The organism is Methanothermococcus thermolithotrophicus DSM 2095 (assembly GCF_000376965.1).
Lineage (GTDB): Archaea > AGJL01 > Methanococci > Methanococcales > Methanococcaceae > Methanothermococcus > Methanothermococcus thermolithotrophicus.
On record NZ_AQXV01000047.1, the window covers coordinates 1 to 51,735 of the forward strand.

Below are 51,735 nucleotides of genomic sequence, written 5' to 3' on the forward strand. Positions count from 1 at the left end.
ATTTACATTTATCTACCAATAGTTAGTTTTTTAGATTATTTATATTTTTTCATATAATATTATTAATAATTCACGAGTATGATCATATAATAAATTAAGTATATTAAGAATATTGATTATTTTAAATTTAAAGGATTGTATTTTTTCAACAATAGAGACAATCCTACAATACTTATCGAGCTCAGAGTCATAGCAAATGCTGCAAGTTCTGGTTTAAATGTAATTCCGTATGGATAAAGAGCTCCTGCTGCAACAGGTATTAAAACTGAGTTATATGCAAAAGCCCAGAACAGGTTCAATTTTATCTGTTTTAGAATTCTTCTACTCAATTTAACAAACCCGACAGTATATCTCAAGTCATCCTTCATTAAAACTACTTCTCCACTTTCAATTGCTATATCTGTACCGCTTCCAACGGCAATTCCAATATCTGCAGTTGAAAGTGCAGGAGCATCGTTTATTCCATCCCCTACAAAACTTACAAAACCATCAATACTACCTTTAATTTTTTCTACAATTTTTGCCTTTTCATTGGGAAGCACATTAGCAAATATGTTACTTTCATCAATACCTATCCTTTTACCAACTACTTTGGCGGTTTTTTCGTTATCTCCAGTTACCATCAGAATTTCAATTCCAAGATTTTTCAGAGCTCCAATAACTTCTTTTGCATTATCCTTTAGTTTATCAGATATTGCAATTAAACCTTCAATTTTGCCATCAACTGCCACAATTACAACTGTTTTTGCCTCTCCTTCTAATCTATCTATTTCATCCTCGTATTTTTCAATCTCTGAAGGAGGCTGAACATCTTTCAATAAACTTTTAATTAAGGCTTTGTTTCCAATTATTACTTCTTTACCATCTAAAATTCCTCTTATTCCCCTGCCGGTTATTACTTCAAATTTTTCAGGTTTCTTTAAGGTTATTCCCATTTCTTCACTTTTTTTAACTATGGCCTTACCTAATGGATGTTCTGAATTATTTTCCATAGAAGCTACAATGGTTAAAAAGTCTTTAATGTCCATTTTTGTTATTATTTCATCTACTTCAGGTTCTCCTTTAGTTAAAGTACCTGTTTTGTCAAATATCATGTACTTCAATTTTTCGGACATGTCAAAAACTTTGCCCTCTTTAATCAGTATTCCGAGCTCAGCTCCTCTCCCAACTCCAACTGTGACTGCAGTAGGTGTAGCTAATCCCAGTGCACATGGACATGCAATTACTAAAACTGAAATAAAGGTTGTAACTGCAAATATAAATCCAGCTGAAAAATACCAATATAGGGCTGATATTATGGCTATTGTTAAAACTATAGGTATGAAGTATGTAACTGCCCTATCAGCCAAGTTTTGTATGTCTGGCTTTGAAGATTGGGCTTTTCTGACAAGTTCTATTATTTGTGACAGTAAAGTCTCTTTTCCGACTTTCTCAGCTTTTATTTTTAAAACTCCATTTTTGTTTATTGTTCCCCCTACAACACTGCTACCTGGTTTTTTTAAATTGGGCATCGGCTCTCCTGTAATCATGGATTCATCTACATAGCTCTCCCCTTCTAAAACCGTACCATCTACAGGAATTTTTTCTCCAGGCCTTATAATTATTAAATCACCGATTTTTACGTTTTCAACAGGAACTTCAACTTCTTCCCCATTGACAACTACTCGTGCGGTTTTTACCCTTAAATCCATCAGTTTTTTAATGGCTTCTGAAGTTTTTCCTTTGGCTCTTTCCTCCAAATATCTTCCCAAAGTTAAAAGGGTAGCCAACATTATTGTTGTATCGTAAAACATGAACTCCTTTGGAAGAAATCCTGCAGTGGTCATTAAAGCTGAAATATAGGCTATACCCATACCTAAAGAATACATTACATCCATATTCAAGGATTTATTTTTTAAGGAGTTGAATCCTTTCTCAAAAATAGGCATTGCAACGTAAATCAACGGCGGTATGGATAATAAAAAAGCCAGATATTGTTTATAGGGAATAGTTAGGTACATCATTAAAAATAGAACTATCGAAAAAACTGCACCAACTACTATTTTATTGAATTTATCTCTTAATTCTTCTTTTTTATCTTCTTCTTTAAACTCAGCTTCTTCACCTACTCCAACAACATCAAAGCCTAGTTTTTCGATTTTTCTCCCTATTTCTTCAATAGAAACTATTTCTGGATCATAATCTACATCAGCACTTTGGTCAACTAAATTAACAGCAGCTCCCTTAACTCCATCCATGTTGTTCAAGGCTTTTTCTATGGTTTTGGCACATACTGCACATGTCATACCGGAAATTTTGATTTTAATCTTCTTAATCCCGTTCATAATCCCCACTAAAAAGTAGTTATAAAAAAATTAGTTAATCTTCTCTGCAGGATATAGCTCAAAGGCTTCATTTTTTAATATTTCATCTTCGGTTATTTTGTTCTCGTCGTATTTAATAACTCCAATTCCTTTTTCCAGGTTTATGTCCACATCAATAATTCCATCTACCTCGGACAATAATCCCTTTATTGTATTTACACACATATGACAGCTCATGCCACTTATTTTTAGTTCCAATTCTTTCATAATATCACCTGAACGAGTGAAGGTGAGCTACAAAAATCACTCGTGATTTTGTTCAATCACCTGAACGAAGTGAGGGTGAGTTGTAAAAATCCGAAGGATTTTTACTCAATCACCGAGTATAACGAGGTGAGCTCACCCAAAAATAATTTGAATTTAAATAAGTATGAAAATAAGGGAGAGATGTAAAAATAATGTTATTTAACTACATCAAAAATCCAGTCTAAAAATCCCTTATTTGCATCGCTAACATCGATTTTGAGTATTGCAGGGGTTTCGTAAGGATGCACCTTATTAATAAACTCTTTCACCATTTCCCACCTGTCGTCTGTTGTTTTTAAAATAGCTCCAACTTCATCTTCCTCTTCTATCTGACCCTTCCAAACATACATAGCCTTATGTTCTCTTAAATTTGCACATCCAATTAGGTTTTTTTCCAAGAGTGACTTAACAATATCCTTAGCAGATTCCATGTTTGGAAAGGTAGCATATATTATAATCGCTTTTCTCATAAGCACCACGCACTAAGTTAAATATCCTTGGTAGAAAGATTCTTCCCAAATTCATAGCATTTTTTCAAATGCTCTTCTTTTGGTACAAACTTACAAGTCAGGCATTCATCTTCAATAATCTCGAAATTGAGTTTCTTAAATACTTCTTTTATAACTTCTGTGGCACCTTCTGCCCATCCATAAGATCCAAATGCAACTCCAATCTTTTTACCAGGTTTCAATCCTTCCATATATTTCAAGAATTTTGCCACAGGCGGATATACGTTAGTATTCAGAGTTGGTGACCCAATTAAAACATACTTTGCATCTAAAATCCCAGCCATTATTGTGTTCAATGGAGTTTCTGAAGTATTGTACATTTTAACTTTAACTCCACTGTCTATTAACCCCTCAGCAATCGCATAAGCCAATTTATGTGTGGATTTGTACATTGTATCATAAACTATTACTGCCTTATTTTCCACATTATCTGAGGACCATTCCACGTATTTTTCTATAATTTCCCCTATCTTCTCTTTCCAAACTCCACCATGGGATGGACATATAAGTTCTATTTCTAAATCCTTTAAAACATTTGCAACATTTGGAACAAGCATCCTGTAGGGCAGAAGTATGTTTGCAAAATACTCCTTTGCATGTTTAAATATATCTTCAATTTCATAGTCGTATCTTTCAGAAGAAGCCACGTGTTGTCCAAATGCATCGTTTGAGAATAAAATCTTATCTTCCTTACAGTATGTTACCATGTTGTCTGGCCAGTGCAGCATTGGGGTTCTTATAAACTTTAAAGTTCTCTTTCCAATTGAAATCTCTTCCCCAGAATCAACGATAATAAATTCCCAATTTTTTGTGTTGTAGTGAAGTTCCAGATGTTCCTTTGCCTTTTCGTTGGTTATTATTTTAGCTCCACTAATTTCAACTATCTTTTCAAGGGAACCGCTGTGGTCCATTTCCACGTGATTCACGACAATATAATCTATGTCTTCAGGATTTACGACTTTTCCAATTCCTATTATTAGTTCATCAACTAGATAATGCTTTGCAGTATCTATTAAAACCACTTTTTCATCCTTTATTAGGTAGGAATTATATGTGGAACCACTTGGTGTTTCATATCCATGAAATTCCCGAATATCCCAATCTATAACGCCTATCCAATATATGTCATCTTTTATTTTCAACACCATGTTAATCACACCTAAAATAGTAAAAAAATAAAAAAGTAAATAATGTATTGTGTATAGGTTATATACACTTATTTAGAATTCAACTACTTTATAATCTTCGTCCATGTATCCTTTTAAGCTTACATGTCCGTGAAGATCGCTTTCTATCTTTATTTCATCCTTGATATCGTCTAAAACTCCAAACATACTTGAACATGCCTCACAGGCAACAAAATCATCTTTCAATTTTTCAAAATGATTTTTAAGAGGGTGATCTTCACTTAAAAGATCTTTAGCCCACTTTACTGCCTCTCCTTCAAGGATTATTTTTACGTCATCTCCTTTCGCCTTCATTTCACTGGCAAATAATAATGCATGAAACATTACTGGCATGTTTGGTTTTCCATTTTTTTCATAGTTAAACATTAAAAAGGCTGTTTTCATAATTTCCCTCCCCTTATTCTAATTTTTTATAGCAAAGCCACCAGTCAAGACATTCAATTTCTCCTTTTTCACATGCCTCTTTTCTTTTCTTTATATCCTCTACGGTAGATGCTGGTGGAATTATAACCTTGTCTTCAAGCACATCATTATTTGGCCAGTTGGCAGGCATTGCTACCCCTTTTTCATCTGATGTTTGAAGTGCCTTAACCAATCTCACGATTTCATCAAGGTTTCTTCCAACTTCTTGAGGGTAGTATATTATCGCCCTCATGATTCCATTACCATCGACAACAAACACAGCTCTCACAGTGTTGTTTCCTTTGTACGGGCTTATCATACCTAACTGCTCTGCCAATTCACCCCTATCATCAGCTATAACTGGAAATTCAATCTCTACATCTAACTTTTCTCTTATCCATTCGATCCATTTTAAGTGGCTAAAAACTTGATCAATACTTAATCCAATTAGTTCAGTGTTTAGCTCTTTAAACTTCTTGTATCTATTTTGAAATCCTATAAACTCTGTTGTACAAACTGGTGTAAAATCTGCCGGATGGCTAAATAAAACAAACCATTTACCCTTATAATGGTCAGGTAGTTTAATTATTCCATGTGTAGTTTTTACCTCAACTTCTGGGAATTCTTCCCCTATTAAAGGCATTCCTCCCCCAATACAACAGCATGTGTCTTCTTCACTCATAAATATCATCCAAGTTTATTTTTTAATTAAATATTAAAAGAATTAAAAGTTTAGTTAAATTATTTAGCTTTATTATAAGATACGTGGCTCTTTCCTTGCAACCAATTTTGGGTCATAACCTTGACATCCACATTCTGGAGTATAACAGCTCACATCATAGAATGTACATTTTTCACCACAGTTTGGGCATTTTTCAGGAACAGAGTCTGCCTCAAATAAGTATCCACAGTTGGAACATTTCCACCATACCATTATATCAATCTCCATTTCTTAAATCCAATAATTACTCCGCTGGCGGCGTATATACTCTTTGTCCAAGATCTTTGTCAAGTAAGAGTAATGCCTTTTTATCTCCGTCAATTAACTTCAATTTGTCAAGAACTTCACTAAAAGATGCTTCTTCTTCTACCTGTTCATTTACAAACCATTGAAGCATGTTTACGGTTGCATAGTCCTTTTTAGACATTGCAAGGTCCATTAGTTCATTTATTGACTTCGTAACACATTGTTCATGTTCTAATCCGTCCTTAAATACATCTAAGATAGAGTCCCACTCTATTTTTGGTTTCTTTATAGATTCGAGTGTTACTTTTCCTCCCCTATCTTGTAAGTATTTAAAAAATCTCATAGCATGATCCATTTCTTCTTGATATTGAACCATTAACCACTGAGCAAACCCTTTTAACCCAATTGAATCAGCATATGCAGACATGGATAAATAAAGGTATGCTGAATAGAACTCTTTATTTATTTGCTGATTTATGGCATCTTGAATTTTTTCTTTAATCATGGATTTACTCCCCTACTTCGTATTATATACTATATTTATCATATTTTATCTATTCAACTTCTTTCTAAGGTATTCTTCAAATTGCTGGGTAGTAGGAGCTCCTACAAATGCTACCTCCCCATCCACTACAATTGTTGGAACCGCCATTATGCTGTACTTTTCAGCACTTCCTGGATCTTCTGTTACATCTATATGTCTAACTTCAATATCATCGCAGCTTAGCTTATCTACAACTTCCTCAACAACTCTCTCTGCCCCAGGACAGTGTGGACATATTGGAGATGAAAATACTTCAATTAACACTTTACCACCATTTGTAATTCATTATTTATTTTTTCTTTCGATTAAACATTTGTTTGATAACTTTATAGCCAAATCTTCAGCATCCTTTATTGGAAAATCTACATCATTTAACAATTTTACCAATTCTCCCGCTTCTATCTCCCCGCATGGTAATGATAATCCGCATGGTAATGCATTAGCAAGCTCTACTTTACTTTTTATGGGAAATACATTTTTATCCTTAAAGAACTCTACCAACTTTAATTTAAAATCTTGAATATCTTCCAGAGCTTCATATAACGGGTGGTTTGTTGTTATCATGATATCTATCCCTTAAATTTTTTTAAAAGCGCTTTTTCCAAGTCCGCACTGTGGACATTTGAATGTGTCCGGTAAATCTTCAAATTTTGTTCCTGGGGCAATATTTTGTGACGGTTCTCCTTCCGCTTCATCGTATATCCAACCACACATACATTGATATTTTGCCAAGCTATCACCGTTGCAAATTAATTTGTAGATATTTGATTTTTTAAAGTTGCCCCACTCCCAAAGTAGAAATAGGGCTGTATCCTTATTAAAATAAAAAATTGTTATTCTATTTTAACTTCTTTTTCATATTTCCAGAGTCCATGAAGGTTACAGAACATATATGCCACTAATTTCATGGTACTACCTTCATGACCTTCTGACGGTGCTTTAACTTTAAGCACTACATCGGGTTTAACCCATTGGGTTAATTGAACCCTTGCCAGTGGTAAATCTTCCACATTAAGTTCTATGAATTGAATGAAATGCCCATCTTCCATTGGGTGTTCAACACCAGCGGTATGGATCTTTACTTCAAATATTTCATTTGCTTTTACAGTATCTTTACATTCAATCATAGGAACGTGTTTTTTTTCAAAATCTGTACCATCTTTAATGGTTTTAGCTAAGGCACAGGTCAATCAAATCCCCTCTTATTCTATTTTGTTAAGTACTTTCATAGCTTTTATAAATGTAGGCATTCCGGAGGTTAATAATACAACCCTTAAAGTATCTACGATTTCCTCTTTAGTTATTCCTAACTCCTTCATACCGCTTCTCATCTGTTTTTCTGTAGCCACTTCATCCCCTGTAGCAGCTACGATTCCAATTGCTATGAGTTTTTGGCATTTATAATCTAAAACCTTCCCAGTATATACGGCTTCATTTAACTTAACTATGGCATCATACAAGTCTGGATAATCATCCTTAACAATTCTCATGCCTTCTCCAAAAAATACTTCTTTCTTCATAAGTTCCCTCTTAGATTTTATTAACTATTACAAACCATTAATTTCCTTATTATCCAGTTTGTAATGGTGTTATTCTAAACTTAATCCTAATTTCTCAAGTACAGGTTCTGGTGAAATGAAGTGTAAGTCGAGAGCGACATCTTTTGGGGACATACCCATTGCCAAACCCAGTAATTGCGAATAATGAATTACCGGGAGGCTATATTCTCTGCCAAACCTTTCTTTTATTTCAATCTGTCCTCTGTCAAATTGTAAATGGCAAAATGGGCATACTTCAGTCACACAGTCTGCACCTGCCTCTATCATACTTTTTAATTTAGATTCCGTCATCTCTAATGCAACATCCAGATTTCTTGCTCTAACACCTCCCCCTGCTCCACAACACATATTTTTGTCATTGTAGTATATAGATTTTGCGCCTAATGCTTCAACCAATCCATCAAAAGACTTAGGTCTTTCTGAACTTTCAATGTGTTTTACATCCGTTGGTTTAAGGTAATGACAACCATAATGAACTGCAACATCTATATCCAATGGTTTTTCCACCTTCTCTTTTATTGCATCTACCCCCAATTCATAATAAAGAACTTCTGGAAGATGTCTTACTCTAGCAGTACCTTTAAATTCTAATCCATATTTTGAAAGAACTTTATTTACTTTATTTCTCGCATTTTCATTTTCATGAAGTATGTGGTTTGCCTCATATAATGAACCATAACACCCGTTACATATTGTTATAATATCTAACCCCATCTCTTCCGCTACAGTTATATTTCTTGCAGCTAATGTAAGCCAGGTTTCTAAATCAAAAGAACCAAAGACTCCAGGTGCCGGACAGCATGAAGCTTTTTCAAAAGGATGCAACTTAATCCCTAACTTTTCAAGTGCCTTATATGTGGCACTTTCAATTCCCGGGTATCTGTTTGGTGCTATACACCCTAAGAAAAATACAAATTCCATATCATTCATTTTTTCACCATATAATTACTCACTCATATCTTCCCATCTGACAGGCTCTAATTCCATAGTTTCCGTACAAATACCTACTTTTTTACAGAACGCTAATTGATCCATAATATCTCTTACAATCTCCAAAGTTTCTGGATACTTGTGTGTTGTCGGCGGTATTTCAGTTAACCCAATTTTTTTCCTAGCTTCCTTTATTTGATCATTTATAGGTACTGCGTGACCTGTTTTAAACACATAAAGGGAAGTTTTTCTGTGTGGTTCTGCCATATACCCCCTTTCGGCAGCAATATTTCTAATAACCTTAATTATATCTGTGATTTTAACTTCTCTCGGACATTTTTCATAACATTCATAGCATGTAGTACACATCCAAAGGTCTTCACCTTCTAAAACATCTTCTACACCCATTAATGCACTTCTTACTAATTTTCTTGTTCTAAAAGGGGTTATTCTCCCACTTGGACAGGCCCCGGTACATGTTCCGCATTGATAGCACTTTTGAAAAGAAGAAACATGTTCCTCCCCCATTATTTCCTTCCCAGCATTGATAATTTCTACTGAGAAATTAGGATTAAAATCGCTGGATTTTAACACCATTTTATTCACCTCCAATATTACTCTTTTAAAAAAGCATTATATGCATTTGCTAAAAAGAGCGTCTATTATATAGTTGTATAATATCTATAACACAAAAAATCATTAATTTTATAAATATAAAACGTAGTTAATAAATATCATAATCGATAATGATAAATTTTAATTGTTCATGTATAGTGTTATTTATAATATCATAATCACAAGATTGTAAAAAAGTGAAATCATGTACGAAGGAGAAATAACTATAGGACCTGTTCATTCTACAATGTTGGAACCTCATAGATTGAGGCTTTTTATTGAAGATGAAATTGTAAAAGATGCTGAATTAACAATAGGCGTTAATCACAGAGGTGTAGAAAGACTAATGGAGGGCCTTCCCCCTGAAAAAGCCTGTATTCTATGTGAGAGAATCTGCGGAATATGCTCCCACATTCACCTTTGGAGTGCCGTAAGGGTAACCGAAATAGGCTGTGGAATAGAGGTTCCAGAGAGGGCAAATCATATAAGAATTATCGTAGAAGAACTTGAGAGATTACACTCTCATACACTCTTATTTGGGCATGCATTTGAAATCCTTGGACATGAAACAATGTCTATGAGAAGTTTCATGCTTAGGGAACCAATAATGCAAACATTTTTTGATATAACCGGCAGTAGGGTGCATTATTCATGCCCGATTATTGGAGGTATAAGACCGAGATGTAATATAAAAGATAGCCAAATAAGTCCTATTTTGGAGAGACTAGAAAAATTCGAAGAAAAACTTGAAAAATTAATGGACAGAACTTTAAGTGACCCCATGTTAACCTCAAGGATGAAAGAAATTGGAGTATTGGACAGAAAAACTGCAGCAAAGTATCATGCATTAGGTCCTACAGCAAGGGGGAGCGGAATAAAATCAGATGTGAGAAAAATGGGATATGTTCCTGAATACGATCCCTATGAATTTGATGAAATACTCTTTGATGACGGAGATGTTTTATCAAGAATAGCCGTAAGATTTTACGAATGCTTTGAAAGTCTTAAAATTATAAGACAGGCTTTAAAAGAGCTCCCAAATTTACCTGATAAAATTTACAATCCAAACTACGAGCTCCATGAGTTCAAACCAATAGACTGTTATACCGAGGCTCAGAGGGGGCAACAGTACTACTCCTATGGATTGGATAGTGAAGGAAGAGTAAGGCAGGCTAAAGTTAGAACCCCGACTGCAACGAATTTAGGAACAATGGAAGCGATTTTAAAGGACTACCATGTAAGTGATGCAGAACTAATTATAGCGAGCTGCGACCCATGCTTCACCTGTACCGATAGGCTGATAATTCTAAAAGAACCAATGAAATAGTGATGAAATAATAAATAACTAAAATAAATACAAAATTTATTTTTTTAGACAACAACAACCGACTTTTATTATTCAGTGGTTGATAAGATGGAAGAAATTTTAAAATTATATATTAAGTCAGAATGCCCGTTGTGTGTAATATTGAAGGAAGTGCTCGAACATAACGGCGTTAAATTCCAACTAATAAACGTTGATGAATTAACTGAAAAAGAAAGAGAAGGGTTGACTAGAGAGTTGGGATCTGATCAAATAGCTTTCCCACTAATAATTTACAAGGGTAAAAAGATTTTCGGCTACGACAAAAATAAACTTGAAAAATTGCTCGGTAAAACGTTGGATGAATCCATAGAAGCTAAATTAAATGATAAAATTTTAGAAATGAAAAATAATAAAAAATTACAGGAATACTACAAAATAGTAAAGAATTTCAGCGAATATCAAGGCTATTATCTAAATCCAGATAAGGACTATTGTTTAAGAGTACTTGATGCCCAGCTTAAAAACGAAAAAAATGGATTTAAATACTGTCCTTGTAAGTTAGGGGATATTTTATGTCCCTGTAATGAAAGGGATAAGGAAATCGAATTATATGGCCATTGTTTTTGTGGGCTCTACGTCTCTAAGGATTATGTCAAAAAATGGAAACCTGGAGAAACACTTTCAATGCTCTCAAATAGGAGTATTCAAGACTATATGGAAGTTCCTATCGACATTAAAGACAATTTTGTAAAAGTTCATTTATTTTTTGATAACGTTATGAAAAAAACTTTTTTAGATGAGGGAACACCACAAAGCGGAGAAAAAATCACAAAATTTGATATAAAAGAATTACTTGATGAATACTACATACTAAAAAACAGTGGTTATGGTTTTAAGGACAATATTTTAATCAAATTTAAAGAAGATGTTGTCCATAAAAACCTTCAAATGTGGTTTAAAAACCTTGAAGAATATCTTAATAATAATATAGACATTCCAAGCGATCATGATTTTGATATATGCATCAATACCTCAATAGAAATTCCTGCAAAAAGAGAGATTGAATTTAAAGGATTAAAAATATCGACTAATTACAATAATCCTCTGTATAGAAGACGGTATTTAATCAGCGGGGAGAATAAAATCATTAATAATGAAATCATTAAGATAGTCGAGTATATAATAATGCTTGAAGTACTAAGTAATTTAGTAGAAATTATGAAAAAATGCCATTTGAAATATTCTGAAGAAATGTATAAAATACAGGATGAAATAAAAGTCGTGCTAAACAAGATAAACATTTCAGGAAATGAATCATTTGAAAAATGGCTTTACCTGCTTGTTAACAATCTTTCGAAAATCTCAAATTTACAGGGAGAACTATCTAAAAAATATAACACTTTTGAGTACTATGTGGCTCAAAATATTGAGAAATCTGAGGATTTCAAGATGTTTTTAGGTGAGGTAGATCCAAATCTTGACGTTAATAAAATACTGGAAGAATTCTACCACCTACTAACCGAACTATCCACACTTAAAAACACTGTAAACGATCTTGTGGAAGTTCTGGAAACTAAAGTAAATATATCTCAAAACAATAAAACCATTAAATTACAGGGAGAGATACACAAAACTACAAAAACGCAGCTCGGTATGCAGAAGGCAATAGAAGGCCTTTATATGATTTTTGCAGCATTTTATTTTACAGAGCTCGCATTAATTATATTTGAAGGTCTTCACAATAGGCATATAATAAATGAAGATCCCTACTTTTTGGCAGCTGCATTTATACCTTTCGCAATGATTTTAGGTGTTGTAATAAGTAAAAGATTAAAAAAAGGAGAGGAAGAATATGACGATGAAGATTAAAGAAGTTGTAAATAGTGAGTTTATAAGCCTATCGTTAAACGATATCGGGGGCGAAATAGTGCAGGTACTCTATAAAAAGAGAAAAAACTACGCCCCAGTTTTGGAGGATGGAAAACTTGTAGGTTGGATAACAGCTCTCGATTTACTTGCAGGATGTAAACACTCAAAAATTGAAGAGCTGATGTTATATTTAGATGAAATAAAAGTTTTAAATGAAAATGATGAACTAACAGATGAATTAATACATGAAATGATCCAAAACGAGGATTTAGCCTATCCAGTAGTAAATGACGACTACGAAGTTGTTGGAACATTGAGTGTTTTTGACATTTTAAAAATTTATAAAAAATAATCTTCATTTTATTAATTTTTTAATTTTCCGAAATTCGTCTATTTTTTCAATATTTATACGAGAAAAACACCGTTAATATTATTAAATCCAAAAAATAAACTAATTTTATAATTTATTTGGTGATAAATTTGCAAATTCAGCTAAAATTAAATAGGGACATGGAGGGGCTGTTCAGAGAGATGTTGAATAATGGAAGCGAACAGGAGGAGTTCCCTAATGATGAAGAATTGGTTGAAGAGGTTGTATCACATTTAAAAAAGGGATTTGATAGGGAGAAGTTAGTGTTTAAAGAGGAAGAATACACTGAAAGGAAAAAGGACTCGATACCATTAGAATTTTTTAGGGTAATGGTCTATATAGTGATGGATAAAATAAAAAAATGTGGTTCTGAGATAACATTGTATGAAATGGGTTATGAATTTGGGAAGTTTCTTAATCCAAAAAATTTGGGAGAATTGAAGAAGTTTTTTAGAAGAAATAATCTGGGTATTTTAAAGTTTGAGGGTAGAAAGCCGTTAATTTTGAAGGTTAATGAATGTGCCATGTGCGATGGTTTAGACACCAATGAACCAATATGCTATTTCGATGCCGGGTTGATTGCCGGAGCTCTAGAGTGCATATATAAAAAAACTGTTGTTGTAGATGAGATAAAGTGCATGTCTCAAGGAGCTGATGCCTGCTACTTTAAAGTGGATATTTACAGGCAGTAAAATCGTTTAACAATTTATCCATCACGATCATAACCCTAATTTTTTATTCTTCATATTTTCATTTAATTTAATTTTTATTCAATATTAAACGACGGATTTCGTATTTATGTACAGTCTTAACGATGAATTACGCACCGTTAGTATAATATACTACTTTAATACTATATTTACTTGTAAACTTTAAGGAGGGTTTAAAATGAAAGCAGATGCAGTAAAAATTGCAGATGGAGTATATTGGGTAGGGGTCTTAGACTGGGATATCAGAATGTACCATGGATATACCCTGAATGGGACAACGTACAACGCATACCTAGTATTTGGAGATGACAAAGTTGCATTAATCGATAACACATACCCAGGAACTTCCGCTCAGATGTGGGGAAGAATAAAAGACGCATGTGAAAAGGAAGGAAGAGAATTTAAAATTGATGTAATAGTTCAAAACCACGTAGAAAAGGACCACAGTGGAGCACTTCCAGAAATACACAAGAAGTTCCCTGAAGCACCAATATATTGTACCGAAGTAGCAGTAGAAGGTTTAGTAAAACACTTCCCATCATTAAAAGGTGCACCATTTAAAGTTGTTAAATCATTGGAAAGTATAGATTTAGGTGGAAAAACATTAACATTCTTAGAAGCTCCATTACTACACTGGCCAGACAGTATGTTCACATTATATGCTGAAGAAGGAATTTTATTCTCAAATGACGCATTTGGACAACACTTATGCTTCACTCAAAGATTTGACCACGAAATTCCAGAAAATATTTTAATGGATGCAAACCAGAAATTCTATGCAAACTTAATTACGCCACTTTCAAAGTTGGTATTGAAAAAATTCAAGGAAGTTATTGAATTAGGATTACTTGAAAAAATAAAGATGATTGCACCATCACACGGACAGATTTGGACTGACCCAATGAAAGTTATAGGTGCATACCAAGACTTTGCAACAGGAAAATGTAAAGATAAAGTAACAATCGTTTACGACACAATGCACGGTTCAACCCAAAAAATGGCCCATGCATTTGCAGAAGGTATTATGAGTGAAGGTGTAGATGTTAAAATGTACTTCCTTCACAACGATGAAAGAAGTGAAATTGTAAAAGACATTTTAGATAGTAAGGCATTCCTCTTAGGAGCTCCAACAATATATGACGAACCATTCCCAAGTGTTGGGGATTTAATATACTACTTAAAAGGCTTAAAATTCAACAGAACAGGTTTAAAGAGACTTGCCCTCGCGTTTGGTTCAATGGGTGGAAACGGTGGCGGAACCAAAGTACTTGCTGAAAAATTAAAAGAATGCGGATTTGAAGTATTGGATGAATACGAATTATACTACGTACCAACAGAAGATGAGCTCGAAAAATGCTACAACATGGGTAAGAGACTTGCAGTTAAAGTAAAAGAAATGAAGACCGAATAATTATAAAAACATAAAAGAAACATAACATAAAATGATATAAAATAACTAACATAGGTGAGACTATGGAATTAGAACTTGTAAATGAACACAAAGTTGGAACAACAAAAAAAACAGATCTTGAAAAAGAAGTTGAAGCAAACTTCAAAGGCGAATGTGCAGAAGTAGGAATGTACCTGGCAATGGCAAGACAGGCTCAAAGAGAAGGACTTCCAGAAGTTGCAGAAGTTTTAAAAAGAATAGCATTTGAAGAAGCAGAACACGCTGCACACTTTGCAGAAATGAATGGTGTAATCTCAGACAACTTAAAAGAAAACATTGAAATGATGTTAAAAGGCGAATGTATGGCAAACAAAGAGAAAAAGGCAGCAGCAACAAAGGCAAAAGAATTAGGCATTGATCCTGCACACGATTTCTTTGATGAAAGTTCAAGAGACGAAGCAAGACATGCTAAAATGTTAAAAGGAATACTTGATAGATACTTCAAATAATCAAGTACAAAAATAAAAATAAATATTATTTAAGCTGTTCAAGGATGATAGCAGGGCAGACCTTCTTAATGCCCTTTATCTTTCCAATCTTATTAAATATAATATCTGTAAGTTCATTACCGTCTTTAGCCCATATTTCAGTCATTATCATATGATCTCCTGTAGATGTAAATACCTTTTTTACTTCTTCAAATCTACAGAGCTCCTTAGCTACATTTAAAAAGTCTTGGGGGTCAGTATCAAATCCAGTTAATGCGATTACGTTATAGCCTATCTTTGCAGGATTCACTAGAACTGAATAACCTTTAATCACTCCTTCTTCTTCCATCTTCCTTATCCTCTTCCTTACAGAACTTTCGCTAGTATTTAATTCCTTTGCAATCTCTGTGAATGGTTTTCTACCATCGTCCATGAGTATCTCTAAGATCTTTCTATCTTTCTTGTCCATCGTATACCCCAACAATAGCTTTGCAATTCACGAACTAGCTATTTGTAGTACAGATATTTAAATATTACACAAAAGATGATATTATGACTGTTGAAATCATTGTAGATAAAGACAAATGTATTGGCTGCGGCAGATGTTATGATGTATGTCCAAAGGGACCATTAATCTGGAAAAAAGATGAGGATGGAAAATATTACGCATATTCTGTTGAACACTGCCATAATTGTAAATTTTGTGCTGGAAGATGCCCAACTAACGCTATTTTGGTAAGAGTAATAAAACATGAAGAAAAATAAAAGTATGAACTATTTTTAAACTATTTTTTTCTACAGCATTATTAAAACACAGGTATAATATAGGTATAATATTATAAAAATAGTTGGAGCTCTATCTAACACTATTTTTCTAATAACGTAAATTCATATCAATCCTGCAGAAATGTAATACATGACTATTTTAGAATATTTTACAGAATAATTTATCTTAATCTATTTTTAAGATTTCATGGGAGTGTATAATAACATAAATTTAATAAATAGAGGCAATAGACAAATAATAATCATTTAATATTATTTATTCCAAAGTAATTAAAATAGATTGATGATTTTCTTGTTATTCTATTCATTAGGAAATACATAAAAAAGATTTACTTATTTACTTCATTTCAGTTCGGAAATGGTGATATAATGATTATTACGGTGGCATCTGGAAAAGGAGGGGTAGGTAAAACAACAACTTCTGCAAATTTAGCAGTTGCATTATCAAAAATTGGAAAGAAAACACTAGTTATTGATGGAGATATTTCAATGGCCAATTTGGGGCTGATATTCAACCTTGAAAAAAATAAACCTTCTTTACACGAGGTTCTTTCAGGAGAATGTTCGGTGCAGGATGCTATTTATAAACACAAAACAGGAACTTATGTGTTGCCTACCAGCTTATCTATTGAAGGATACAAAAAATCTGATTTAGATTTATTTACCGATGTGATTAATGAAGTTGCAGATGATTACGAGTATGTTATTATTGATGCCCCTGCAGGGCTAAATAGAGACATGGCAATCTACTTAGCTATTGCCGATAAAGTCATGCTTGTAGTTACTCCAGAGCTCTTTTCAATTGCAGATGGGTGTAAAATAAAAAAAAGTAGTGAAATGGCAGGAACTCCCCTTATAGGTGTTGTTCTAAATAGGACTGGAAGAGATTTCGGAGAGATGGGTGAGGATGAAATTGAAATGATAATTGAAGAAAAGATAATTGGTAAGATCCCTGAAGATGAAAATATAAGGAATTCGACTTTGAAAAAAATGAGTGTTCTGGAATATTCTCCAAAATCTCCATCTTCAATAGCCTATATGGACCTCGCCCTTAAGACAGTAGGTTCCTATGTTGACCTAAATCGTATAGAAGGAATGTATAATGAAAGTCTTTTTGATAGGATAAAAAAAGTAATTATCTCCAAATTAAGAAGAACCTGGTAGACCAATAAGAAAGAAAAAAAGTAAGCATTAAAAGATTTCATCAAAATCTTGCTGATTTCTTCTTATCTTATACTTCAACCCAATAAATCCACCGATATCCAACAAAACGATATTTGCTATCAACAAAATTATAGTTGTGTATATTAAACCACCATTTCCTGTGGCTAATGCCATTCCTACCAGTAATGCAGGAATTAATATGGATACGTCTATTGTAACTCCTATCATTTCATAATCCTTTCCACTGGCAATACTCATTCCTCCCGAAGTTCCTGCAACAACGGCTACTATTGAACTTAATAATAGGGACGTTTCTGTTAAATATATTGAAATTAGTTCTTCAGATATGTTAAATATAAAACCTAATACAAATGCACATGATATAACGATAACAGTGCATATTAATTCTTTTTTCATTCCCTCGAATACCAATTCTTTTCTGTTCAATACGTTTCCTATGGCACTTGCCATTACAGTATCCACCAAGGGAGCTATGATCATAGCACCAATCAATGTAGGTATGTTGTGTTCTATTATACCAATGGCCCCCATAATACTTGCTAAAACTATCTTTACAATAACATCATTTGATAGCTTTGCCATAGTCTTTGCTTTGTAATAGAGCTCCAATGGAGATAGTTTTGAAGACGCCAGACCTTCGTCCTTACATGAAAATGCTATATTTCCAGGTATTATTGTAACGTTTCCATATCCCTTTTCACCAATGCCCATTTTCCTTAATTCTAAAACTATTTTCTCAGCATCGCTAGCTGTTGCATAGCAGGTGATTATTATCCCATCTTTAATGGATGTTTTTAATGGTTCAATTACTGAAATAGAGTATGCATGGGTGTTTTTTAGAATTTTTTCGACACTATCTAGTAGTTTCCTGGGTACAACTATCTTAATGTATCTTATACCAATCACCTTATTAAATGCAAAAGTAAGTGTTTGTCCAATCTCCACCAAGGACTATATATTTTAAAAAGTTAATACAAGGGCCTATTAATTTTTTAGCTTACAAGACACATCAGTTGGGTATTCTCCCGATAAACAAGCTAAACATAAATTCTTCCTACCTATTGCTTTTATAAGACCTTCAATACTTAAATACCCTACAGAATCTGCATTTATATGGCGGGCTATTTCTTCCGTGTCCTTTGAATTTGCTATTAATTCCTCCCTCGTAGGCATGTCAATTCCATAGAAGCAAGGGGACATTATCTTTGGAGAACCTATTCTTAAATGAACTTCTTTTGCTCCCGCCTTTCTCACCATGTTTACTATTCTTCTTGATGTAGTACCTCTTACAATACTATCATCAATTAAAACTACTTTTTTACCATCCAATACTGACTTAACAGGATTCATCTTTAATCTAACTGCTAAATCCCTTTCCTCCTGTGTAGGAAGTATGAACGTTCTTCCAACGTACCGGTTTTTAATTAATCCTTCATAATATGGAATATTCAATTCTTCAGAATATCCGAGAGCAAAGGTAATTCCAGAATCAGGAACAGGCGAAATAATATCTGCATCACACGGGTGTTCTTTTGCAAGTATTTTTCCAATATTTCTCCTGACCTTATAAACACTAATTCCATCAATTACAGAATCAGGTCTTGCAAAATAGACGTATTCAAACATGCATGAGGATACTTTTGAACTAGAGTTTGGTAGTTGATAAGAGTTTATTCCATTTTTATCCACAATCACTATTTCCCCAGGTTTAATATCTCTTACAAATTTGGCATCAACTACATCCAATGCGCAGCTCTCAGAGGAAAAGTATATTTTTTCCTCGTCTTTTCCCATGCAGAGAGGCTTGAATCCATGAGGATCTCTAACTGCAATTAATGTTTTGTTGTAAATTATCAGTAAAGAATATGCACCAATTAATTCCTTTGAAATATTGGCGATTGCTTCAACAATGTCTTCAGTTTTCAAAAGTTCTCTAACGAGTAACTGTGCTATAACTTCGGAATCGGTTGAAGAAACAAATATATGACCTTTGTTTTCCAACTCTCTTTTTAAAATAGATGAATTTACAATGTCACCATTATGGGCTATTGCAATTCTTCCCAAAGAGCTATTAACAACGAATGGCTGACAGTTTTCAATTATGCTATCTCCGGTAGTGGAGTATCTAACGTGACCAATACCAACATGGCCGTAGAGATTCTGGAGCTCCTTGTTTGTAAAAACATCAGGGACAAGACCTATACCTTTGTGGTAGCAAAGTCCCCTTCCATCGCTTGTAGCTATTCCTGCTCCTTCTTGCCCTCTGTGTTGCAAAGCATAGAGGCCGTAGTATATCTTTTTAGACACATTATTCTTTTCGTAAGAGTAAATCCCGAATATTCCACACATGGTATCACAGTTTAAATTGAATGGTATAAAATAAATTAGTCTAGTATTTAAAACTTACAAAAGAGTAGTTATTCTATAAAATTTATAGTGGTGTGCATTACTTAATTAATTAATACAGGTAATTTTATTTAAACATATATAAACTGTTAAATTGAAATATAATTTTATCTTTGCAGTTTTCATTTTTATAAAGTATGTAATAGTTCGTTTAAAATTGCACATCACTATATTTATGAAATAAAAAGGAAAGAATAATATATATTATTTTAATCTTTGTCCATTCACTTTTTTCCATTGCCAAGCGAATCTTTTCATTCTTTTACTTGCACCAAATCCACATGCTGCGCATACTTTTTTTCTTACGTGGTATGATCTTCTTCCGCATCTTCTACATATTATGTGGTTTGAACCTTTGTTGTGTTTACCTTGTGAAGGTGTACCTTTACTCATTCTTTCACCGTGTTTATTTTTTCTATTTTATTTCGCCTAAGTGAATTTAAACGAAGGCGGGCTATGAAAACCCTAGGGGATATATATGTGGGTTTTTAATTATAATGAAATGTAGAGTACGTTATCTCCCCTAATGAGTAACATTTGGTATTCTTTTTCTTCTTCAGCTTCAACTTTTGCATTTTCTAATGCTAAATTTATGTGTAAATCATAAGCTTTTAATCTTCCTTTAACAACTTTACCGTCTTTTAAATAGACGGTTACGTTTGTGTTTATTGATTTACCTAACGCATCTAAAGGTCTTTGAGTATCCATCATTTATTTACACCTCGCATATTATAAAAAAAGCTGCTAATGTGTTTGTAGAAATACTTAAATAGTTCTAATATATAATACTTTCCAAACATTTAGGTATGTCGTTTGGCAGTTAAGCAGTATAAATACATAACACTCTTATTTGAACAGTAAAAGTTGTTCAGCTCTATCCTACTGTGAATAATAAAACTACCTATCTGTTACTACCATTAATAGTAAGTATATAATAAGAATATATTAAATTTTTAGTGAAATATTTAATATGGTTACTTGTCAAACGACTATAATTGCCACTAGTTTATCATTGTATCCCTCCAAATAGCTGAGGAGATATGGTGATAAAGATTTCTAATTTTTTTCATTTTCGTTCGAAAAACTACATACTCATCAAGTTTGTTTAATTACCGGAGGTATAAACATGGGAATGACTCTAGCTGAAAAAATACTTGCAAGAGCATCAGGTAAAAAGGAAGCATCCCCTGGAGATATAGTAATGGCAAAAATTGAAACTGCCATGGTTCATGACATAACTGGTCCTTTAACTGTAAACACTTTGAAAAAAGAAGGTATTGAAACAGTTTGGGATAGGGAAAAGATAGTAATACCATTTGACCACCAGATTCCTGCTGATAGTATAAATGCGGCTGAAAACCATATATTAATGAGAAAATTTGTAAAAGAACAAAAGATAAAGAACTTCTACGACATAAGAGAAGGTGTTTGCCACCAAGTTTTACCTGAAAAAGGACATATATTACCAGGAACCGTGGTAGTTGGTGCAGATAGTCATACCTGTACATACGGAGCATTTGGGGCATTTGCCACTGGAATAGGAAGTACAGACATGGCTGCAGTATTTGCAACCGGAGAATTATGGTTTAAAGTCCCTGAAACACTTTACTTCAACATTACCGGAGAATTAAAACCTTATGTAATGTCAAAAGATATTATCTTAAGAATAATCGGGGAAGTTGGGGCTGATGGTGCAACATATAAAGCTGCTCAGTTTGGTGGAGAAACAGTTAAAAATCTTTCAATAGCTTCAAGAATGACAATGTCAAACATGGCAATTGAAATGGGCGGTAAGGCTGGTTTAATCGAACCTGATGCAAAAACAGTTCAATTCATAAAAGACGCAATGGCAAAACACGGAACAGAAAGACCATTTGAAGTAATTAAAGGCGATGAAGACGCCGAATATGAAGAAGTATTTGAAATTGAAGTAAACGACTTAGAACCTGTGATGGCTTGTCCTCACAACGTAGATAATGTAAAGGCAGTTAGAGAAGTTGCAGGCACACCTATTGACCAGGTGTTCATTGGTTCATGTACAAACGGAAGATTGGAAGACTTGAGAATAGCAATTGAGATAATAGAAAAACACGGTGGAATATCAGACGATATAAGGGTAGTTGTAACACCTGCATCAAGAGAAGTTATGTTACAAGCTATAGAAGAAGGAATTATCCAAAAATTCTACAAATACGGCTGTGTTGTAACCAACCCATCATGTTCAGCTTGTATGGGAGCTCTGTATGGTATTTTAGGTCCTGGTGAAGTTGGTGTAGCAACATCCAACAGGAACTTCAGAGGAAGAGAAGGTTCCTTAGAATCTGAGGTTTATTTGGCATCCCCAGCTACTGCAGCAGCATGTGCAGTTAAAGGGGAAATTGTAGATCCAAGAGATTTATAAATTTATTTTTTTATTTTATTTTATTTTTTATCGCTAAAAAAAGAATATTAAGTTGAGTAAATCTTCAAAAAATCCTTCAAATTTTGATGATCATTTTAAGTATCATCCAAAAATTAATTTTTATAAAAATAAAAAAGTATGATTAATTATTCCACATACTCACTAATATCTAATCCATTTTTCTCACAGATTTCCTTTAATTTAGTGTAGAGCTCAGTATCTATCTCAAAACCTTCTTTTCTTTTTTCCATATTCATCCTCTCAATATCCCCTGGAATCAAAACATTGGCAAATCCTTTGGCAGGTTCGGAGCTCTTTATTTCATCTATTAATTTGTCCACTTTTTCCATGAACTCTTCCTTATCTCCAAAGAACTCTGGATCTATTGCAATAAACAAGTCGCCTTTTGTGCATCTTTCGTTAGGGTTTGCCGTTCCTTTAACGTTTGTTCCCATTTCAGCTCCTCCAAGTGCTGAAAGGATCTCAATTGCAAGGGCAAGACCATATCCTTTAGGCCCACCAAAAGGCAATATGCAGCCTTCTAATGCCTTTACTGGATCAGTTGTTATGTTTCCTTCTTTATCAACTGCACAGTTTGGAGGAATTTCTTTTCCAACCCTCTTAGCTTCAAGCAATTTTCCCCTTGCCACTGAGGCAGTAGCCATATCCAATGAATAAGTGTGTTTTTTTCCTTTAACTGCAATTGCTATCGGATTTGTACCCAATATTTTGGCCTTCCCTCCAAAAGGAGCCATTGCAGGTTCGGTGTTGGTAATAACAATCCCAATTAAATCATGTTTTAACGCCATTTCTGAATAATGTCCTGTGATTCCAAAGTGATTTGCGTTAACTGTAGCAACTGCACCAATACCTACATTTTTTGCCTTTTCAATAGCGAGCTCCATTGATTTTGTTCCTATAACATAACCTAATCCCATATCGCCATCTATTGTGGCAACAGCAGGACTTTCTTTTAATATTTTTATATCGGGATTTGGATTTATATTGCCTATTTCAAGACCTATGACAGTTTGAGGGAACCTCCCAATTCCATGTGATGTAAACCCTTTTAAATCTGCTTCAACATATATGTTCGCAGTTATTTCTGCATCTTTCTCGTTGATACCATGTTTTTTTAATATATCCATGATTAATTTCTTTTCTTTTTCAGGTGTAATTCTCAAGCTATCACCCCTTTTATTTCCAATAAAATTATAATCTTTTAACAGTTAATTAGATACTACAAAGAATACTACAAAGTTAAGATTTTAGTTCATGGTTTTAAATAACTCATGTTGTAATAGACAACATCTCCATCAGCATCAACGATTGCCACTATTAATTTTTTCCTTACTGAATGGGCAACTCTTACAAATCCCGTAATTTCTGAAATGTCACAGGGTTTTTCCTCTGAAAAAACCTTAACCAAATATGTAGAGTGAACTTCATCAATATTGCTCCTTTCATATAGTCTGAAATCTGAACCATATTTTAATCCAGTTTTTACAGTATAGCCTCTATTTCTAAGGTCTTTATATACTAAATACCTAATGCACAACTTCTCTTCTATTTGATGTGCATAATCATATAGTTCCTCAAAGGATAAGAACTTATTTCTTTTATCCTTCACTCTAAGCCAATTTTTTGACACAACATACAATGCTTCTACAAGAGATAATGATAGAAAATTATCATTTAACTCCCCATATCGCTTTGAATGCAATTTTGAGATTCCATCTCTATCAAAAACCAAAACTCTTTCATCTGAAAGTTTACCGATGATCTGTTTTTTAGCCATTATTTCCCTCACAAAAATAAAAAAGTATATATACTTTTTAAAAATATTGGTTACTAAATCGTCATTAAGGTTTTCGTCCGATATTTTTAATAGTGTTGTTAATATAAGTTCATCTCATACCGGATGTATATTTTATTACAATCCATATATTCTATAACAAATTAAGTTAAATTGAAGTAACATTTCAAATATGATTGGTTGATTAAAACATTTATTAGTACTTGGAATTATATGAGGTGACTATAATTTAACTAGTTTTAATATATATAATCTATTTTTAAGGTAAGGTGATTTAATGGGTGAAAATTCATCAACGGATGTATATCTGTTTAAAAAGGCACTTAAGGAACTCAGAGATAAAAAAGGAAAAGGTACAGAGCTCATTAGTTTATACATTCCAGCAGGAAGGAGACTCTCAGACGTTTCCCAGTATTTAAAGGAAGAGCTGTCACAATCCTCAAACATTAAAAGTAAAACTACAAAGAAAAACGTTCAATCAGCAATTGAGGTTATACTACAAAGATTAAAGCTTTTAAAAGAACCTCTTGAAAAAGGAGTCATCATATTTGCAGGAATGATTCCTAGGGGAGGTCCAGGAACAGAAAAAATGGAAGTTTATGTATTGGAGCCTCCTGAACCTGTAAAAACTTTCATATACAAATGTGATTCTCAGTTCTATACAGAACCTTTAGAAGGCTTTATTCAAGATAAAGACGTTTACGGGGTTATTCTAATAGATAGGAATGAAGCTACGTTGGGTATAGTTAGAGGAAAGGATATTCAAATTACTAAAAAATTGACCAGTGGAGTTCCTGGAAAGTTCAAAGCTGGTGGTCAGTCTGCAAGAAGGTTAGAGAGATTAATTGACGATGCTGCACACCAATTTATGGTCAGAGTAGGAGAATATGCAAACGAAGGACTTTTACCTATTTTAGAAGAGAAAAAACTAAGAGGTATATTGGTTGGAGGTCCTGGAAACACCAAAAACGAATTCGTTGAAAAAGACTATCTACATCATGAATTGAAAAAGAAGGTTATAGATACTTTTGACCTATGCTATACCGAAGAATTTGGTATCAGAGAATTGCTTGATAAAGCATCCGACCTTCTAAGAGATATGGAATTAATGAAAGAAAAAGAAGTCGTCCAAAGATTCTTCAAGGAACTAATAAAGGAAGATGGGGGACTTGCAGCCTATGGTGAAAAAGAGGTTATGAAATATCTCTTGATAGGAGCTGTCGATGTTCTCATAGTTACCGAAGATATAAACATGACAAGGGTAACTGTAAAATGTAATAACTGTGACTATACTGAAGAAATCAACGTAAAGACTGATGAGTTGTCAAAGTTTGAAGAGGAGCTGAAGACAAAAACCTGTCCAACATGTGAAGGTATGCTCTATATTGAAGATACCAAAGATATTATAGAATATTTATCAGAACTATGTAAAGAAAGTAACACTGAATTAAGAGTTATTTCCACAGATACAGAAGAAGGTAGCCAGATTTCAAAGGCTTTTAGAGGTATGGCTGCAATATTAAGATATAGATTGGATTAATCAATTAAATTTTTATTTTTTATCTTCATTATAATATTTCTAATCGTATAACTCATTTTTAGGTGGGACTTTATGCTTTTTGAATATTCAATTAAAACAAATTCAAGGGAAGAATTGATTGATATTACCAATTTTGTTGTTGAATCCATTGGAAAGTCCAAGATTCAGAACGGAATTGCAGTAGTATTTACACCCCACACCACATCGGCTATAACTATAAATGAAAATGCGGACCCCTCAGTAAAAAAAGATATAATTAAATTTTTAAATGAAAAAATACCAAAAAATTATAATTTTTCACATATGGAAGGAAATTCCGATGCACATATAAAAAGCAGTCTTTTTGGTTCCTCTTTAACCGTTATAATCAAAAATGGTTCAATTTTGTTAGGTACCTGGCAGGGAATCTATTTTTGCGAATTTGATGGTCCAAGAAATAGACGCTTTTATGTAAAAGTTTTAGAAGGATAGTATCATTTTTTTAATTTTTTTCTATCAAATAATTACCCAATAAAAGGGCGTCCCCTACTTTTTTAAACGACCTAATGGCATCTTTTTCATTACAAACTATTGGCTCACCGTGTAAGTTAAAGCTGGTGTTTAAAACCATAGGAATATCCTTGGACTCATAGACATGGCTTATTACTCCGTAGTAAGTACTATTGAAATCTTTCTTTAAGGTTTGAGGTCTTGTAGTGTTGTCTTTGTGAACTACCCCGGATATATCGTTTATATTACTCATCTTTTCTTTATTTTCTTTAACATCGAACAACATAGTCATAAATGGACTGTAAGAAGGATTTTCTAAGTAGTCATTCACATAATCGTAGAGAATCGTAGGGGCAAATGGCATAAATAAATCCCTTTTTAACATTTTTCCAATTTTTATAGCATTTTCTTTTGTAGGTAATGCCAATATACTCCTATTTCCTAGAGCTCTAGGTCCAAACTCCATCCTACCTCTGCAAACACATACTATTTTATTTGAAGTTATTAAATCTCCAACAACTTCAGGGATTTCTTCTTCCTCAAGATATGTTATTTTGTAATTCAAGTTATTGTTCAGGCCAGTACTGTTGATGGTAATATCTTCGTTTTTTATTTCATACCCTAAGTAGGTGTCTTTTAAAATTATATTTGACTTATTAAATTTTGCATTATCTAGTAAGAGCGAAGAACCTATTGATAAACCTTCATCCCCCATAAACGGAGGTATAAAAATCTCCCCAACGTTTTCCCTTATTACTTTGTTGAGTTTGACATTCTGTGCAACTCCCCCACTAAAAACAATATTTTCAATACCTGTCTCATGAACAAGGCTTTTTATTAATTTTAAAACAGTATCTTCCAAGGTTTTTTGGGCAAACTTAGATATTGAAACTTTTTCATCCCAAGAACCAGAATAATTGAAAATTCTCTTTAAAGCCTTTGTAGCTTCATAACCTACGGTACCTAAATAATTCTTAAAGGATTTTGTTTTTTCATTGTAATCTAAAATTTTTAAATCGTAGTCGTAGGTTACACCCTCACAATCATATCCTGAAAGGCTCATAACTTTTCCTTCATCTTCCATTGGCTTAAAACCCAAAAGTTCTGTTATTGAGGCATAGAAGTCCCCCACTGAATCAATTAAATCACTTTGAGCAATAATTTCAAGACCTTTTTTAGTTCCAATTGAAACTGTTGAAGAAAATCCATCTCCCCCTCCGTCTATTGTTATTGACAAACACTCTTTAAACTCAGAAAGTTGATAAAGAGATGCATGGCAAAGATGGTGATTAAAGTAGAGCATTGGAACTTGGATTTTTTCCTGAAATCTTTTTAAATCCTTTAACCTACCCCCTTTCCTAAATACTCCCCCTACGGTTATTAAATCAATGTTACTGTTCTCATTACTTCCAGTATTTTCCAAACTGTTCAAAATATACTCTATACTGTTTTTTGGAAAACCCCGTTGATTTTTTTTTCTTGTAAATCTCTCTTCGCTTATGGCGTACTTTATCCCATTACTGTCAATTAATGAAGCACTTGCATTGTGTCCGTCGTGAATCCCTAAAATCATATTTTCACCGAACGAGTTGGACAACGAGGTTGCCAACTTCCCTGTAACATCTTAGATTTTTGTTCATTGAACTATTTATGTATTAATTTATTCGATAGCTTTTAACTTTCTTTCTATAGTATTTTCCTTGTCTGTTCTTTCATCTATCTTCAAAGTACTTAAAACTCTATCTGAATCTTTTAGAACTTCTCTGTGAGCTTCCTTAAAGGCACTAAGTACAATATCTAAATCCCCTTCTAAAACCGTGCTCATAGCATTGGATTCTACCTTTAAATTATCATATTTTTTAAATACTTCAATAGCTTTTTTAACATACTTAGAGACACTTGCTCCTTTCCCAAGTGGGACTATTGTAACTTCTGCAACTACCATAAAACCACCCCAATTAAAAACATACTAAAATATATAACCCTCATATGTTATATCCCTTATTCAATTTTTCCACTTTTTATATCCAAAATAAATTAATCTTTGATATTGCATACTTCACATAATATTTATATAATATTTAGATAAACTAACCTTACAAATAACCTTACAAATAATGTTAGTAATTACCAGTATCTGTTTATTTTGGTGATGTCATGAAAGGATCAGAAGTTATGATGAAGGCACTTGAAGCAGAAAATGTTAAAGTTCTTTTTGGTTATCCGGGTGGAGCTCTCTTACCTTTTTATGATGCACTCTATGACTCCGACTTCATACATGTGCTAACAAGGCACGAACAGGCTGCAGCACATGCAGCAGACGGTTATGCAAGAGCTAGTGGTGATGTTGGGGTATGTATCGGTACATCAGGTCCAGGAGCTACTAATCTTGTAACAGGGATTGCAACAGCTCATGCAGATTCTTCCCCTGTTGTGGCACTAACCGGGCAAGTTCCAACAAAACTAATAGGAAATGATGCGTTCCAAGAGATAGATGCCCTCGGTCTTTTTATGCCGATAACTAAACACAATTTTCAGATTCAAAAACCTGAAGAAATACCTGAAACATTTAGATCAGCATTTGAAATAGCTAAAACCGGGAGGCCGGGGCCTGTCCATATAGACTTACCTAAGGATACTCAAGAACTAGATGTAGATTTAAAAAAGCATCCTATTCCAGCCAAGGTTAACTTAATAGGATTCAAACCAACAAAGGTAGGACACCCCCTCCAAATTAAAAAAGCTGCAGAGCTCATATCAATTGCAGAAAGACCTGTTATTATAGCCGGTGGTGGGGTAAATATTGCAGGTGCTACAGAGGAGCTCATAAAAGTTGCTGAACTTGCAAAAATTCCTGTGTGTACAACGTTAATGGGAAAAGGAAGTTTCCCAGAAGAACATCCTTTAGCTCTCGGTATGGTGGGAATGCACGGTACAAAGCCTGCAAACTACTGTGTAGCTGAAAGTGATGTTTTAATTGCCATAGGGTGTAGATTTTCAGATAGAATAACTGGAGATCTAAAATCATTCGCCCCATATGCAAAAGTAATTCATATAGATGTAGATCCTGCAGAAATCGGGAAAAACATAAAAGTTGATATTCCAATCGTAGGGGATGCAAAAATAATTTTAAAGGATTTGTTAATCCATTTAATGAAGAAGGATATAAAAGCAAAAGTAGAATGGATGGAATACATAAATGACCTGAAAAAAACTTCCATGCCAATGATGGATTATGACGACATTCCTATGAAACCACAGAGAATAGTAAAAGAATTGATGGGAGCTCTAAAGGAAATAGATCCAGAATTAAAGAACAGTATTATAACAACTGATGTTGGACAAAATCAAATGTGGATGGCCCATTATTTTAAGGCAAATGCTCCAAGGTCATTCATTTCATCCGGTGGATTAGGTACAATGGGCTTTGGGTTCCCGTCTGCGATTGGAGCTAAAATCGCAAGACCTGATGCAAATGTCATCTCCGTTAGTGGAGACGGTGGATTTTTAATGAATTCCCAAGAATTGGCTACAATTAAAGATTATGAAATCCCAGTTGTAGTATGTATATTTGATAATAGAACCCTTGGAATGGTTTACCAATGGCAAAACCTATACTATGGAAAGAGACAATGCCAAGTTCATCTTGGGGAAAGTCCTGACTTTGTTAAACTTGCAGAAAGCTACGGCATTAAAGGAAGAAGAATAACCAATCCAAATGAAATAAAAGAAGCATTTAAAGAGGCAATATCAAGTGATGAACCATATTTACTTGATTTTGTAATTGATCCAGCAGAAGCATTATCTATGGTTCCACCTGGAGGAAAGCTAACAAATATTATCGAACCAGTTAAGGAAAGTCCAAACATAAAGTCGTTATGTTTCAGTGAGATGAAAAAAATATTAATGTCTTCAGATGAAAAAAAATAAAAGAATTATCAAATCTGTAAAGAAAAACAATGGTAGAACATGCTGCCGAATTACTAATAACTACCAATTAAATAATTTTTAATAAAATGGGTGGTTTTATGGAACACAAACATGTTATTTCAGTTTTGGTTTTACACAGGCCGGGAGTTCTTCAGAGGATTTCTGGCCTTTTTACTAGAAGATGGTTTAATATTTCAAGTATTACTGTGGGGATCACTGAGAATCCAGACATTGCTAGAATGACCATTGTAGTTAAAGGAGATGATGAAACTCTAGAGCAGGTTATAAAACAGCTAAATAAGCTTGTAGAGGTTATCAAAGTCAGTGATTTAGATGATAAAAATACGGTAAAAAGAGAATTATGCCTTATCAAAGTATATGCCCCAACTGAAAACAGTAAATCCCAGGTTATTCAATACACCAATATATTTAGGGGTAAAATTGTAGATTTAAGTACTGAAGCTCTAACTGTGGAAATAACCGGGGACGAAGATAAAATTAACGCATTTATCGATTTGGTTAAACCGATGGGCATTAAAGAAATGGCACGAACAGGGCTAACTGCACTTGTAAGAGGTTCAAAGATATTAAAATCAAATAAAAAATAAAGTATAACCTTTGATTAAACAGAGAGATTGAGCAAATTCCTTCGGAATTTGCAGCTCTCCGTTCGCTTCGCTCACTACGATAACCCTTATATATATCTATAATATAACTTGTTATGATTCTAAGAGGTGAAATAATGAAGGTATTCTATGATTCAGATACAACATTTGATGCTGTAAAAGATAAAACAATAGCTGTAATCGGATATGGTAGCCAAGGAAGAGCTCAGTCATTAAACATGAAAGATAGTGGATTAAAAGTTGTTGTAGGTTTAAGACCAAACGGAGCTTCATGGAACAAAGCAAAAGAAGATGGCCATGAAGTATTATCAATAGAAGAGGCTGCAGAAAAAGCAGATATAATCCACATATTAATACCAGACGAAATCCAAGGTGACGTTTACAACAAACAAATAAAACCATACTTAAAAGAAGGAAAAACATTAAGCTTCTCACACGGTTACAACATTCACTATGGATACATTGTTCCTCCTGAGGGGGTAAACGTTGTTATGGTTGCTCCAAAATCACCTGGAGCTATGGTTAGGAGAACATACGAAGAAGGATTTGGAGTTCCAGGGTTAGTTTGTGTTGAAAAGGATGCTACAGGAGATGCTTTAGATATTGCATTAGGTATGGCAAAAGGTGTTGGATTAACAAGAGCAGGTGTAATTCAAACAACATTTAGAGAAGAAACCGAAACAGATTTATTTGGAGAACAGGCAGTATTGTGCGGCGGTGTAACTGAATTAATTAAGGCAGGATTTGAAACACTTGTTGAAGCAGGATATTCACCAGAAATGGCATATTTTGAAACATGCCACGAGTTAAAATTAATTATCGACTTAATATACCAAAAAGGATTTGCAGGAATGTGGAATGACGTAAGTAACACCGCAGAATACGGTGGATTGACAAGAAGAAGCAGAGTAATAAATGAACAATCAAGACAGGAAATGAGAAAAATTTTAAAAGAAATCCAAGATGGAAGATTTACCAAAGAATGGGCACTTGAAAACATCTCAGGAAAAGCTCACTTAAATTCAATGAGAAGAATAGAATCAGAATTATTGATCGAAGAAGTTGGGGCCAAATTAAGAAAAATGTGCGGTTTACAAAAAGATTAATTGGTGTGAAATTTACATTATACTTTTCTCATTGGCAGTCAAAACTGAAACATATTTAAATGCGTTTTGAACTGTCCCTTATTTTCTTTTAATTTTTTGAATTGAAAGGTACTATATCCTTTTTAATGTCTTATAACTATAATTATGTAATAAGTGAACTAAATTATCGGTGACATCTTGAAGGTTTTTGTTGACAAAATGGGGGAAAAGTTCGAAGTTGAGTTACCTGAAAACTCGACTGTAAAGGATTTACTTGAAAAGCTAGACTTAGAAGACTATTTAGTTGTTAAGGGTGGAGAAATACTATCCGAACATGAAAAAATAAGCGATAGTGATAAATTAAGATTGGTTCCTGTTGTATCTGGCGGTTAATATTTATATCATAAACACTATTTTCAAATTTTATATGGTAAATTTATAATAGTCGAATTTACAAACAATAGAATATCATATTAAATAATTATTTTGTTGATCAAGATTATTAAAAACAGATTTTAATATTATTGATATATTATGAGGGATATTGTGGCTTATATCGATGTGGACTGCAAAGATGAAACTGGAAAAAGAATATATAGCAAGATTATTCAAACCTCACTTGAAGATTTAGTTTTAGGAAAGTCTATTGTAAAGGTAAAGATGATATGTAGGGAAGAAGAACCTTTTTTTATAATTGGAGTACTACCTAAATCAACATCAAAGTTAATAAAACTCACCGATGTGGCAAATATTGAAGAGGTACAGGAAAAAAATGGTAAAAAAATCTACAAGTTAAGGATAGAAGACGAAACATATGCACCGCAGCTCTTTGAAAAGATAAATATAATAGACCAGCCTTCGAGATTTGAAGTTTATACAGATACTCCTGTGGACCAAGACATGATAATTCATGATGCAAAAGATGACTTTATAGCCAAAGTTCTTGACTTCATGAATAGAGTATTTCCAGAAGGCATGAGAATTAGAAAAACACTCCATGGAAAGGCCATAATTATGATTGCATCAGAACGGCCTATTGAAGAGGAGTGGACTAAAAAAGGTCTTGAGTTGAAAGAAGAATTAGAATCAAGTAAATAAGTAAATAAAAAAGATTTTTATTTTTTACAGTTTAAATTCTGTGCATATATCTGAAAATATCTTCATGTTGGGCTATAATTTTAACGCCTATTTTTTCCCCTAATTTGTCCAATTCTTCTTTTAATTTTATAAAGTCGATTTTTGAAATATCAACAAGCATGATCATGGTAAAAAGATCATCCATTATCGTTTGCCTTATGTCCAATATATTAACATCGTTCTCTGCAAGAGTATTTGAAATACTTGCAACAATTCCGGTCCTATCCATTCCTGTAACTGTGATAACAGCTCTTTCCATCTATAACACCTACAAAATCGCTATTAGATTATTTGTGTTTTTACTATCCTGTCTTTCTTTATATCATCTTTTATATTTTTCTATAAATCAGGATTTTACAAAAATGAAAATAAACTATAACTAATATATAAAAATAATATAAAAAAGTTTTAGTGTGAGAAATGCTTTAAATCATACACATCTAGTTTCTTTCCTTTTTTATTTAAATGTTCCGTTTCATGTAACAAACCAGCAGCATCTGCCCTACACTGCTGACATGATCTGAATTGGTGCAAGTATTCTTCAGCAGCATCCCTTACGTTGCTTATTTCATCGCAGGTTGGCCTACTTAAATTCTCCATCTTGTACATTGGTATAAGTGGGATTATATTTTGCATATATGCAACATCTTTAAATGTTTTTGAAACCTCTACCACGTGATTTAGATTTATTTCAGGAATCAAAACTGTATTTATCTTTACAACAATGTCTAAATCATAGGCCTTTTGAACCCCTTCAATCTGGTTTTTAATTAATATCTCTGCTCCTTCTTCCCCTTTGTGCACCTTACCGTCGTAGTAAACCCAATCTACAATTTCTTTTAATATCTTTGGATCTACTGCATTAACTGTAACTGTCACAGTTTTTATACCCAAATCTGCCAGTTTTTTAGCATGCTTTGAAAGCAGAAGACCATTTGTGGACAGACACTTTACCAAATCCGGGAACTTTTCATCTATAATTTCAAAGGTTTCAAAAGTTTCTTTGTTAAATAAACTGTCCCCAGGTCCTGCTATCCCTACAACTTTTAAGTTGGGCATTTTTTTAAGTAACTCTTGCAGATAAGGTTCAACTTCCTCTGGTTTCATTATATGCTGTGCTACCCCTGGTCTATCTTCACAGCATGACTCTTCACCCACGCACCTCTTACAGAATCTGCACGCTATATTACATTTAGGTGCCACTGGAAGATGTACCCTTCCTATTTTATCGTGAATTTTTTCATTGTAACAAGGATGAACTTTAGTTATATGTGCAAATTTCGACATCTTATTTTTATCCATAATTATCCCCAATAATAAAATTTTAATATAATTTTCGTCATGTCTTCTCTTAGCATGACCGGAAAATTTAGTCCGGTGATTTTTTATATCGTTTTAAAATATAAAAAAGTTTTTATAGTAATTCATTATTTAATCAAACTTCTTTGAACGAAAATCACTTCATGATTTTCGTAACTCTTCGTTCGCTTCGCTCACTCCGATTAAAATATATACCTTATCGTTTTCCCTAACAACGTTTTTTAATTTAACTCCCACACTTTCTCCTTTTTTAGCAACTTCTACGGATTTATGATTTATTTCCATCGAAACTATTTCCTCTTCCACACATCCGGTTTTATTCCCTACGATTAAGACTGTATCCCCTACTTTCAAGTCATTTATTAATTTTATTTCCGCTACACCTACTTTTTTGTAGTAGTTAACAACAGAGCCAATTTCGATTTTTTTATAATTTGAAACGTTTCCTTCTTTTTCATACTGGAAGTCGTGAGATTTTTTAACATCCCTGAAGTAAAAACCGGTATCATACTCCCTGTTATAGACTTTTTCAAGTTCTTTTTTAAAGTACGGCAGTTTTTCTTCATAAGTACCATCTATTACGGAATCTATGGCAGTTCTATATACTTTGGTTACCCTCATGACATAATCAACGTTCTTTGCCCTTCCCTCTATTTTAAAACTGTCTAAAGCTTCCATGAGCTCAGGGATATGTTCGATAGTACATAAATCTTTAGGGGATAACAAATATTTACCCTCACATACAACCTCATGGGTTCCATCAACATGTTCATTTACAAGTTTCCAGTTTCTTCTGCACGGTTGAAGACAGTCTCCACAATTTGCATGCCTGTTAAATAAGTAGGAGCTCAGGAAGCACCTTCCACTTACTGCAACACATAGAGCTCCGTGAACAAAACCTTCAAGTTCTAAATCGATATTTTGTTTTTTTAAATTGTTCCTTATTTCATTTATTTGATTTAAGGTGAGCTCTCTAGATAGGATTATTCTTTTTGCAAATTTTGAATAAAACCTTGCAGTTAAAGAGTTGGTAATGTTTGTTTGAACACTCATGTGAACTTCCAATCCATAGTCTTTTGCAAGTTCCATTGTTCCCAAATCACTTACAATTAAAGCATCAACTTCGGCACTATTTGCAAAATCCAGGATGTCATTTAATTTTTCTAAATCGTTTTCATAAACTACCGTATTTGTGCATAGGTAAACTTTTTTATCCATATCGTGGGCAAATGCTATTCCCTCTTTTAAATCTTCTTTTTCAAAGTTTTTAGCCGTTGCTCGCATGTTTAATTCCTTTAATCCGCAGTAAACTGCATCTGCACCATATTTAAATGCCGTTTTTAAGCAGGTTAAATCCCTTGCTGGAGATAATAATTCTACCATAATTCTCACCATTAACATAATGTATATAATGTAAAGTAAAATATTTAAAGTACATTACAAATTAATAATATAGTATAATCAACTACCGACAATTAATGATAAAAAAGTAAGACATATGTCATAAACACATCATTATGTATAGAATATTATGTATGGAATATCGTATAACTTTTTTATTTATAAATTAGTTACACGTATTCTTCACTTATTTATGGCGTAAATTAAAATGTTTATAGTTGTGTGCATTATCCTTAAACTAACGATTTAGATAAATTCCTCGTATTCAAATCCAAAAATTGTATTATTTAATTTTATAAAATAATCATAAGTTTAGTTAAAATTGTATACCATCATATAATTGTCAACGACATATATTTGACTATTATTATATATTAATTAACTATTATATAACGTGATATCATGAAAACAGATAGTTCTAAAATTATTAACTGCGATATGTGTCTCCATACAAGTGAGAACAGAAAGATAATAGATTACAATGGGAAAAAACTATGTACCGAATGTATTAACTCATTAAAGTTTCCCAGAGATTTTGAAAAGATGAAAAAGGAAGTCAAAGAAATCCTAAAATCATCTTCTCAAAAGTCCAATAAAAAATACGATTGTATAATGGCATTATCAGGCGGTAAAGATAGTGTGGTGGCCCTATATTTAATAAAAGAAGAGTTAAAGTTAAAACCTCTCTGTGTAACTGTGGATAACAATTATTTAGCAAGGGAAGCCCTAGAAAACTGCTACAATATTACGAGATACTTAAATGTTGATTGGGTTGTTTTAAATAGAGATTATACTAAATTATTTAAAATGACAATTGGAAAGGGAGAATCCCCATGTAGAAGTTGTTCTGAATTTAATATGAGGGAGATATGGAAGTTTGCAAAGGATATGAACATTGATAAAATAGTAACAGGACATGAGCTCCCATTTGGAACTACTGCAATTAGAAATATGAAAAGCGGAATAATGATGATTAGACTTTTAGCTGCCTACCGATTAACTGAAGAAGACAGATACAAGATCTTAAAAAAACTACCATGGACAAAACCAAATCTCGGAGGATATACTACAAACTGTTTAGTACTCGGTCCTGCACTAAAAAAATTCCACGAAAAACATGGTTTTAGTTTTGAATTTGATAGAATCTCTGCCATGGTTAGATATGGACTAATGGATAGGGAAAAAGCCATAGATGCACTAAAATGTCCAGAAGTTCCAGAAGAAGTATATGATGAGCTAAAAAAGAGAGGGCTAGATTTAAAATCCAATGAATAATGTGATAATGTTCAAATTCTAAAATTTTATACTCCAAGTAATATTGATTTAAGGAAGAATAATTTATGGGAGATTATGATAGAATTTAAAATGGAAATTCCGGCAAGTGAGGAAATATTTAAAAGTTTAGAAGTTGATGATGTATCCGATGGGTTGATTATAAAAACTACCTATGATAAAAACTTAAGAAACTTAAAATTATTGATAAAAACAAATTCAGTAGGTTCATTAAAAAACATACTTGACGATTATTTTATCAATTATGATATGGCAATTGATATTATTGGAATAAATGAAAAATAAATAAAACTAAATAATTACATATGCCGACAAAACTCAAAATCGAAAATTTCGTGAATCGACATTTTCCTTTTTAAATAAAGAGATTGTTTCGAATACTGTTTTTTAAGGATGTTTTTTATTTATTCTTATTTTTATGAAAACCTACGATTTTACAGATATTACAATAGATCAAATACAACAAAATATATTAATAAAACAATGAAATAATAGAGGGAAACATGATTAAAAAAATTCAAACAAATACTGCTGAACAGGCGAAAAATAAAATAGTGGATTTAGTAATACCGAAGTCGAGTAACCTTAAAAATGATGTATTATCGGGGCTAACCGTTGCCTTGGCGCTGGTTCCAGAAGCAATTGCATTTTCATTTGTGGTTGGAGTAGATCCAAAAATAGGACTTTATGCAGCATTTATGATGGGCTTAATTGCGGCAGTATTGGGCGGTCGTCCCGGGATGATTTCAGGAGCAACTGGGGCTGTGGCAGTTATTTTTGCCCCATTGGTAATAACCCAGGTAAAAATCGGTGGGATGGATCAAGCCCTTGGATACCTTTTTGCAGCAGTTGCACTTATGGGTGTAATTCAAATATTATTTGGACTGTTTCGTGTTGGAAAGTTTGTAAGGCTCATTCCACACCCTGTCATGCTCGGTTTTGTTAACGGTCTTGCCATTATCATATTTATGTCCCAACTTGGACAGTTCTATACTGGTACAGGACCTGATGCAACACTGCTTCCCACCCCAACACTGTTAATTATGTTTGCACTCATTGCACTAACAATGATTATTAGCAGATTCCTTCCAAGGATTACAAAAGCAGTGCCTGCCACACTAGCAGCAATAGTTGTAGTTACAGTTATTTCATACTTTTTAAACCATTCTGGTTATGAAGTTCTTACAGTACTTGACTTTGTAAAGATGATCGACCCAACAAAAACAACTGTTGCAGCATCATTACCGTCATTCAGCATTCCGAATATTCCTTTCACAATGGAAGCTCTTAAAACAATACTGCCCTATTCAATACTTGCTGCAGCTGTAGGTTTGATTGAATCCCTTATGACTATGAGGCTTATTGATGAGCTCACTGAAACACGGGGAAGAGGAAACAAAGAGTGTGTTGGTCAGGGTATAGCAAACTTAGTTAATGGTTTCTTTGGAGGTATGGGAGGCTGTGCCATGATTGGCCAGAGCATGATTAACGTACGGGCAGGAGGTAGAGGACGAGCTTCGGGAATTGCCGCTGCAATATTTCTACTGATATTCGTAGTATGGGGGTCATCCCTTATAGAGCTCATACCACTTGCTGCACTCGTTGGTGTGATGTTTATGGTAGTTATAGGCACTTTTGAATGGTCGAGCTTCCGTATTATTAGACAAATTCCAAAATCAGATGCCATTATTCTCATATTGGTATCTGCCATAACTGTAATTTACGATTTAGCAATTGCTGTTTTTGCGGGAATCATTGTATCAGCTCTTGCATTTGCATGGGAGCATGGGAAACACATACGTGCCGAGAAAGAGACGAGAGGGAACAAAAAAGTATATAGACTTGATGGACCCCTTTTCTTTGCATCTGCAACATCATTCAAGGATTTATTTGATTTTCGGAATGACCCAGATGATGTTGTAATAGATTTTAAAAAATCACGGGTCTGTGACCATTCGGCAATTGAAGCAATTAACAATATTACTGAAAGATATGCCCAATATGGAAAAAGACTACATCTTCTTAATCTAAGCGATGACTGTTATAAATTAATTAAAAAAGCAGATAACATTGTTGAAGTGAGTGTTATAGATAATATAATATGGCCGGTGGCCGATGATAGGCTGGGATAAGCCAATATAATCAACAATATATGTCCCATCATAAAGTTTAAAAAGTGAAACAAAAGTAAATAAAATAAAATTAAAAATAGGGGATATATGGTGAGCTTAAAAGATACTATATCGAGTTTTAAAATGGGAACATTTGACATGAGGTATGTAATAAGAGGGCTTATTGATGGTTCATTATCCACATTAGGTGTGGTAATAGGGGCCAGTAGTGGTGACCCTTCGATAATAATCGCCGCGGGGATTGGTGGAGGATTGGCAAACGGAATATCAAATATTTTAGGGGCATTAACTGCAGAAAGAGCCATGTTAGAAGGGCAAAGGGGGCTCCAGGAAAAAACACTCTTAAAAGAAGATGGTTACTTAAAGAAGACTCTATTCTATAAAAAGGCATTAAATGAAACCCTATTTAGTGGTGTAATTGATGGAATTTCAACAATGGTTGGTTCTATCGTTCCAGTGATTCCATTTTTCTTATTCAAACCAACTACTGCCATTTTGGTAGCTATACTGGTAACCCTGGCCATACTTTTTGGATTGGGAATATTTATTGGAAGACTATCAAAGGAAAACTTGGTATTAGCTGGTTTGAAAATGGTATTGGGCGGCGTACTGGTAGCTATTGTATGTTTTGCAGTTGAAAATATGTTTAACTAATATAAAAAAGTGAAAAAGTGAAAAAATGAACAGCAAGAGACTATTTGCTGAGCTGAAAACAAAGGCCCATGAATTCAGTATATATGATTTAATGAATGTTAGAATATATCTAGAAAAGGAGATGAAGTATCTGCCTAAGGATTACCAGGAAGGATATATGAAAGACACCATTGAATATTTTTTAGATACCTTAAAGGAGATAAAAGGAAAAAAAGAAGAAGAAATAGAAAATTTTGAAATTGAAGAAGAAAAATTAAAAAATTTATTGGAACGAATAGACAGATTTAGTAAAGGAATACCTGAAGAAAAATCTTTCATGAAGCTATCAAAAATTGTAGTTCCATATTTGGTTTTTATTGCTAAAAAACCATTGCACGCCTTAACTACACGGTTTCCAGGTGGTTTAACAATCACCAAAAAAAATGGAGAATATTACTGCCCCGTAAAAAATAGACAAACTAACGAATACTCATTATGCGAATTTTGTATTTGTAAGGACCTTAAAGAAATTTAACATAATTAATCTTTTTTTAGATCGTTCACAAGTCTTTAATTGATTTTAGTAACAAAATGGAGATATGGTTAAAATCATAATCATTAGTGGTTCATAATTGGTAAAAAATTAGAAAACAGAATATCGCTTAATATTATAATAAAAAATAGACGTTGTTTTATACGTGCTACTACACTAAAAAACGATTTACTAAAAATTGGCAAATGTTAGTCATAGTCATTTGCAGAACAACTACAAAGACGTCCCTTAATTATGTGCCTTATTCTTTTCCCAGTTTTTATTTCATCCTTTTCTAATTTTAAACCCACTTCTTTTATTTTATCTTCTACTAAAATTCTTCGTTCTAATGGTTTGTGTGGGAACATAATTGCTATTAATCCATTTTTATTTAGATAGTTAATCCCTTCCTCTATGATTTTTAAAGAAAATTCTTCACCATACTTTCCACCACCTATTAACTCCACGTCCGTAGCAAGAGCTCCTCCAAAACTCCTCTTTGAAGGTACGGAATTAACCCCATAAAACGGAGGATAGGAAATTATCAAGTCAAACTTTTCATTTTCTAACTCTTCAATTCCATTAATTATTTTGCCCCTCGAATTAATTATTTTTATCTTGTTGGATAGGTTATTTCTCCCTACATTTTCAGTTGCAAGGCGTATGTAGTCATCTATTGTTTCGGTAGCGTAAACCTCACACCCATAGTACTTTGCAATCATTATGGAAATTATCCCTGAGCCTGTGCCAATCTCCAAAACCTTTTTTATGCCATTACCTTCCGTGGTTGCATTGAATTTATCAAATACATTCTTCACAAACATGAATCTGTTTATTGGTGTTGGTATGAGGGCGTCAGCGTGAAATTCAAGTTCTATGCTAAACAATTCTTTCAAAATCGCCTTGTTATAATGGTATAAAGCCTCTTTATTTTTAAAATCTATTTTAGGCTTTCCATCCTTGTAAAAAACGTATTTTTCTAAATCTTTGTTTACTTTTAGCGCATCTTCTATTTTTAATCCCAATTCCATGATTTCACTTTTGATAATTTGTGTTTTAATATGTGTACATACTCATATGAAGTACGTTATATTTTATCAGTACATCAGCATCAATAAGTTAAACAGGTAATGATAATTTTATTTTGATCTAACTATGTTATCATTAAAATTAAATTTACATGAAATTGACAAAATTAAATAAAATTAGAAGTAAAAATTATTTTACATAGAGGGATTATATTATTATATTTATTATATTTGATAGGCTGAGATAAAAACACAAAAGGGGGACATAATGCAGTTCGTACATATATCTGATAATCATCTTGGATATAGGCAATACAATATTGACGAAAGGGAGAAAGACCTATATGATTCTTTTAATCAATGTATTGATAAAATAATAGAGATAAAGCCTGATTTTGTGGTTCACAGCGGTGATTTATTTGATGGTCCCGAACCACCCATTAATGCAATATACACAGCTATGCAAGGATTTTCCAGACTTAAAGAACATAATATTCCCATCTATATAATACATGGAAACCATGATAAGCCCAAGAGAATTACTAAAGGATCCCCATTTAAGATTTTAAAGAATGTATTAGGGAGTTACTTAAGGGTATTCACAGAAAAAACGAAGTTTCATGTTCACGATGGGGAAGTATTTATTGGAGGCATTAACCACACTGTGAAAAATAAAATAGGTGACGTATATACAAATCTTGAGATTATCAACAACGAATCAAAGGATTACAAAAAGAAAATTCTTTTATTCCACCAAAATGTCTATCCATATCTTCCAGAGTATGAATTACAACTAAATGACTTTCCAGGGGAATTTGACTATTTTGCAGGAGGGCATATCCACCAAAGGGCGCTGAAACCTGCCGGAGAGGAGAGTGGAGTTTTTGCCTACAGTGGTTCAACTGAAATTATTTCTTACGATGAATACCGTGACTATGAAAAAAATGGAAAAGGATTTTATTTGGTGGACATGAGTGGAGATTTTGATATTAACGATGTCGAAAGCATACATATTAAATGCAGAGATTTTATCATAGATTGGGAAATCAAAAGTGAAAGCGAACTTAAGGAATTTTTAAACACGCTAAACAACCATAATCAAAAAAAGCCAGTGATACATTGTAAAACCACCAGACAGTTTTACGAAACTTTAAACGAAATTTTAAAGGAAAAATCTTTGTACTACAAGTTAAATGTTCTTGAGGACTCCGAAGAATCTGCCCATATAGTAAATATAAATGAAAATATTGATGAAGTGTTTAAAGAATACCTTCGAAATAAAAAGTTTGATGTAGATTTTGTTTATGAACTTTACCGAAAAGTTTTAAACGGCGATGAAGACTGTCTCCCCTATGTTGAGGACTATTTTAAAAAAGAGTATAGTCATTTGAAAGATTGACGGAATAATCTACTTTAAATTTAATTTAAATTTAAACTTTAAAGAAACCATGCAGATAAATTTTTATAAATTATGGACTTTCAACCAATTAAGACATAGGATAGGTGTATTAGGTGGGAATATGATTATAAAAAGTATTAAAATGGAAAACTTTAGAAGCCATAGAAATTCCTGTATCGAATTCAATAAGGGAATCACTACGATAATAGGGCAAAATGGAAGTGGTAAATCTTCCATATTTGAAGCCATGAATTTTGCACTATTTGCTCCAAGGCGTAAGAGCAAGGGATTTACACTGGAAAATCTAAAAAAAATAGGTGCAAAATCATTTTCTGTCCAACTTGAGTTTGAAGTTAGGGGAAATACCTACAAAGTGGTTAGAAAAAGACACAGTGGGAAAAGTGAAGATAAACTCTATATAAATGGAAGACTTTCTGCTGAATCTACAAGTGAAATAAACAAAAAAGTAGAAGAAATTTTAGAAATAGATGACGATGTTTTTTCCAATGCTATTTACATAAAACAGGGGGAAATATCAAGTTTAATCCATATAGAACCTGCAAAAAGAAAGGAAATCATTGGAAAACTTTTAGGAATTGAAAAATATGGGGCAGTATACAACCAGATGGGCGAAATAATAAGAACATTTGAAAACAAACTTGTAGAACTTGAAGGAGAGTTGAAACAGATTGACGGAATAAAAAATGAAATAGATGAGATCAGGGTAAAAATAATAGAAAGGGAAAAAGATGAAAAAATTATTGAGGAAGAAAAGGGAGCTCTAGAAAAATTAAAAGATGAAAAATACAACCTTTTAAAAGAATGTGAAACTAAAAAGGAAAAACACAATAATCTAAAAAATAAAATAAAAGAGTTAGGTAGCGAGTTAAAGAATATTAAAAGTGAGATTAACAGGCTCGAGAGGGATTTAAAGTTAGTTAGGTACCACAATGACATAAAAAATAACAATGAAAAAGGTTATATCAGATATATTGAACTTGAAAAAGAAATTAAGGAACTTTCAGATAAAATTAGAGACTACAAACAATATTACGACCTACATAGTAAATTAATCGGAAAATTGGAAGGTATTGAAAAAGACCTAAATAAAAACGAAGAAAAATTAAAAGACATGTTAAAGGACGCCGAGAATGTAGTTCAGAATATCGGGGAGAGAAATAAAATAAAAAAAGAAATTAACAATACTCGACGAAACCAAAGGTTTCGTGAGTCGACAAATCGAAGATTAGTCTCGATTGACTTGGAACTGAGAAAATTTGAAGATATAAAGGACAAACTTAAAGAACTGGAAAATATTGAAAAAGAACTGAAAAAAATAGAATACCATAAAAACCAGTTGAATGAGACTAAAAAATACTATGAAGAGTATTTAAAAGTAGAAAAAGAATTTGAAATCCTTAAATCAAAGAAAAAGGATTTTGAAAATCTGGCTATTAAGAAAGAAGAATTGGAAAAGGAACTGGAAAAGAAAAAAAATGATAAGAAAAAGCTTGAAGCTGAATTAAAAAGTTTTGAAGAAATTGGGAAAAAAATATCCTTGGAAAATAAATTACAAAAAGAATTAGAGGATTTAGAAATAAAAATAAATGAATTAAGTAAATTAGGGGGTGAAAAAGAAAGTAGAATAAAACAGTTGCAAAAATCAGTAGCGGAGCTCGAAAAGACTCAGGAAAAATGTCCAGTATGTCAATCAGAAATAACTGAAGATAAGAAAAATGAACTTCTGTCCCAGTATAAAATAGAACTTGAAGAAGAAAAAGAGTCCTTAAAAAATATTGAAAAAAAACTGGAAAAATACATGCAACAGAAGGAAGCGATAAATAAAGAGTTAAATCAGTTGAATGATTTAAAAAAGATATACGGAGGATTGAAAGAAAAAAATAACTACCTACAGGAGATAAACAATAATATCAAAGAAATTTGTTCCAAACTTGAAGAAGTAGAAAAAGAACTTGAAAAATACAAGGATTTACCTAAAGAACTGGAAAATATTGTAAAAAATATGGATAATTTGAAGGAGAAGCATGATAAATATATTTATTCCCTCGCCTGCCTAAAAGATTCAGATGAAAAACAGCTGTTATCCGAAAAAAATAAGATACTATCTATAGTTGGTAGTCATACAATAAATACAATTAACGAAAAAAAAGTAGAACTGGAAAAAACTAAGGATAATTTAAAAACTATCTTGAGATTAATGGATGAACAGGATAGATTAACTTATGAGCTAAAAGAAATTAAAGACAAAATATATTCAATTTTAGGATTTGTGGAACAGTATAAAGAATGGGAACATCAGAAGATTAAGTCTGAAAAAGAGAAAGAAAATCATAAGGAGAGTTATGAAAATTACAAAAATTCAATTGCAATACTTGAGAACTACTCAAAAAGTTACAAGATACCAATACCGGAGCTCGAAAATGCAATTGACAAAATGTTAAAAGAAAAAACTTTAGAGCGGGAAACTAAAAAAACAAAAATAAACGAACTAATGGAGGAAATCCAGAATCTTTCCTATATTCCCGAAAAACATTTGGAAATGAAATCAGAATACGAAAAAACATATCAAAAGTTAACTGAAAAAGAAAAAGCCCTTGAAGTAATAAAATCTGAGATTAAATTGAGTCATGAGAGAATAAAGAGCCTTGAAAATAAACTAAAAGAATTGGATGAAAAGAAAAAAGAAAAAGATAAATTGGCTGAGTTCAAAAATCACCTGGAAAGAATAAGGAATGAGGTATTTTCAAAAAACGGTTTCCAGAGATACCTAAGGGAGAAATACATTCCATTAATACAGAGGTATGCTAATGAAATATTTGAAGATTTCGAGCTACCTTACAGTCACATACAACTAACTGAGGATTACAGCTTAGTTGTAGATGGACTTCCAGTAAAAAGTTTAAGCGGTGGGGAGCAAATTGCAGTAGCTCTTGCTTTAAGATTGGGAATAGCAAAAGCCGTATGTAACAATGTGGAGTGTATAATTTTAGATGAACCTACTGCCTACCTTGACGAGGAGAGACGGAGGAACCTAATAAACATATTTAGGAATATAAAAACTATCTCTCAAATGATAATCATTACCCACCACCAAGAACTAGAACAGGTTGCAGATAACATGATAATTATTAAAAAAGAAGGGGAAGACTCAAAGATAATCAGCCAATAATGGTGCTAAATCGTTTAAAATTAAATAACATCATATACTTTTATTTCTTTTATTTTAAGTGAATGATTATGATTATTTATTAGATTCTAAATCATTATCATTATTATATTTTTGTTAAATTTAGGAGGCACATTATGACTCACCGTCAAACGACCGTAATTCCAGACACGAATTTCTTAATATACCTTTTTAAGCATAGAATAAACTTTGATTACGAACTTAGCAGGGTTTTAAACAGTAGTTATGAAGTCGTAATTTTAGAATGTATTGTGGAGGAACTTAAAAAACTTAAAAAGGAATTAAAAGGTAGTGAAAAACTTTCTGCAAATCTTGCCTTGAAATTAATCGAAAGGTACAGAATTTCTGACTACGATGTCGGTAGCTATGCAGATGAAAAAATAATGAACTATGCAATGGAAAATGAAAATGTGGTTGTGTGTACCAACGACAAAAACCTAAAAAGAAAGCTTCTAGAGGCAGGTATTCCCATAATCATAATAAAGCAGAAAAACCATTTTGAGTTACAAGGAACTGTTTTTTAATTTTCATCATGCTTGAATCATGCAATATTATATTCCGGGAATTTCTTATAAGACATTTTTTTTACTATTTTACGAAAAAATTACTAGTTATTCATAAATCTTATATACTATAAGAATAATTTAAGTTATTTGTTTAAATTTCTATTAAAACATTAAGGGGTGTTATTATTAAGAAATACGCTCTGATATCTGGATTAATTGGATGCATCATGATCCTACTTTTTGCAGGATGTGTCGGAAACTCACAAGAACAAAGTTCTGAAGTACCAACTTTAAAAGTTGCCTACTTACCGACAGATCACCACAGCTCATTATTCGTGGCTGCAAAAGAAGGAGACTTATTCAAAGAAAAATATGGAGTTTACTTAAAAGAAGTAGAAGCTAAGAAAAAATATGAGCTCTATGAAAACGACAAAAAAGTAGCCGATGTTGAATTGGTACAGGTTGTTGAAGGTGGAGCAAAACTTATGACTCTTATAGCTCAAGGTCAGATAGATATTGGGCTAAATGGTGTTCCACCGGCAGTATTCTCAATAGACCAAGGAAATAAGGCAAAAATTATAAGTGCTTTACAGGGAGAAGGTTCAGCAGTTGTAATTAGAAACGATATTCCTGCGGAAACCTGGCCAGAGTTTGTAAAATGGATAAAAGAACAGTACAGTAATGGAAAACAAGTGAAAATAGGTCATCCATTACCTGTTTCAATACAGTACGTTATGATAAAAAAAGCACTTGAAGCAGAAGGAATAACATATACTGAAAATTCAAAAGATAAAAGTGCGATGGTTTTATTGGTAAACTGTAAAGGGCAAAAATCCATGCCACAAATGTTATCTCAAAAAGAACTCGATGCAGTAATAGCATGGGAACCAATGCCTGAAGTTTTAAAAACAAAAGGCATCGGAAAACCTATAGTTTACAGTAAAGACTTACCTCCTGCAGGAATGTGGGAAGACCACCCATGCTGTGTAGTTGTAGCATCTGAAAACGCATTAGAAAGCAAAGAAGCTGCAGTGAAGTCATTGTTGAAATTAATGGTTCTCTCAACAAAAGAAATTAACGAAAATAATGAATTAGCAATAAAAGCAAGTTCAGAATGGCTCGGAACTGACAAAGAAGTGGAAGAGTATTCAATACCAAACATTAAATTCTACACCAACCCTGAACCACTTAAAAAAGGAACACATGTGTTTGTAAATGTTATGAACGCACAAAAATCAACAACCGGTCAGTTGAAAGGTGTTGAAGACCCTAATAAAATAGATGAAATACTTTTCAACTTCAGTATATACGACCAAATTGTTAAAGAGTTAGGTCAATAATAAAAATTTCTTTTAATTTTTTATTTTTTTATTAATTATTTTTTATTTTAGTTTTTTAAAGTTCATAAATTATATATATTATTTAGGTATAGTCTATCAACAATTTAAATCACAGAACATATAACATATATTGGATTTACGATAGGTGAAAATTAAATGAGAACAGTAATAATAGGTAGTGGAGCAGGAGGCTTAACAACAGCTTCAACGATAAGAAAATACGATAAAGAAATGGAAATAGTAGTTATTACAAAGGAAAAATATATCGCATATTCGCCTTGTGCAATTCCTTATGTTATAGGTGGAGAAATTGAATCATTTGAAAATATTGTAATGCACACACCTGAGGAGTACAAAACTAACAGAAATATTGATGTTATAACCGAAGCAGAAGTTTTAGATGTTAACTCAGAAGAAAACAAATTAAAATATGCATTAAACGGCGAAGAAAAAGAACTTGAATACGACTACCTCGTTATAGCCACAGGTGGAACGCCATTTATACCTCCAATTGAGGGAGCTACATTAGATGGAGTCTTCAAAGTAAGAACCATCGAAGACGGTATGAAAATAAAAGATTGGATAAAAAACTGTAAAAAGGCCATAGTTGCTGGAGCAGGCGCCATTGGTTTAGAAATGGCATACGGATTAAAAGAAAAAGGTCTTGATGTTACTGTTGTTGAAATGGCCCCCCAAATTTTCCCAAGAGGTTTAGATCCTGACATGGCTGAAAAAGTCATGAAATACCTTGAAAATGAAGGAATAAAGTTTATAATGGGTAAACCAGTTGGAAAGATAGTTGGGAAAGAAAAAGTTGAAGGTGTAGTTATAGATGGGGAATTAATGGACGCTGACTTGGTTATCATGGCAACAGGAGTAAGGCCAAATATAGAGCTCGCCAAAAAAGCAGGCTGTGAAATAGGAAAATGGGCAATAAAGGTTAATGAAAAAATGCAGACCTCAATACCAAACATATATGCAGTAGGAGATTGTGTAGAAGTTATTGATTTTGTAACAAAACAAAACACAATGTCTCCATTCGGAACAACTGCAGTCAGACAAGGTAAAGTCGCAGGTAAAAACATAGTAGGAATAGAATCCGAGTTCCCTCCAGTTTTAAATGCAATGGTTTCAAAAATAGGAGACTTGGAAATTGGAGGAACTGGAAATACCGAAATTTCAGCAAACCAAAATGGAATTGAAACAATAGTGGGAAGAGCTAAAGCTTTAACAAGGGCCAGATACTATCCTGGCGGAAAAACTATTGAAATTAAATTAATTTGCGATAAAAATAAAAAAATTATTGGCTGCCAAATAATTGGTGGGGAAAGAGTAGCTGAAAGAGTGGATGCAGTTTCAATAGCTATATTAAAAGAAACCACATGTGAAGAGCTCGCAAATATGGAGTTTTGTTATGCCCCTCCTGTTTCAATGGTGGTAGATCCTTTGGCAATTGTTGCTGAGGACGCATGTGAAAAATTTAAGGAATAATTTTTTATTTTTTTCTTTTTGTTATAGTATATCTCCAACCTTTAAAAAGGTTGGATCCAAAATCAATACACTACCTCGCTTCGCTCGGTAGTGTCTTTTCAGTTGGATTTTTTTAATACCATAGTGCCTAAGTTTATAGAATGACTATAATTAAATATTAAACAAACCACAAATTTATCAAAAAACCAAAGAATGTTCCCAAAACAACCTGTAAAAGAGTATGCTTTTTTAAATACAAGCGGGACCATATTGTAGCTATTAAAAATAAAAAATAAATAGGTACTATAAAATATAATGGATTTCCATTTAAAACATTGTTTGATTTAATCAATGCTATTATTATTGCAGATAAACCATAACAATGGATACTTATTTTCCAGAATCTTGTAATTATTAACAAAAATACCACATTTACCAAGTAAAACTTGATAGGAAAATCCTGCCTAAAAGCTAGTATTAAAAAACCGTATATAACTACAATAATTAAAGGAATTACTCTCTGGTTTCTATTTGGGATGTCCCATTTTTGATCGTTGATTTTTGCCCACAATAGCCAGATTACGAGCGGAATTAACACCAAAGCTATTAAATCCATAATGCCGTACATAAATATACATGCAAACACTATTAAAAATGGAAATATTCTTGAAATAAATTCTGCAAGTTGTAAAAGTTTCGCCATATTTCCCAAATCCATTAAATATTATATACGCTCATGTTTATCCTTTTATTCACGTAGATCATTTCATTTGTTTGAAATATATTATTTATATATTAAATATTAAACTATATCGTTATGATACATTATTTTAAAACTGGAAGCCTCAAAACTGAAATATTGGGCGTCCTATCCAACGGTGGGATATGTATGATTATGAGACCAAGAAGACTTAGAAAAAGCTACAAAATGAGAGATTTAGTAAGAGAGACCATTTTAACAAAGAATGATTTAATAATGCCCATTTTTGTAGATGAGAACTTAAAAGCTAATGAAAAGAAGGAAATATCTTCAATGCCAAACCAATACAGATTTAGTGTAGATGGAGCAGTTGAAGAAGCTAAAGAAATTGCTGACTTAGGAATTCCTGCCGTTATTTTATTTGGAATTCCGAAATACAAAGACGAAGTAGCCTCTTCAGCCTACGATATGAATGGCGGAGTTCAAAAGGCAATTTCAAAAATAAAGGAAGAACTTGGGGATGAACTTTTAGTTATAGCTGATGTTTGTATGTGCGAATATACTTCTCATGGACATTGTGGTATAGTTAAAGATAATGAAATTTTAAACGATGAAACCCTTGAAATCTTAGGTAAGATAGCATTATCCTATGCTGAAAGTGGTGCCGATATAGTGGCTCCTTCTGACATGATGGATGGAAGAGTTAGAAAAATTAGGGAAGTTTTAGAAGAAAACGGCCACAAAAATGTTGCCATAATGAGCTACGCGGCAAAGTATTCTTCTGCATTTTATGGTCCTTTTAGGGATGCTGCAGAAAGTGCCCCTAAATTTGGAGATAGAAAAACCTATCAGATGGATCCCGGAAATTCAAAGGAAGCCTTAAGAGAAATTGAGTTGGACATAGAAGAAGGTGCTGATTTAATACTTGTCAAACCTGCACTTCCATATTTGGATATATTAAAAATGGCTAAAGATAACTTCAACGTGCCAATTGGGGGCTATTGCGTAAGTGGAGAGTATTCAATGGTGGAAGCTGCAGCTGAAAAAGGCTGGCTTGATAGGGATGCCACAATTTATGAAACTCTTTTAAGCATTAAGCGAGCCGGAGCAGACTTTATAATAACATACTGGGCAAAAGAATTTGCTACAAGACATTTATTTCCAACCCCTTTATAAATCGAAGCAAATCTTCGATTTGCTGTCGAAGCGAATCCAAAGGATTCGCTGACTCACAAAAATTCTTTGAATTTTTGTCGAGACTCACGAAAACCTTTCAGGTTTTCGTCGAGAGGTGTTGGATCCCCAAATCTGATACCTACTCAACTTCGTTGAGTAGGTATATTTCTATTTTCCTACTATGGTCTGATTTTAACAGAAATTCCCCTTTCACCATTACATTTATCGACTGCAAAATTTCCATCCCACAATGGTCTTATTTTAACAAATAAAGGAGGTAAAAAAAATGTCAGATTTTATTTCATTTCCATCCCACAATGGTCTGATTTTAACGTAAAAAATCTAAGGAAGAACTAAATGAGAGAACACAAAAAGATTTCCATCCCACAATGGTCTGATTTTAACAGTTAAGAATTTTCCTTATTTCCCTATAAAGAAGGTTGTATCTTCCATTATTTAAAACTTTTTATCTCGAACCTATGATCTGGAGCTCCATATATAAAGACGTGCGACTTGATAATTGGTTTTATTTTCTAAAATAAAGAACATGCAGTTGCATAAACAAAAAAATAAACAATATTTGTAAGGAAAACATGATAAAACCGTCTCTAACACCATGACTAAACAATATCTTTATAAATTATTAAATCTAAATATATACAACAATCATAAAACGTGATCGGTTCGAGATTGGTAATCTATGCTTGTATTTGAAAAATAAAAACAATAAACAAATAAAAT

The 51,735-nt window shown here is 33.0% G+C and carries 56 protein-coding genes; 27 read left to right on the plus strand and 29 right to left on the minus strand.

The annotated features are described in order from the left end of the window. Positions 1-116 precede the first annotated feature (116 nt). The 15 genes from F555_RS0104460 to hdrC all read right to left on the minus strand — a co-directional run bounded on the left by F555_RS0104460 (position 117) and on the right by hdrC (position 9,304). Complete coding sequence (locus tag F555_RS0104460; protein ID WP_018154017.1) at positions 117-2,324, minus strand: heavy metal translocating P-type ATPase; 2,208 nt, start codon at positions 2,322-2,324, stop codon at positions 117-119. 30 nt (positions 2,325-2,354) lie between these two features. Further along, on the minus strand, positions 2,355-2,570 hold the full coding sequence (locus F555_RS0104465) for a heavy-metal-associated domain-containing protein (protein WP_018154018.1): 216 nt from the start codon (positions 2,568-2,570) through the stop codon (positions 2,355-2,357). Positions 2,571-2,764: 194 nt separating this feature from the next. Next, positions 2,765-3,079 carry a divalent-cation tolerance protein CutA gene (gene cutA, locus F555_RS0104470; protein WP_018154019.1) on the minus strand — a complete coding sequence of 105 codons (315 nt, stop codon included), beginning with the start codon at positions 3,077-3,079 and terminating at the stop codon, positions 2,765-2,767. Between the two features lie 17 nt (positions 3,080-3,096). Continuing rightward, positions 3,097-4,266, minus strand: coding sequence for an FprA family A-type flavoprotein (locus tag F555_RS0104475; protein WP_018154020.1), 1,170 nt, complete (start codon positions 4,264-4,266; stop codon positions 3,097-3,099). A gap of 72 nt (positions 4,267-4,338) precedes the next feature. Continuing rightward, complete coding sequence (locus F555_RS0104480; RefSeq protein ID WP_018154021.1) at positions 4,339-4,689, minus strand: DsrE family protein; 351 nt, start codon at positions 4,687-4,689, stop codon at positions 4,339-4,341. A 13-nt stretch (positions 4,690-4,702) separates the two neighbouring features. Then, positions 4,703-5,362 carry a peroxiredoxin gene (locus tag F555_RS0104485; RefSeq protein ID WP_342766244.1) on the minus strand — a complete coding sequence of 220 codons (660 nt, stop codon included), beginning with the start codon at positions 5,360-5,362 and terminating at the stop codon, positions 4,703-4,705. Positions 5,363-5,461: 99 nt separating this feature from the next. Continuing rightward, positions 5,462-5,641, minus strand: a complete 180-nt coding sequence (locus F555_RS0104490) for a rubredoxin-like domain-containing protein (protein WP_018154023.1) — start codon at positions 5,639-5,641, stop codon at positions 5,462-5,464. Positions 5,642-5,672: 31 nt separating this feature from the next. Next, entirely contained in the window at positions 5,673-6,179 is a 507-nt protein-coding gene (locus tag F555_RS0104495) for a ferritin (protein ID WP_018154024.1), read from the minus strand. A gap of 45 nt (positions 6,180-6,224) precedes the next feature. Beyond that, positions 6,225-6,482, minus strand: a complete 258-nt coding sequence (locus F555_RS0104500; protein ID WP_018154025.1) for a thioredoxin family protein — start codon at positions 6,480-6,482, stop codon at positions 6,225-6,227. A gap of 21 nt (positions 6,483-6,503) precedes the next feature. After that, positions 6,504-6,782, minus strand: coding sequence for an MTH865 family protein (locus tag F555_RS0104505; RefSeq protein WP_018154026.1), 279 nt, complete (start codon positions 6,780-6,782; stop codon positions 6,504-6,506). Between the two features lie 12 nt (positions 6,783-6,794). Further along, positions 6,795-6,950: a rubredoxin gene (locus F555_RS0104510; protein ID WP_018154027.1), complete on the minus strand. Its 156-nt coding sequence runs from the start codon at positions 6,948-6,950 to the stop codon at positions 6,795-6,797. Between the two features lie 101 nt (positions 6,951-7,051). Further along, complete coding sequence (locus F555_RS0104515) at positions 7,052-7,408, minus strand: class II SORL domain-containing protein (RefSeq protein WP_018154028.1); 357 nt, start codon at positions 7,406-7,408, stop codon at positions 7,052-7,054. A 12-nt stretch (positions 7,409-7,420) separates the two neighbouring features. After that, on the minus strand, positions 7,421-7,738 hold the full coding sequence (locus F555_RS0104520) for a carboxymuconolactone decarboxylase family protein (RefSeq protein ID WP_018154029.1): 318 nt from the start codon (positions 7,736-7,738) through the stop codon (positions 7,421-7,423). Between the two features lie 69 nt (positions 7,739-7,807). Further along, on the minus strand, positions 7,808-8,707 hold the full coding sequence (gene hdrB, locus F555_RS0104525) for a CoB--CoM heterodisulfide reductase subunit B (protein ID WP_018154030.1): 900 nt from the start codon (positions 8,705-8,707) through the stop codon (positions 7,808-7,810). A 15-nt stretch (positions 8,708-8,722) separates the two neighbouring features. After that, positions 8,723-9,304, minus strand: coding sequence for a CoB--CoM heterodisulfide reductase subunit C (gene hdrC / locus F555_RS0104530; RefSeq protein WP_018154031.1), 582 nt, complete (start codon positions 9,302-9,304; stop codon positions 8,723-8,725). 223 nt (positions 9,305-9,527) lie between these two features. Between hdrC and F555_RS0104535 the strand changes: the two genes are divergently transcribed. The 6 genes from F555_RS0104535 to F555_RS0104565 all read left to right on the plus strand — a co-directional run bounded on the left by F555_RS0104535 (position 9,528) and on the right by F555_RS0104565 (position 15,476). Then, positions 9,528-10,649 carry a hydrogenase large subunit gene (locus tag F555_RS0104535; RefSeq protein WP_018154032.1) on the plus strand — a complete coding sequence of 374 codons (1,122 nt, stop codon included), beginning with the start codon at positions 9,528-9,530 and terminating at the stop codon, positions 10,647-10,649. Positions 10,650-10,736: 87 nt separating this feature from the next. Beyond that, positions 10,737-12,497, plus strand: coding sequence for a DUF3422 family protein (locus F555_RS09225; RefSeq protein ID WP_018154033.1), 1,761 nt, complete (start codon positions 10,737-10,739; stop codon positions 12,495-12,497). Further along, positions 12,487-12,849, plus strand: a complete 363-nt coding sequence (locus tag F555_RS0104550) for a CBS domain-containing protein (protein WP_026182959.1) — start codon at positions 12,487-12,489, stop codon at positions 12,847-12,849. The genes F555_RS09225 and F555_RS0104550 overlap by 11 nt, the downstream gene beginning before the upstream one ends. Positions 12,850-12,977: 128 nt before the next feature. Further along, complete coding sequence (locus F555_RS0104555) at positions 12,978-13,559, plus strand: V4R domain-containing protein (protein WP_018154035.1); 582 nt, start codon at positions 12,978-12,980, stop codon at positions 13,557-13,559. A gap of 196 nt (positions 13,560-13,755) precedes the next feature. Then, a complete protein-coding gene (locus F555_RS0104560; RefSeq protein ID WP_018154036.1) occupies positions 13,756-14,988 on the plus strand; it encodes an FprA family A-type flavoprotein in 1,233 nt (410 codons plus the stop codon). A gap of 62 nt (positions 14,989-15,050) precedes the next feature. Continuing rightward, complete coding sequence (locus tag F555_RS0104565; RefSeq protein WP_018154037.1) at positions 15,051-15,476, plus strand: ferritin-like domain-containing protein; 426 nt, start codon at positions 15,051-15,053, stop codon at positions 15,474-15,476. 25 nt (positions 15,477-15,501) lie between these two features. Here F555_RS0104565 and F555_RS0104570 read toward each other — a convergent pair whose 3' ends face one another. Then, positions 15,502-15,924 carry an Lrp/AsnC family transcriptional regulator gene (locus F555_RS0104570; RefSeq protein ID WP_018154038.1) on the minus strand — a complete coding sequence of 141 codons (423 nt, stop codon included), beginning with the start codon at positions 15,922-15,924 and terminating at the stop codon, positions 15,502-15,504. Between the two features lie 83 nt (positions 15,925-16,007). On the opposite strand from F555_RS0104570, the gene F555_RS0104575 reads away from it, so the two are divergent. Further along, complete coding sequence (locus F555_RS0104575; protein ID WP_018154039.1) at positions 16,008-16,220, plus strand: 4Fe-4S dicluster domain-containing protein; 213 nt, start codon at positions 16,008-16,010, stop codon at positions 16,218-16,220. Positions 16,221-16,610: 390 nt separating this feature from the next. Continuing rightward, complete coding sequence (gene minD / locus F555_RS0104580) at positions 16,611-17,405, plus strand: cell division ATPase MinD (RefSeq protein ID WP_018154040.1); 795 nt, start codon at positions 16,611-16,613, stop codon at positions 17,403-17,405. Positions 17,406-17,432: 27 nt separating this feature from the next. Here the strand turns inward: minD and F555_RS0104585 are convergent, their stop codons facing one another. The 4 genes from F555_RS0104585 to F555_RS0104600 form a co-directional block, all read right to left on the minus strand. After that, on the minus strand, positions 17,433-18,323 hold the full coding sequence (locus F555_RS0104585) for a TIGR00341 family protein (RefSeq protein ID WP_026182960.1): 891 nt from the start codon (positions 18,321-18,323) through the stop codon (positions 17,433-17,435). Between the two features lie 87 nt (positions 18,324-18,410). After that, a complete protein-coding gene (purF, locus tag F555_RS0104590) occupies positions 18,411-19,775 on the minus strand; it encodes an amidophosphoribosyltransferase (RefSeq protein ID WP_018154042.1) in 1,365 nt (454 codons plus the stop codon). Between the two features lie 261 nt (positions 19,776-20,036). Further along, positions 20,037-20,225, minus strand: coding sequence for a 50S ribosomal protein L37e (locus F555_RS0104595; RefSeq protein ID WP_018154043.1), 189 nt, complete (start codon positions 20,223-20,225; stop codon positions 20,037-20,039). Between the two features lie 99 nt (positions 20,226-20,324). Then, positions 20,325-20,543, minus strand: a complete 219-nt coding sequence (locus F555_RS0104600) for an LSM domain-containing protein (RefSeq protein ID WP_018154044.1) — start codon at positions 20,541-20,543, stop codon at positions 20,325-20,327. A 415-nt stretch (positions 20,544-20,958) separates the two neighbouring features. Here F555_RS0104600 and leuC point away from each other — a divergent pair, with 415 nt between their 5' ends. Beyond that, positions 20,959-22,233: an isopropylmalate/citramalate isomerase large subunit gene (gene leuC, locus F555_RS0104605; protein ID WP_018154045.1), complete on the plus strand. Its 1,275-nt coding sequence runs from the start codon at positions 20,959-20,961 to the stop codon at positions 22,231-22,233. A 146-nt stretch (positions 22,234-22,379) separates the two neighbouring features. Here leuC and comC read toward each other — a convergent pair whose 3' ends face one another. After that, positions 22,380-23,417: an L-sulfolactate dehydrogenase gene (gene comC, locus F555_RS0104610; protein WP_018154046.1), complete on the minus strand. Its 1,038-nt coding sequence runs from the start codon at positions 23,415-23,417 to the stop codon at positions 22,380-22,382. Between the two features lie 89 nt (positions 23,418-23,506). Beyond that, complete coding sequence (gene endA, locus F555_RS0104615) at positions 23,507-24,031, minus strand: tRNA-intron lyase (protein WP_018154047.1); 525 nt, start codon at positions 24,029-24,031, stop codon at positions 23,507-23,509. 295 nt (positions 24,032-24,326) lie between these two features. Between endA and prf1 the strand changes: the two genes are divergently transcribed. Next, on the plus strand, positions 24,327-25,589 hold the full coding sequence (prf1, locus tag F555_RS0104620; protein ID WP_018154048.1) for a peptide chain release factor aRF-1: 1,263 nt from the start codon (positions 24,327-24,329) through the stop codon (positions 25,587-25,589). A gap of 72 nt (positions 25,590-25,661) precedes the next feature. Then, positions 25,662-26,060, plus strand: a complete 399-nt coding sequence (locus F555_RS0104625; protein ID WP_018154049.1) for a secondary thiamine-phosphate synthase enzyme YjbQ — start codon at positions 25,662-25,664, stop codon at positions 26,058-26,060. 10 nt (positions 26,061-26,070) lie between these two features. On the opposite strand, the gene F555_RS0104630 is transcribed toward F555_RS0104625, so the two are convergent. Together F555_RS0104630 and F555_RS0104635 are read right to left on the minus strand one after the other, a co-directional pair. Further along, a complete protein-coding gene (locus F555_RS0104630) occupies positions 26,071-27,651 on the minus strand; it encodes a carbamoyltransferase C-terminal domain-containing protein (protein ID WP_018154050.1) in 1,581 nt (526 codons plus the stop codon). Between the two features lie 87 nt (positions 27,652-27,738). Further along, entirely contained in the window at positions 27,739-28,023 is a 285-nt protein-coding gene (locus F555_RS0104635; protein WP_018154051.1) for an MTH1187 family thiamine-binding protein, read from the minus strand. A 212-nt stretch (positions 28,024-28,235) separates the two neighbouring features. Here F555_RS0104635 and F555_RS0104640 point away from each other — a divergent pair, with 212 nt between their 5' ends. From F555_RS0104640 to F555_RS0104660, 5 genes are all read left to right on the plus strand, one after another. Beyond that, a complete protein-coding gene (locus F555_RS0104640) occupies positions 28,236-30,008 on the plus strand; it encodes an acetolactate synthase large subunit (protein WP_018154052.1) in 1,773 nt (590 codons plus the stop codon). A gap of 98 nt (positions 30,009-30,106) precedes the next feature. After that, entirely contained in the window at positions 30,107-30,616 is a 510-nt protein-coding gene (ilvN, locus tag F555_RS0104645) for an acetolactate synthase small subunit (protein WP_018154053.1), read from the plus strand. Positions 30,617-30,747: 131 nt separating this feature from the next. Beyond that, entirely contained in the window at positions 30,748-31,740 is a 993-nt protein-coding gene (gene ilvC, locus F555_RS0104650; protein WP_040682795.1) for a ketol-acid reductoisomerase, read from the plus strand. Between the two features lie 177 nt (positions 31,741-31,917). Beyond that, complete coding sequence (locus F555_RS0104655) at positions 31,918-32,112, plus strand: MoaD/ThiS family protein (protein ID WP_018154055.1); 195 nt, start codon at positions 31,918-31,920, stop codon at positions 32,110-32,112. A gap of 153 nt (positions 32,113-32,265) precedes the next feature. Next, entirely contained in the window at positions 32,266-32,817 is a 552-nt protein-coding gene (locus F555_RS0104660; protein ID WP_018154056.1) for a methanogenesis marker 17 protein, read from the plus strand. A 31-nt stretch (positions 32,818-32,848) separates the two neighbouring features. Here the strand turns inward: F555_RS0104660 and F555_RS0104665 are convergent, their stop codons facing one another. The 3 genes from F555_RS0104665 to F555_RS0104675 all read right to left on the minus strand — a co-directional run bounded on the left by F555_RS0104665 (position 32,849) and on the right by F555_RS0104675 (position 35,559). Continuing rightward, positions 32,849-33,115, minus strand: a complete 267-nt coding sequence (locus tag F555_RS0104665) for an ACT domain-containing protein (protein ID WP_018154057.1) — start codon at positions 33,113-33,115, stop codon at positions 32,849-32,851. A 149-nt stretch (positions 33,116-33,264) separates the two neighbouring features. After that, a complete protein-coding gene (locus F555_RS0104670; RefSeq protein ID WP_018154058.1) occupies positions 33,265-34,158 on the minus strand; it encodes a radical SAM protein in 894 nt (297 codons plus the stop codon). A 159-nt stretch (positions 34,159-34,317) separates the two neighbouring features. Beyond that, the gene (locus tag F555_RS0104675) at positions 34,318-35,559 is read right to left on the minus strand and encodes a U32 family peptidase (protein ID WP_018154059.1); all 1,242 of its coding nucleotides are present in this window, start codon (positions 35,557-35,559) and stop codon (positions 34,318-34,320) included. A 420-nt stretch (positions 35,560-35,979) separates the two neighbouring features. Between F555_RS0104675 and F555_RS0104680 the strand changes: the two genes are divergently transcribed. The 5 genes from F555_RS0104680 (at position 35,980) to F555_RS0104700 (ending at position 40,170) form a co-directional block, all read left to right on the plus strand. Further along, positions 35,980-36,852 (plus strand): adenine nucleotide alpha hydrolase family protein, encoded by an 873-nt coding sequence (locus tag F555_RS0104680; RefSeq protein WP_018154060.1) that lies wholly within the window; start codon positions 35,980-35,982, stop codon positions 36,850-36,852. Positions 36,853-36,927: 75 nt separating this feature from the next. Continuing rightward, the gene (locus F555_RS0104685; protein ID WP_018154061.1) at positions 36,928-37,155 is read left to right on the plus strand and encodes a KEOPS complex subunit Pcc1; all 228 of its coding nucleotides are present in this window, start codon (positions 36,928-36,930) and stop codon (positions 37,153-37,155) included. A gap of 218 nt (positions 37,156-37,373) precedes the next feature. Next, positions 37,374-39,002 carry a SulP family inorganic anion transporter gene (locus F555_RS0104690; protein ID WP_018154062.1) on the plus strand — a complete coding sequence of 543 codons (1,629 nt, stop codon included), beginning with the start codon at positions 37,374-37,376 and terminating at the stop codon, positions 39,000-39,002. 87 nt (positions 39,003-39,089) lie between these two features. Then, positions 39,090-39,656: a TIGR00267 family protein gene (locus tag F555_RS0104695; RefSeq protein ID WP_018154063.1), complete on the plus strand. Its 567-nt coding sequence runs from the start codon at positions 39,090-39,092 to the stop codon at positions 39,654-39,656. Positions 39,657-39,681: 25 nt separating this feature from the next. Continuing rightward, positions 39,682-40,170, plus strand: coding sequence for a DUF2115 domain-containing protein (locus F555_RS0104700; protein ID WP_018154064.1), 489 nt, complete (start codon positions 39,682-39,684; stop codon positions 40,168-40,170). Positions 40,171-40,376: 206 nt separating this feature from the next. Here F555_RS0104700 and F555_RS0104705 read toward each other — a convergent pair whose 3' ends face one another. After that, on the minus strand, positions 40,377-41,198 hold the full coding sequence (locus F555_RS0104705; RefSeq protein WP_018154065.1) for an RlmF-related methyltransferase: 822 nt from the start codon (positions 41,196-41,198) through the stop codon (positions 40,377-40,379). A 265-nt stretch (positions 41,199-41,463) separates the two neighbouring features. On the opposite strand from F555_RS0104705, the gene F555_RS0104710 reads away from it, so the two are divergent. The 5 genes from F555_RS0104710 to F555_RS0104730 all read left to right on the plus strand — a co-directional run bounded on the left by F555_RS0104710 (position 41,464) and on the right by F555_RS0104730 (position 49,139). After that, complete coding sequence (locus F555_RS0104710) at positions 41,464-42,594, plus strand: metallophosphoesterase family protein (RefSeq protein ID WP_018154066.1); 1,131 nt, start codon at positions 41,464-41,466, stop codon at positions 42,592-42,594. A gap of 121 nt (positions 42,595-42,715) precedes the next feature. Then, positions 42,716-45,784: an AAA family ATPase gene (locus F555_RS0104715; protein ID WP_018154067.1), complete on the plus strand. Its 3,069-nt coding sequence runs from the start codon at positions 42,716-42,718 to the stop codon at positions 45,782-45,784. A 134-nt stretch (positions 45,785-45,918) separates the two neighbouring features. After that, complete coding sequence (locus tag F555_RS0104720) at positions 45,919-46,326, plus strand: type II toxin-antitoxin system VapC family toxin (RefSeq protein ID WP_018154068.1); 408 nt, start codon at positions 45,919-45,921, stop codon at positions 46,324-46,326. 209 nt (positions 46,327-46,535) lie between these two features. Continuing rightward, positions 46,536-47,648, plus strand: coding sequence for an ABC transporter substrate-binding protein (locus F555_RS0104725; RefSeq protein WP_018154069.1), 1,113 nt, complete (start codon positions 46,536-46,538; stop codon positions 47,646-47,648). 156 nt (positions 47,649-47,804) lie between these two features. Next, positions 47,805-49,139 (plus strand): FAD-dependent oxidoreductase, encoded by a 1,335-nt coding sequence (locus F555_RS0104730; protein ID WP_018154070.1) that lies wholly within the window; start codon positions 47,805-47,807, stop codon positions 49,137-49,139. 157 nt (positions 49,140-49,296) lie between these two features. On the opposite strand, the gene F555_RS0104735 is transcribed toward F555_RS0104730, so the two are convergent. Next, positions 49,297-49,821, minus strand: coding sequence for a phosphoesterase PA-phosphatase (locus tag F555_RS0104735; RefSeq protein WP_157205737.1), 525 nt, complete (start codon positions 49,819-49,821; stop codon positions 49,297-49,299). Between the two features lie 186 nt (positions 49,822-50,007). Here F555_RS0104735 and hemB point away from each other — a divergent pair, with 186 nt between their 5' ends. Continuing rightward, positions 50,008-50,994: a porphobilinogen synthase gene (hemB, locus tag F555_RS0104740; protein WP_018154072.1), complete on the plus strand. Its 987-nt coding sequence runs from the start codon at positions 50,008-50,010 to the stop codon at positions 50,992-50,994. Positions 50,995-51,735: the final 741 nt, after the last annotated feature.

What these genes read in the sequence shown, in the direction of transcription:
- hdrC (WP_018154031.1), bottom strand. Translation starts at nt 9,304, where the DNA reads ATGGTGTTAAAATCCAGCGATTTTAATCCTAATTTCTCAGTAGAAATT.
- F555_RS0104550 (WP_026182959.1), top strand. Translation starts at nt 12,487, where the DNA reads ATGAAGATTAAAGAAGTTGTAAATAGTGAGTTTATAAGCCTATCGTTA.
- F555_RS0104625 (WP_018154049.1), top strand. Translation starts at nt 25,662, where the DNA reads ATGCTTTTTGAATATTCAATTAAAACAAATTCAAGGGAAGAATTGATT.
- F555_RS0104495 (WP_018154024.1), bottom strand. Translation starts at nt 6,179, where the DNA reads ATGATTAAAGAAAAAATTCAAGATGCCATAAATCAGCAAATAAATAAA.
- F555_RS0104695 (WP_018154063.1), top strand. Translation starts at nt 39,090, where the DNA reads ATGGTGAGCTTAAAAGATACTATATCGAGTTTTAAAATGGGAACATTT.
- F555_RS0104640 (WP_018154052.1), top strand. Translation starts at nt 28,236, where the DNA reads ATGAAAGGATCAGAAGTTATGATGAAGGCACTTGAAGCAGAAAATGTT.
- F555_RS0104730 (WP_018154070.1), top strand. Translation starts at nt 47,805, where the DNA reads ATGAGAACAGTAATAATAGGTAGTGGAGCAGGAGGCTTAACAACAGCT.
- hemB (WP_018154072.1), top strand. Translation starts at nt 50,008, where the DNA reads ATGATTATGAGACCAAGAAGACTTAGAAAAAGCTACAAAATGAGAGAT.
- F555_RS0104520 (WP_018154029.1), bottom strand. Translation starts at nt 7,738, where the DNA reads ATGAAGAAAGAAGTATTTTTTGGAGAAGGCATGAGAATTGTTAAGGAT.
- cutA (WP_018154019.1), bottom strand. Translation starts at nt 3,079, where the DNA reads ATGAGAAAAGCGATTATAATATATGCTACCTTTCCAAACATGGAATCT.
- F555_RS0104635 (WP_018154051.1), bottom strand. Translation starts at nt 28,023, where the DNA reads ATGGTAGTTGCAGAAGTTACAATAGTCCCACTTGGGAAAGGAGCAAGT.
- purF (WP_018154042.1), bottom strand. Translation starts at nt 19,775, where the DNA reads ATGTGTGGAATATTCGGGATTTACTCTTACGAAAAGAATAATGTGTCT.
- F555_RS0104700 (WP_018154064.1), top strand. Translation starts at nt 39,682, where the DNA reads ATGAACAGCAAGAGACTATTTGCTGAGCTGAAAACAAAGGCCCATGAA.
- ilvN (WP_018154053.1), top strand. Translation starts at nt 30,107, where the DNA reads ATGGAACACAAACATGTTATTTCAGTTTTGGTTTTACACAGGCCGGGA.
- F555_RS0104680 (WP_018154060.1), top strand. Translation starts at nt 35,980, where the DNA reads ATGAAAACAGATAGTTCTAAAATTATTAACTGCGATATGTGTCTCCAT.
- F555_RS0104575 (WP_018154039.1), top strand. Translation starts at nt 16,008, where the DNA reads ATGACTGTTGAAATCATTGTAGATAAAGACAAATGTATTGGCTGCGGC.
- F555_RS0104710 (WP_018154066.1), top strand. Translation starts at nt 41,464, where the DNA reads ATGCAGTTCGTACATATATCTGATAATCATCTTGGATATAGGCAATAC.
- F555_RS0104630 (WP_018154050.1), bottom strand. Translation starts at nt 27,651, where the DNA reads ATGATTTTAGGGATTCACGACGGACACAATGCAAGTGCTTCATTAATT.
- F555_RS09225 (WP_018154033.1), top strand. Translation starts at nt 10,737, where the DNA reads ATGGAAGAAATTTTAAAATTATATATTAAGTCAGAATGCCCGTTGTGT.
- leuC (WP_018154045.1), top strand. Translation starts at nt 20,959, where the DNA reads ATGGGAATGACTCTAGCTGAAAAAATACTTGCAAGAGCATCAGGTAAA.
- F555_RS0104715 (WP_018154067.1), top strand. Translation starts at nt 42,716, where the DNA reads ATGATTATAAAAAGTATTAAAATGGAAAACTTTAGAAGCCATAGAAAT.
- F555_RS0104465 (WP_018154018.1), bottom strand. Translation starts at nt 2,570, where the DNA reads ATGAAAGAATTGGAACTAAAAATAAGTGGCATGAGCTGTCATATGTGT.
- F555_RS0104705 (WP_018154065.1), bottom strand. Translation starts at nt 41,198, where the DNA reads ATGGAATTGGGATTAAAAATAGAAGATGCGCTAAAAGTAAACAAAGAT.
- F555_RS0104565 (WP_018154037.1), top strand. Translation starts at nt 15,051, where the DNA reads ATGGAATTAGAACTTGTAAATGAACACAAAGTTGGAACAACAAAAAAA.
- F555_RS0104720 (WP_018154068.1), top strand. Translation starts at nt 45,919, where the DNA reads ATGACTCACCGTCAAACGACCGTAATTCCAGACACGAATTTCTTAATA.
- prf1 (WP_018154048.1), top strand. Translation starts at nt 24,327, where the DNA reads ATGGGTGAAAATTCATCAACGGATGTATATCTGTTTAAAAAGGCACTT.
- F555_RS0104725 (WP_018154069.1), top strand. Translation starts at nt 46,536, where the DNA reads ATGATCCTACTTTTTGCAGGATGTGTCGGAAACTCACAAGAACAAAGT.
- F555_RS0104505 (WP_018154026.1), bottom strand. Translation starts at nt 6,782, where the DNA reads ATGATAACAACAAACCACCCGTTATATGAAGCTCTGGAAGATATTCAA.
- endA (WP_018154047.1), bottom strand. Translation starts at nt 24,031, where the DNA reads ATGGCTAAAAAACAGATCATCGGTAAACTTTCAGATGAAAGAGTTTTG.
- F555_RS0104600 (WP_018154044.1), bottom strand. Translation starts at nt 20,543, where the DNA reads ATGATGGATACTCAAAGACCTTTAGATGCGTTAGGTAAATCAATAAAC.
- hdrB (WP_018154030.1), bottom strand. Translation starts at nt 8,707, where the DNA reads ATGAATGATATGGAATTTGTATTTTTCTTAGGGTGTATAGCACCAAAC.
- F555_RS0104490 (WP_018154023.1), bottom strand. Translation starts at nt 5,641, where the DNA reads ATGGTATGGTGGAAATGTTCCAACTGTGGATACTTATTTGAGGCAGAC.
- F555_RS0104665 (WP_018154057.1), bottom strand. Translation starts at nt 33,115, where the DNA reads ATGGAAAGAGCTGTTATCACAGTTACAGGAATGGATAGGACCGGAATT.
- F555_RS0104685 (WP_018154061.1), top strand. Translation starts at nt 36,928, where the DNA reads ATGATAGAATTTAAAATGGAAATTCCGGCAAGTGAGGAAATATTTAAA.
- F555_RS0104480 (WP_018154021.1), bottom strand. Translation starts at nt 4,689, where the DNA reads ATGAAAACAGCCTTTTTAATGTTTAACTATGAAAAAAATGGAAAACCA.
- minD (WP_018154040.1), top strand. Translation starts at nt 16,611, where the DNA reads ATGATTATTACGGTGGCATCTGGAAAAGGAGGGGTAGGTAAAACAACA.
- F555_RS0104475 (WP_018154020.1), bottom strand. Translation starts at nt 4,266, where the DNA reads ATGGTGTTGAAAATAAAAGATGACATATATTGGATAGGCGTTATAGAT.
- F555_RS0104535 (WP_018154032.1), top strand. Translation starts at nt 9,528, where the DNA reads ATGTACGAAGGAGAAATAACTATAGGACCTGTTCATTCTACAATGTTG.
- F555_RS0104595 (WP_018154043.1), bottom strand. Translation starts at nt 20,225, where the DNA reads ATGAGTAAAGGTACACCTTCACAAGGTAAACACAACAAAGGTTCAAAC.
- F555_RS0104570 (WP_018154038.1), bottom strand. Translation starts at nt 15,924, where the DNA reads ATGGACAAGAAAGATAGAAAGATCTTAGAGATACTCATGGACGATGGT.
- F555_RS0104690 (WP_018154062.1), top strand. Translation starts at nt 37,374, where the DNA reads ATGATTAAAAAAATTCAAACAAATACTGCTGAACAGGCGAAAAATAAA.
- F555_RS0104460 (WP_018154017.1), bottom strand. Translation starts at nt 2,324, where the DNA reads ATGAACGGGATTAAGAAGATTAAAATCAAAATTTCCGGTATGACATGT.
- F555_RS0104670 (WP_018154058.1), bottom strand. Translation starts at nt 34,158, where the DNA reads ATGGATAAAAATAAGATGTCGAAATTTGCACATATAACTAAAGTTCAT.
- F555_RS0104735 (WP_157205737.1), bottom strand. Translation starts at nt 49,821, where the DNA reads ATGGCGAAACTTTTACAACTTGCAGAATTTATTTCAAGAATATTTCCA.
- F555_RS0104560 (WP_018154036.1), top strand. Translation starts at nt 13,756, where the DNA reads ATGAAAGCAGATGCAGTAAAAATTGCAGATGGAGTATATTGGGTAGGG.
- F555_RS0104675 (WP_018154059.1), bottom strand. Translation starts at nt 35,559, where the DNA reads ATGGTAGAATTATTATCTCCAGCAAGGGATTTAACCTGCTTAAAAACG.